The 57,671-nt window shown below is 40.0% G+C and carries 51 protein-coding genes and 1 tRNA gene (2 of these 52 running past the window's edge); 23 read left to right on the plus strand and 29 right to left on the minus strand.

Features of this window, described 5'->3' with window-relative positions; all coding sequences use genetic code 11:
* A protein-coding gene (locus ACWIWK_RS04585) for a hypothetical protein (protein ID WP_454151247.1) crosses the window boundary here: on the minus strand, window positions 1-458 show its 5' portion. Its footprint begins 790 nt before the window's first position; only the first 458 of its 1,248 coding nucleotides appear in the window; it begins with the start codon at window positions 456-458; its stop codon lies off the left edge, out of view.
* A 169-nt stretch (window positions 459-627) separates the two neighbouring features.
* Window positions 628-1,908: a citrate synthase gene (locus ACWIWK_RS04590; RefSeq protein WP_454151249.1), complete on the minus strand. Its 1,281-nt coding sequence runs from the start codon at window positions 1,906-1,908 to the stop codon at window positions 628-630.
* Between the two features lie 152 nt (window positions 1,909-2,060).
* Here ACWIWK_RS04590 and ACWIWK_RS04595 point away from each other — a divergent pair, with 152 nt between their 5' ends.
* Together ACWIWK_RS04595 and ACWIWK_RS04600 are read left to right on the plus strand one after the other, a co-directional pair.
* Entirely contained in the window at window positions 2,061-3,227 is a 1,167-nt protein-coding gene (locus ACWIWK_RS04595) for a CapA family protein (RefSeq protein ID WP_454151250.1), read from the plus strand.
* Complete coding sequence (locus tag ACWIWK_RS04600) at window positions 3,220-4,521, plus strand: CCA tRNA nucleotidyltransferase (protein ID WP_454151252.1); 1,302 nt, start codon at window positions 3,220-3,222, stop codon at window positions 4,519-4,521. Before ACWIWK_RS04595 ends, ACWIWK_RS04600 begins: the two co-directional genes overlap by 8 nt.
* Here ACWIWK_RS04600 and ACWIWK_RS04605 read toward each other — a convergent pair.
* The 3 genes from ACWIWK_RS04605 to mraY all read right to left on the minus strand — a co-directional run bounded on the left by ACWIWK_RS04605 (window position 4,516) and on the right by mraY (window position 7,120).
* Window positions 4,516-4,590, minus strand: a tRNA-Val gene (locus tag ACWIWK_RS04605). The genes ACWIWK_RS04600 and ACWIWK_RS04605 overlap by 6 nt on opposite strands.
* A gap of 118 nt (window positions 4,591-4,708) precedes the next feature.
* Window positions 4,709-6,019: a UDP-N-acetylmuramoyl-L-alanine--D-glutamate ligase gene (gene murD, locus ACWIWK_RS04610; RefSeq protein ID WP_454151254.1), complete on the minus strand. Its 1,311-nt coding sequence runs from the start codon at window positions 6,017-6,019 to the stop codon at window positions 4,709-4,711.
* Window positions 6,020-6,028: 9 nt separating this feature from the next.
* A complete protein-coding gene (gene mraY / locus ACWIWK_RS04615) occupies window positions 6,029-7,120 on the minus strand; it encodes a phospho-N-acetylmuramoyl-pentapeptide-transferase (RefSeq protein WP_454151256.1) in 1,092 nt (363 codons plus the stop codon).
* A gap of 169 nt (window positions 7,121-7,289) precedes the next feature.
* Here mraY and gpmI point away from each other — a divergent pair, with 169 nt between their 5' ends.
* The gene (gpmI, locus tag ACWIWK_RS04620) at window positions 7,290-8,777 is read left to right on the plus strand and encodes a 2,3-bisphosphoglycerate-independent phosphoglycerate mutase (protein ID WP_454151257.1); all 1,488 of its coding nucleotides are present in this window, start codon (window positions 7,290-7,292) and stop codon (window positions 8,775-8,777) included.
* 81 nt (window positions 8,778-8,858) lie between these two features.
* On the opposite strand, the gene ACWIWK_RS04625 is transcribed toward gpmI, so the two are convergent.
* The 4 genes from ACWIWK_RS04625 to ACWIWK_RS04640 form a co-directional block, all read right to left on the minus strand.
* Window positions 8,859-9,593, minus strand: coding sequence for an outer membrane beta-barrel protein (locus ACWIWK_RS04625; RefSeq protein WP_454151259.1), 735 nt, complete (start codon window positions 9,591-9,593; stop codon window positions 8,859-8,861).
* A 454-nt stretch (window positions 9,594-10,047) separates the two neighbouring features.
* The gene (locus ACWIWK_RS04630) at window positions 10,048-11,763 is read right to left on the minus strand and encodes an ABC transporter ATP-binding protein (RefSeq protein WP_454151261.1); all 1,716 of its coding nucleotides are present in this window, start codon (window positions 11,761-11,763) and stop codon (window positions 10,048-10,050) included.
* 3 nt (window positions 11,764-11,766) lie between these two features.
* Window positions 11,767-11,967 carry a copper ion binding protein gene (locus tag ACWIWK_RS04635; protein WP_454151263.1) on the minus strand — a complete coding sequence of 67 codons (201 nt, stop codon included), beginning with the start codon at window positions 11,965-11,967 and terminating at the stop codon, window positions 11,767-11,769.
* A 21-nt stretch (window positions 11,968-11,988) separates the two neighbouring features.
* Window positions 11,989-14,298 carry a heavy metal translocating P-type ATPase gene (locus ACWIWK_RS04640; protein WP_454151265.1) on the minus strand — a complete coding sequence of 770 codons (2,310 nt, stop codon included), beginning with the start codon at window positions 14,296-14,298 and terminating at the stop codon, window positions 11,989-11,991.
* 189 nt (window positions 14,299-14,487) lie between these two features.
* Between ACWIWK_RS04640 and hisB the strand changes: the two genes are divergently transcribed.
* Genes hisB through ACWIWK_RS04660 form a run of 4 tightly spaced genes read left to right on the plus strand, consistent with a single transcriptional unit; the run spans window position 14,488 to window position 17,046 of the window.
* Complete coding sequence (gene hisB, locus ACWIWK_RS04645; protein WP_454151267.1) at window positions 14,488-15,081, plus strand: imidazoleglycerol-phosphate dehydratase HisB; 594 nt, start codon at window positions 14,488-14,490, stop codon at window positions 15,079-15,081.
* Window positions 15,078-15,578 (plus strand): KdsC family phosphatase, encoded by a 501-nt coding sequence (locus ACWIWK_RS04650; RefSeq protein ID WP_454151269.1) that lies wholly within the window; start codon window positions 15,078-15,080, stop codon window positions 15,576-15,578. The genes hisB and ACWIWK_RS04650 overlap by 4 nt, the downstream gene beginning before the upstream one ends.
* Window positions 15,553-16,089 carry a hypothetical protein gene (locus tag ACWIWK_RS04655; protein ID WP_454151271.1) on the plus strand — a complete coding sequence of 179 codons (537 nt, stop codon included), beginning with the start codon at window positions 15,553-15,555 and terminating at the stop codon, window positions 16,087-16,089. The genes ACWIWK_RS04650 and ACWIWK_RS04655 overlap by 26 nt, the downstream gene beginning before the upstream one ends.
* Before the next feature lie 15 nt (window positions 16,090-16,104).
* A complete protein-coding gene (locus tag ACWIWK_RS04660; RefSeq protein WP_454151273.1) occupies window positions 16,105-17,046 on the plus strand; it encodes a septal ring lytic transglycosylase RlpA family protein in 942 nt (313 codons plus the stop codon).
* A gap of 41 nt (window positions 17,047-17,087) precedes the next feature.
* On the opposite strand, the gene ACWIWK_RS04665 is transcribed toward ACWIWK_RS04660, so the two are convergent.
* Both ACWIWK_RS04665 and ACWIWK_RS04670 read right to left on the minus strand, forming a co-directional pair.
* Complete coding sequence (locus ACWIWK_RS04665) at window positions 17,088-17,807, minus strand: 3-methyladenine DNA glycosylase (RefSeq protein ID WP_454152029.1); 720 nt, start codon at window positions 17,805-17,807, stop codon at window positions 17,088-17,090.
* Between the two features lie 8 nt (window positions 17,808-17,815).
* Complete coding sequence (locus ACWIWK_RS04670) at window positions 17,816-19,819, minus strand: tetratricopeptide repeat protein (protein ID WP_454151274.1); 2,004 nt, start codon at window positions 19,817-19,819, stop codon at window positions 17,816-17,818.
* 208 nt (window positions 19,820-20,027) lie between these two features.
* On the opposite strand from ACWIWK_RS04670, the gene ACWIWK_RS04675 reads away from it, so the two are divergent.
* A complete protein-coding gene (locus ACWIWK_RS04675; protein WP_454151276.1) occupies window positions 20,028-22,121 on the plus strand; it encodes a methyl-accepting chemotaxis protein in 2,094 nt (697 codons plus the stop codon).
* Window positions 22,122-22,286: 165 nt separating this feature from the next.
* On the opposite strand, the gene dapF is transcribed toward ACWIWK_RS04675, so the two are convergent.
* From dapF to ACWIWK_RS04690, 3 genes are read right to left on the minus strand one after another with little or no spacing between them, the layout of a single operon-like run.
* The gene (gene dapF / locus ACWIWK_RS04680; protein WP_454151278.1) at window positions 22,287-23,087 is read right to left on the minus strand and encodes a diaminopimelate epimerase; all 801 of its coding nucleotides are present in this window, start codon (window positions 23,085-23,087) and stop codon (window positions 22,287-22,289) included.
* Window positions 23,084-23,698: a dephospho-CoA kinase gene (gene coaE / locus ACWIWK_RS04685; RefSeq protein WP_454151280.1), complete on the minus strand. Its 615-nt coding sequence runs from the start codon at window positions 23,696-23,698 to the stop codon at window positions 23,084-23,086. The genes dapF and coaE overlap by 4 nt, the downstream gene beginning before the upstream one ends.
* Before the next feature lie 9 nt (window positions 23,699-23,707).
* Entirely contained in the window at window positions 23,708-24,880 is a 1,173-nt protein-coding gene (locus tag ACWIWK_RS04690) for a glutathionylspermidine synthase family protein (protein ID WP_454151282.1), read from the minus strand.
* A 98-nt stretch (window positions 24,881-24,978) separates the two neighbouring features.
* Between ACWIWK_RS04690 and ACWIWK_RS04695 the strand changes: the two genes are divergently transcribed.
* The gene (locus tag ACWIWK_RS04695) at window positions 24,979-26,229 is read left to right on the plus strand and encodes a hypothetical protein (protein ID WP_454151284.1); all 1,251 of its coding nucleotides are present in this window, start codon (window positions 24,979-24,981) and stop codon (window positions 26,227-26,229) included.
* Window positions 26,230-26,275: 46 nt separating this feature from the next.
* Here ACWIWK_RS04695 and ACWIWK_RS04700 read toward each other — a convergent pair whose 3' ends face one another.
* From ACWIWK_RS04700 to uvrC, 5 genes are all read right to left on the minus strand, one after another.
* Window positions 26,276-27,754: a nicotinamide phosphoribosyltransferase domain-containing protein gene (locus ACWIWK_RS04700; RefSeq protein ID WP_454151286.1), complete on the minus strand. Its 1,479-nt coding sequence runs from the start codon at window positions 27,752-27,754 to the stop codon at window positions 26,276-26,278.
* A 158-nt stretch (window positions 27,755-27,912) separates the two neighbouring features.
* On the minus strand, window positions 27,913-28,836 hold the full coding sequence (locus ACWIWK_RS04705; RefSeq protein ID WP_454151288.1) for a class II fructose-bisphosphate aldolase: 924 nt from the start codon (window positions 28,834-28,836) through the stop codon (window positions 27,913-27,915).
* A 57-nt stretch (window positions 28,837-28,893) separates the two neighbouring features.
* On the minus strand, window positions 28,894-29,562 hold the full coding sequence (locus tag ACWIWK_RS04710) for a response regulator (protein WP_454151289.1): 669 nt from the start codon (window positions 29,560-29,562) through the stop codon (window positions 28,894-28,896).
* Window positions 29,563-29,565: 3 nt separating this feature from the next.
* Window positions 29,566-31,074 (minus strand): sensor histidine kinase, encoded by a 1,509-nt coding sequence (locus ACWIWK_RS04715; protein ID WP_454151291.1) that lies wholly within the window; start codon window positions 31,072-31,074, stop codon window positions 29,566-29,568.
* A 63-nt stretch (window positions 31,075-31,137) separates the two neighbouring features.
* On the minus strand, window positions 31,138-32,970 hold the full coding sequence (gene uvrC, locus ACWIWK_RS04720) for an excinuclease ABC subunit UvrC (RefSeq protein ID WP_454151293.1): 1,833 nt from the start codon (window positions 32,968-32,970) through the stop codon (window positions 31,138-31,140).
* 144 nt (window positions 32,971-33,114) lie between these two features.
* Between uvrC and ACWIWK_RS04725 the strand changes: the two genes are divergently transcribed.
* From ACWIWK_RS04725 to ACWIWK_RS04735, 3 genes are read left to right on the plus strand one after another with little or no spacing between them, the layout of a single operon-like run.
* Window positions 33,115-34,497 carry a sigma-54-dependent transcriptional regulator gene (locus tag ACWIWK_RS04725; RefSeq protein ID WP_454151295.1) on the plus strand — a complete coding sequence of 461 codons (1,383 nt, stop codon included), beginning with the start codon at window positions 33,115-33,117 and terminating at the stop codon, window positions 34,495-34,497.
* Between the two features lie 18 nt (window positions 34,498-34,515).
* Complete coding sequence (locus tag ACWIWK_RS04730; protein ID WP_454151297.1) at window positions 34,516-35,769, plus strand: amidohydrolase family protein; 1,254 nt, start codon at window positions 34,516-34,518, stop codon at window positions 35,767-35,769.
* A gap of 18 nt (window positions 35,770-35,787) precedes the next feature.
* Complete coding sequence (locus tag ACWIWK_RS04735) at window positions 35,788-36,495, plus strand: hypothetical protein (protein ID WP_454151298.1); 708 nt, start codon at window positions 35,788-35,790, stop codon at window positions 36,493-36,495.
* 10 nt (window positions 36,496-36,505) lie between these two features.
* Here ACWIWK_RS04735 and ACWIWK_RS04740 read toward each other — a convergent pair whose 3' ends face one another.
* From ACWIWK_RS04740 to ACWIWK_RS04775, 8 genes are all read right to left on the minus strand, one after another.
* A complete protein-coding gene (locus tag ACWIWK_RS04740; RefSeq protein ID WP_454151300.1) occupies window positions 36,506-37,006 on the minus strand; it encodes a hypothetical protein in 501 nt (166 codons plus the stop codon).
* A gap of 13 nt (window positions 37,007-37,019) precedes the next feature.
* Window positions 37,020-37,595: a D-sedoheptulose 7-phosphate isomerase gene (gmhA, locus tag ACWIWK_RS04745; RefSeq protein WP_454151301.1), complete on the minus strand. Its 576-nt coding sequence runs from the start codon at window positions 37,593-37,595 to the stop codon at window positions 37,020-37,022.
* On the minus strand, window positions 37,595-39,028 hold the full coding sequence (rfaE1, locus tag ACWIWK_RS04750) for a D-glycero-beta-D-manno-heptose-7-phosphate kinase (protein WP_454151302.1): 1,434 nt from the start codon (window positions 39,026-39,028) through the stop codon (window positions 37,595-37,597). Before rfaE1 ends, gmhA begins: the two co-directional genes overlap by 1 nt.
* Before the next feature lie 12 nt (window positions 39,029-39,040).
* Window positions 39,041-40,048 (minus strand): ADP-glyceromanno-heptose 6-epimerase, encoded by a 1,008-nt coding sequence (rfaD, locus tag ACWIWK_RS04755; protein WP_454151304.1) that lies wholly within the window; start codon window positions 40,046-40,048, stop codon window positions 39,041-39,043.
* A 19-nt stretch (window positions 40,049-40,067) separates the two neighbouring features.
* Complete coding sequence (locus ACWIWK_RS04760) at window positions 40,068-40,634, minus strand: D-glycero-alpha-D-manno-heptose-1,7-bisphosphate 7-phosphatase (RefSeq protein ID WP_454151306.1); 567 nt, start codon at window positions 40,632-40,634, stop codon at window positions 40,068-40,070.
* Window positions 40,634-41,959, minus strand: coding sequence for a hemolysin family protein (locus ACWIWK_RS04765; RefSeq protein WP_454151308.1), 1,326 nt, complete (start codon window positions 41,957-41,959; stop codon window positions 40,634-40,636). Before ACWIWK_RS04765 ends, ACWIWK_RS04760 begins: the two co-directional genes overlap by 1 nt.
* 162 nt (window positions 41,960-42,121) lie before the next feature.
* Window positions 42,122-43,507 (minus strand): C4-dicarboxylate transporter DcuC, encoded by a 1,386-nt coding sequence (dcuC, locus tag ACWIWK_RS04770; RefSeq protein WP_454151310.1) that lies wholly within the window; start codon window positions 43,505-43,507, stop codon window positions 42,122-42,124.
* 169 nt (window positions 43,508-43,676) lie between these two features.
* Window positions 43,677-44,696 (minus strand): alpha/beta fold hydrolase, encoded by a 1,020-nt coding sequence (locus tag ACWIWK_RS04775; RefSeq protein ID WP_454151312.1) that lies wholly within the window; start codon window positions 44,694-44,696, stop codon window positions 43,677-43,679.
* A gap of 133 nt (window positions 44,697-44,829) precedes the next feature.
* Between ACWIWK_RS04775 and exbB the strand changes: the two genes are divergently transcribed.
* The 10 genes from exbB (at window position 44,830) to mnmE (ending at window position 53,576) form a co-directional block, all read left to right on the plus strand.
* On the plus strand, window positions 44,830-45,297 hold the full coding sequence (exbB, locus tag ACWIWK_RS04780) for a TonB-system energizer ExbB (protein ID WP_454151314.1): 468 nt from the start codon (window positions 44,830-44,832) through the stop codon (window positions 45,295-45,297).
* Window positions 45,294-45,683 carry an ExbD/TolR family protein gene (locus tag ACWIWK_RS04785; protein ID WP_454151316.1) on the plus strand — a complete coding sequence of 130 codons (390 nt, stop codon included), beginning with the start codon at window positions 45,294-45,296 and terminating at the stop codon, window positions 45,681-45,683. The genes exbB and ACWIWK_RS04785 overlap by 4 nt, the downstream gene beginning before the upstream one ends.
* A 39-nt stretch (window positions 45,684-45,722) precedes the next feature.
* Window positions 45,723-47,495, plus strand: coding sequence for a hypothetical protein (locus tag ACWIWK_RS04790; protein ID WP_454151318.1), 1,773 nt, complete (start codon window positions 45,723-45,725; stop codon window positions 47,493-47,495).
* Window positions 47,496-47,527: 32 nt separating this feature from the next.
* A complete protein-coding gene (locus tag ACWIWK_RS04795) occupies window positions 47,528-48,256 on the plus strand; it encodes an OmpA/MotB family protein (protein ID WP_454151320.1) in 729 nt (242 codons plus the stop codon).
* A gap of 63 nt (window positions 48,257-48,319) precedes the next feature.
* The gene (gene rpmH / locus ACWIWK_RS04800; RefSeq protein WP_034570110.1) at window positions 48,320-48,457 is read left to right on the plus strand and encodes a 50S ribosomal protein L34; all 138 of its coding nucleotides are present in this window, start codon (window positions 48,320-48,322) and stop codon (window positions 48,455-48,457) included.
* On the plus strand, window positions 48,447-48,896 hold the full coding sequence (gene rnpA / locus ACWIWK_RS04805) for a ribonuclease P protein component (RefSeq protein ID WP_454151322.1): 450 nt from the start codon (window positions 48,447-48,449) through the stop codon (window positions 48,894-48,896). The genes rpmH and rnpA overlap by 11 nt, the downstream gene beginning before the upstream one ends.
* Window positions 48,880-49,359, plus strand: a complete 480-nt coding sequence (gene yidD, locus ACWIWK_RS04810; RefSeq protein ID WP_454151324.1) for a membrane protein insertion efficiency factor YidD — start codon at window positions 48,880-48,882, stop codon at window positions 49,357-49,359. The genes rnpA and yidD overlap by 17 nt, the downstream gene beginning before the upstream one ends.
* Before the next feature lie 10 nt (window positions 49,360-49,369).
* Window positions 49,370-51,178: a membrane protein insertase YidC gene (gene yidC, locus ACWIWK_RS04815; RefSeq protein ID WP_454151326.1), complete on the plus strand. Its 1,809-nt coding sequence runs from the start codon at window positions 49,370-49,372 to the stop codon at window positions 51,176-51,178.
* Window positions 51,175-52,182 carry a Jag N-terminal domain-containing protein gene (locus tag ACWIWK_RS04820; RefSeq protein WP_454151328.1) on the plus strand — a complete coding sequence of 336 codons (1,008 nt, stop codon included), beginning with the start codon at window positions 51,175-51,177 and terminating at the stop codon, window positions 52,180-52,182. The genes yidC and ACWIWK_RS04820 overlap by 4 nt, the downstream gene beginning before the upstream one ends.
* The gene (gene mnmE / locus ACWIWK_RS04825) at window positions 52,182-53,576 is read left to right on the plus strand and encodes a tRNA uridine-5-carboxymethylaminomethyl(34) synthesis GTPase MnmE (RefSeq protein ID WP_454151330.1); all 1,395 of its coding nucleotides are present in this window, start codon (window positions 52,182-52,184) and stop codon (window positions 53,574-53,576) included. The genes ACWIWK_RS04820 and mnmE overlap by 1 nt, the downstream gene beginning before the upstream one ends.
* Here the strand turns inward: mnmE and ACWIWK_RS04830 are convergent, their stop codons facing one another.
* Window positions 53,577-55,829 carry a TonB-dependent receptor domain-containing protein gene (locus ACWIWK_RS04830; protein ID WP_454151332.1) on the minus strand — a complete coding sequence of 751 codons (2,253 nt, stop codon included), beginning with the start codon at window positions 55,827-55,829 and terminating at the stop codon, window positions 53,577-53,579. It abuts the gene before it with no gap.
* Between the two features lie 173 nt (window positions 55,830-56,002).
* Here ACWIWK_RS04830 and ACWIWK_RS04835 point away from each other — a divergent pair, with 173 nt between their 5' ends.
* Window positions 56,003-57,271 (plus strand): hypothetical protein, encoded by a 1,269-nt coding sequence (locus ACWIWK_RS04835; RefSeq protein WP_454151334.1) that lies wholly within the window; start codon window positions 56,003-56,005, stop codon window positions 57,269-57,271.
* Here the strand turns inward: ACWIWK_RS04835 and pbpC are convergent.
* Window positions 57,268-57,671, minus strand: the 3' end of a protein-coding gene (gene pbpC, locus ACWIWK_RS04840) for a penicillin-binding protein 1C (RefSeq protein ID WP_454151336.1). 2,071 nt of this gene lie beyond the right edge of the window; only the last 404 of its 2,475 coding nucleotides appear in the window; the start codon falls outside the window, past its right edge; the stop codon is at window positions 57,268-57,270. The genes ACWIWK_RS04835 and pbpC overlap by 4 nt on opposite strands.

A 57,671-nucleotide genomic window follows, 5' to 3' on the forward strand; every position in this document is an offset into this window, starting at 1 on the left:
TAATTTGGTGCGATAAGCCCACCCTTTTTTACTATGCTTTCTTGGCTAAATTCTCCATCTTCGCGCAAATTTCGCACTTTGTCAATCGCTACATCTTTTTTGCCAGATTCCCAAGAGATTGCATTGGTAATGTCGATTTTTTTGCCATTTTTGCTTTTGCGAATCTCGCGCATCAGTTGGCGGGCGATGATTTCTGTGTCAATATCTTCTTTGGTTTTATTTTCAATATGTGAGAGAGCAAAGACTTTCCGCTCTTTGTTAGATTGAAAGTTTTTATTTGTATTTAAAAACTCTTGCTCGAAATGTTGTGCTGCTTTTTGTATGGCAAGCTCGACATCGTGGTTATCAATTCCCTCACTTACATAATCCACAGAATTTTTGATATACCCAACACTCTTTGCGCATACACAAGAGCTTAGCAGGATAGCAATAAGACTTAAACATCGCAAGAAATTCATTTTAGCAACCTAAATTATGAATAAAAATTAAAGTCTATAATATATCAAAAAAATATCAAAAAAACAAAGACTTTTTGTAATTTTTATACATTAAAGCAAAATAAATTGATGTATTTTGAAGTTTTTGCCTAAAGCGTGTAAATCCGCTTAGAGCGGATTTACATAGAATCTATTTGCCAAGATAGAGCTGTCTTGGGCGAGTGATTCTCGCGCCTGATTTGATATGCTCGATAACTTGCGCACACCAACCCGGCATTCTCCCAATAACAAAAATAGGCGTGAAGAGTGATACAGGGATTTTAAGCGCGCTTAAAATAATCCCGCTGTAAAAATCCACATTTGGATATAACCCTCTTTGTTTGAAATAATCATCACTTAGCGCGACTTCTTCGAGTTTTTCAGCTATATCACTTAAGCGAGAATCCATTTTGATTCCCTTTTTGTCAAATTGATTTTTGAGTGCTTTGATAGTTTTTGCACGCGGGTCATAGCTTTTATACACGCGATGTCCAAAGCCCATAAGTCTAAATGGGTCGTTTTTGTCCTTTGCTTTTTCGACAAATTTTGCGACATTTTTCACATCACCGATTTCATTAAGTTGGACAAGCACTTTTTCATTCGCTCCACCGTGTGCTGCACCCCAAAGTGCATTGATTCCTGCTGAAATTGCCGCATAGGGGTGTGCGCCTGTCGAGGCGACATTACGCACGGTTGTTGTGGAGGCGTTTTGTCCGTGGTCGGCGTGCAGGGTAAAGATTTTATCCATTGCTTCGACTTCTAGTGGAGTGATTTCTTGCTCGCCTTTTAGCGTGTGTTTTTGCCTATTGTGCGGATATGCACGAAGCATATATAAGAAGTTCTCTACATACGACCTGCTTATGTCAGGATAGATAAATGGTGCGCCAACGGAATTGCGATAAGAAAATGCTACAAGTGTGGGAATCTTAGCAATAATGCGCCGTGCCATTGTTTGATAGTCATTTTCTTCTTCCATATCTTTGTATTCAAAGTGAAATGTCGATAAAGCCGCGACAGCCGAGCTTAGATTCGCCATTGGGTGTGCGCTGTCTGGGAACGCATTGAAAATATTGATAAGCCCCTCGTGTAAAAAACTTCTATGACGCAATTCTAAGTCAAACTCTTGTGATTCTTCTTTGTTTTTTGGTAAAGAATCAGTGATAAGAAGTTTGCACACATCAGTAAAGCTGTATTTCTCTACGACCTCTTCAATAGGCATTCCTTTGTATAATAACACTCCATTTTGCCCATCAATGTAGCTAATCGTGCTTTTACAGCCCGCAGTGCTACCATATCCGGGGTCATAGCTAAAGATATTTGTTCGCTCAAAGAGCTTAGAAAAATCTACCGCCTTAGGTCCGCGTTTGCATTCAATAATGTCAAACTCAAAGCTTTGTCCTGTTTCATTGTTTGTCAGAGTTACTGTTGCCATTTGGCACCTCCCTAGTTGTGATAGTATTTTTCTAGTTTTGCATATTTTTCTAAATACAAAGTCAAATAAAATTTAACTATTTTATAAAATGAGTAGAATCGTAAAGGTTTTGCTATAATTATGGCAATTTTTGAAAATTAAAGGAGTGTGTTTTGCGTGTAATTTTTACAATATTACTTTGTGTGAGTATATCTTGCAGTGTTTTGTTTGCGAAGAGTTCTAAGGAGCAAATTTCACAGCTTGAGATTGTGATGGTTGGCGATGCTTTATTGCATAAGAGTGTTTATGATGATGCGGCAAGGAACGCTCAAAACAAACAAACACAACAAGAAGATTCTCATATTTCACGAGCTCTGGCGTTTGATTTTTACACAATGCTTGAGTATGTCAAGCCACTTTTGGAGAAAAACCATTTGAGATTTTATAATCAAGAGACTATTTTGGGCGGGGTTGCGCTTGGGCTTAGCACTTATCCAGCATTTAATTCACCGCAAGAATTTGGCGATGAAATGCTCAATCTTGGCTTTAATTTAGTCTCGCTTGCAAATAATCATACACTTGATAAGGGCGAAAAAGGAGTTTTGGCAATGCTCAAATATTGGCGTGAAAAAGAAGCCAAAGATTCCAAACTTCTTACTGCTGGGAGTTATGAGAGTTTAGAGGCACGAGAGAAACCACGAATTATGGAATCTAACGGGATAACTTACACAATGCTCGCTTATACCTATGGCACAAATGGTATCCCATTGCCTAAAGGCAAAGAATATCTCGTCAATGTCTATACTAAGGAAATGATACGACAAGACATTGCCAAAGTGCGTGATCTTGTGGATTTTTTGATTGTTTCTATCCATTGGGGTGTGGAGTATCAATTTACCCCAAATGCCGAACAAAAAGAGTTTGCAAAGTTTTTGGCACAAAATGGTGTAGATTTAGTCATCGGTAATCACCCTCACGCTATCCAGCCAATCGATATTATTGATAATACTTTGGTGCTTTATTCACTTGGGAATTTCATTTCAGGGCAAAAGGGCTTACAAAAGCAAATTGGTGCGCTTGTGAGTGTGAGTGTGCGTAAGAATCCTAAGGCGCATTCCAAACAAGCTGGTGAATTTACCCCAAAAGTGCGACTTGGTAATCTACGCGCAGATTTAATCTACACGCATTCTACTCAAAGCAAGGGTTTCAAACTCTACCCATTTACTCTTTTAGCAAGGTTAGAGCAGAGAGAAAAAATCCTACCAAATTTTGAGAAAGTCAAACAGGAATATCGTAATATTTTGAGTAAAAATGGCATAAAAATCCAATTTTATGAATAGTGTTACTCGTATTTCTCGCCCTTATTTTTTACACATTCCCCACGCACTAAGGAGCATTATTGCCACATTACAATCAAATGGTTTTAGTGCGTATGTAGTAGGGGGGTGCGTGCGTGATGGATTACTTGGTAGGGCAATCAAAGACTATGACATCGCCACTTCCGCCACGCCACAGCAGATTCTAGAGATTTTTACACACAGCACATTTTCGCCACTTCCCATTGGGATTAAGTTTGGCACGATTGCACTTTATCATAAGCAAAGCAAGCAACAATATGAAGTTACGACATTTCGCACTGATGGCGCGTATAATGACAATAGGAAGCCAGATAGCGTGCGTTTTATAGACGATTTGGAGCGGGATTTGTTGCGCCGTGATTTTAGTATTAACGCCCTTGCTTGCGAAGTGAATGACAAAGATTGTTGTATTATTGATTATGTTGGTGGGCTAAAGGATTTAAAAAGGCGTAAAATCGCGTGTGTTGGGAATCCAGATATAAGATTTTGCGAAGATTCTCTTAGAATCTTGCGAGCCTTGCGCTTTAGCGCGACCTTAGGATTTGAAATTGCTAAACGCACTCACAACGCCATAATGCGTAATATGGAGCTTTTAAGCAATCTCTCCGCGCAACGCATTGCGAGTGAGTTAGATACAATGCTTGTGGGGGGGAATTTTGTGCCCGTATTTAAGAAATATAGTGATATTTTTGTGTATATTTTTACACAATATTGCCAGAGTGGAGCGATTAAAAATGATAGCATAAAGACCATTTGCAAGGATTTATCGCGTTTTAATGGACTAAAACAAGACATACTTTTGTCCGCTAGGTGGGCGTGCGTGTTGGCATTGATAGAGCGACACCAAAGTGGCAGGGCAGGGCAAGTGCTAGAGAATCTTAAATATTCTAATGCGTTTATAAAGAAACTCACATTGTTTGTGCGATTTTACGAGGTGGATTTAGGCATAAAAAAGCAAAGCAAACTGCGCATTGCTCTTAAGCAGATTCTGCGGGAAATGGGTGATAAGGCGGGAAGGGAGTTTATCACCATAAAAATGTGTCTAATGAAAAAAAAGCACGCTATTGGCGTTAAAACTGCCCTTAGTGTCGCATTAAAGGAATGTTTTAGCTTACAAGGGCTTTGTATCAATGGCGATGATTTACGCACACTTGGGTTAAATGGTAAGCAAATTGGCGAGGTGTTAGAAATATTGCTTCAAGAAGTCATTTGTGGGAAATGTGCGAACAAAAGGGATATTTTGCTACTAAGGGCAAAAAAGTTACAAAAATGGTGAACACGACTGGATTTGAACCAGCGACCCCTACCATGTCAAGGTAGTGCTCTACCACTGAGCTACGCGTTCAAGTTTTTAATAACTAAGCCTTAAGGTTTAGCGTGTAATTGTAGCGCGTATTTGATAAACTTTTGTTAAATTCACGCATTATTGCCATATAAATGCAAAAACTCCATAACCGCAAGGATTATGTCGTCATAGCATATTGTTTGAAAAGTTCCCCGCGCTCTTTGTAGGAGCGAAATTGGTCTAAACTTGCAGCAGCAGGAGAGAGGAGGGCTACTTCATTATTTTTTAGCACTTTTTTAATGCTTGCTACGGCGTCTTGCAAATGCGTGCAAACTTCACATTCAATGCCATATTTTTGACTTAAACGCGCTATTTTTGTTTCATTGCTCCCAATGGCATAAATGCTAATCTTTGCGCCATTGGCGATTTTTCCTTGCATAAAGGCAAAGAGTGGCTCTAAATCCGCACCCTTATCATCACCACCCAAAATAAGGCGTAAATTCTCATATCGGCGCACTGCCTCGATTGTCGCATCGATATTTGTGCCTTTAGAGTCATCGACCCACAAGCGATTGTGAGAATCTCTAAACTCCTCAATCCTATGTGCGCCGATTTTGAAGCGATTGATAAGCGCGTAATCTATTGTGTTGCTTAGAATCTTAGCGATTGCCAAAGCAATGCAAGAATCAAGCAAAAACGGCTCTCTAAAGCAAATAGCGTTTATGTCAATTCCAAATTGCTCTGCGAGATGTTGAGAATCTGTATAAAAATACGCCTTTCCTTGATAGCTTTGAGTGGTGCTATGATTTTGCAACTCTTTAGGCAAAATCGCGCTTGATTCTTTACTCATTCGCGTTAATACACTTAGCTTATCGCTTACATAGTTTTCAAAACTCCCGTGCCAAGTGATATGGTCTTGTCGTATGGGGAGTAATGCGTAAATTTGTGGCGTGGCAAAATGGCTATAATGCAGGCTAAAAGAGCTTGTCTCTAAAATCCAAAGCGGTGTTTTATCCATATACAGCTCGCTTAGCGGTGTGCCGATATTGCCACCAGCACGCGCATTAAGAGAATCTAAAAGTAGGGTAGTCATCTCTGTGGTGCTTGTCTTGCCGTTTGTCCCGCTAATCCATACGCTACGAGGTTGTATCTCTTGGCTAGATTCTAAAAGGCGGTAAAAAAAGTCATATTCGCTAATGAGGTTTTTAGCACGCGCGAAGTGGTGCGTGGGTGCTATGCCCGGGGATATGATACATATATCCACATTACTTAAGTCGCGCTCATTGAGGTTTGAGAGATTATGTGGCGCGGTGGTGCTTGGATTAAACGCGCTTGATGGCAAAAGCTCGTTACCAAACTCATCACTGCTCGCTTGAGTGAATGTATCATCATAGATTCTCACGCTAAGCCCAAGAGTGTTGAGAAATTTTACTAATGGCTTCATTGTTACGCCATAGCCAAAAATCTTAATATGAGAATCTGCGTGCATTGCGCCTCCTTAGCGTATCTTTAGCGTGATAAGCGCGAGGATATTTGCCAAAATAGAGATAACCCAAAAGCGCACGATGATTTTATTCTCAGCCCAACCCTTTTTCTCAAAGTGGTGATGAATGGGTGCCATAAGGAAGATTCTCTTTTGGCGATATTTGTAACTCCCCACTTGAAGCATTACAGAGAGTGTCTCAAATACAAACACAATGCCAATAAGGATAAGCAAAATTTCATTGCTTGAGACAATCGCCATATACGCGATAAATCCACCTATCGCCAAGCTCCCACTATCCCCCATAAAGACTTCTGCGGGGTGGCAGTTATACCACAAAAATCCAAAAAGAGCCCCGATAAGCGCGCAACTCACTACGATTAGCTCCCCGCCATTGACCACACGCGGATAAAGCAAGTAGTTTGCCAGCTCCAAATGCCCCGCTACATAGACAAACACCGATAGCGTTATTAAAGCAAAAATGCTTGGCACGGTGGCAAGCCCATCAAGCCCATCAGTGATATTGACTGCGTTTGTAGTCGCGCTAAAAACGAGCATCCAAAACGCTAGACAAATAAGTGGCACGAGCACAAATCCCACAGAAAAGCTCAAATGTTCTTTCATATCAAAGAGCGGGGATTTGACAAATGGGATATAAAACTCCGCACTATGTCCAATATTTACAAGCACCAAGCTCACTACAAATGCCAGCATAAGCAACAAAGCCATTTTCACCCTCGCACTCATTCCAGCGTTTGAACGCGCAGCGATTTTCATATAGTCATCTCTCGCCCCGATGAAGCCAAAGCCAATAAGAGAGCCTATCCCAAGTAACGCATAAGGATTGTGTAAATCCATACAAAATGCGCACGCAAACACCGTGCAAAAGATAAACACCACGCCACCCATTGTCGGTGTGTTTTGCTTGCTTTGATGAGGGATAAACTCCGAAATAGGCTGACTTGCTTTAGTCTTTTTCGCCCACTCTATGAAGTAGGGCATTAGCGCGATACTTATGCCAAATGCTAAAAAGAAGCTAAGCCCCGCACGAAAGGTAATGTATTGAAAAAGGTTAATCCCAAATGTGCTGTATAGATAATAAAGCATTTCCTCTCCAAAAGATTTGCAAATAAGTTTTTATGCAAGCATTATAACCATAAATTTCACAACTCCTTAACTAAAAACGCAAAAAGCAACAAAGTTTGTTTGCGAAATTGAGTATATTTTTTGCTACATTACTCTCACATTAAATTTACGAATCTTATAAGGAAGCACAATGAGCAAAAAAGCCATTTTAGTCATCACTGATGGCATTGGATATAGCCCAAAGACTACTTACAACGCATTTTACCACGCCAAAAAGCCCACTTATGAATATTTACTCAACAATGTCCCTTACTCAATGGTGCGCACTTATGGGCTAAGCGTGGGATTGCCTGATTCTCAAATGGGCAACTCCGAAGTAGGGCATATGTGTATTGGCTCGGGGCGCGTGCTTTACCAAGATTTAGTGAGAATCTCCCTAGCATTGCAAAATGATGAGATTAAGGGCAATCAAGCCTTTAAAAGCGTGGCAAATAATTGCCAGATAATCCACATAAGCGGGCTTTTAAGTGATGGTGGCGTGCATTCGCATATTTCACACTTGCTTGGCATAGCGGAACTATGTGCGAAAATGCAAAAGCAAGTCTTTTTGCATTTAATCACTGATGGACGCGATGTCCTGCCACAAAGTGCTTTAGGCTACTTAGATTCTATCCAATCGCTGTGTGAAAAGTATGAGAATGTCCGCGTGGCGAGCTTGAGCGGGCGATTTTATGCGATGGATAGGGATAAGCGGTGGGAGCGCATAGAGCAGGCGTATAATGAAATGGTGTGCGCCAAAACTCCTACCACGCTAAGTCCAAGCGAGTATGTCAAATCTCAATATGAGCAGGGAATCTTTGATGAATTTATCACTCCTGTGAGTTTCGCGCCATTTAGTGGTATGCAGGATAATGAGGGTTTTATTTTTATTAACTTTCGCTCTGATAGGGCGAGACAGATTCTCCAAGTGCTTGGAGATGAGAGCTTTAGCGGATTTACACGCACCAAAGCCCCAAAGTTACAGATTGCTACAATGTGTGAATATGACGCAAGTTTCACCTTTCCTGTGCTTTTTAGCAAAGAAAAAATCACAAACACGCTCGCCGAAGTGATTTCAAAGCAGGGCTTAAGGCAGTTTCACACCGCCGAGACAGAGAAATACGCCCATATTACATTTTTCTTAAACGGAGGCATAGAAGAGGAGTTTAGTGGAGAGAAGCGCGAGCTAATCCCCTCCCCAAAGGTCAAAACCTATGATTTGCAACCTCAAATGAGCGCGCCACAAGTGGGCGATGCGGTGTTAGAAGCAATGAGAGAATCGTATGACTTTATCGTGGTAAATTTCGCTAATGGCGATATGGTGGGACATACGGGGAATTTTGAAGCAGGTATAAAAGCCGTAGAAGCGGTGGATACAGAGTTAGGGAGAATTATAAATCTTGCTAAAGAGCTTGATTATAGTGTGGTGATTACCAGCGACCACGGGAATTGCGAAGAGATGAAAGATGACCGTGGCAACACGCTTACGAACCACACGGTAGGCGATGTATGGTGCTTCATAGTGGATAAGGAAGTAAAACAGCTCAAAGCAAGCGGGGGGCTTGATAATATCGCGCCAAGTGTGCTAAAGCTAATGGGTTTGCCAGCACCACAAGAAATGAGTGAGCCGTTGTTTTAAGTTAGTATTCAATAAAAGTGGCGTTATAAAGCGTTGTAGAGTAACTAGAATCTAGGAAGTCAAAAGACTTCCCAGAGGTTGTTAAAACCCAAAAGTATAGCGCACAAAGGCGTTATAGCTTTGGCGAGCATCGACTTTATGAGTGATTAAACTATTTGGTGCAATGAGCGCATAGTATGTTTCATAATCAAATATTGTCGTATTAAACATAGGTATCATCGCACCAACTTCGATACTATGATACTTTAAGATATTTGTCCTTACCCCTACATTCCAATTTAGCGCAATCCCAAAGCGTCTATCCTCTGCTTTTGGTTGCGTAACATTATAATTTGAAAGTAAGATTTGATGAAACTGATACATTGTATCAATCCTCTTGCTTTTCCAATATTGGAATCCTATGCCAAGCCCACCAAATACACCAAGGTTAAAGTTCTCTCCCGCGATAATATTAAAGAGTGCTTCAGCGTTTGCTGTAAGGTTGAATTGATAGATAGAGCTTTTTCCACCTTCTAGATTTAAAACTGGCGAAGGGGCTTGCCCAAAGCTCACTGTTGGAGTTTGGAAGGTAAATTGATTGTAATAAAAGCTCCCATACGCTCTAAATCCAAAAAATGGACTAAAGAAATGCTTATATCCTCCTACCACACCATAGCCCGGACCTGTGTTAGTCGAAGTGAATTTTGGTGCTGTGGCTGGGAGAGTATATCCTGTTTGTCTTGGAATATCTTCAGTATAGACCAAATCCCCATACATAACCTGTGCACCCACAAACACACCACTCTCTTCTGCTTTAACCTGTGTGCTAGCAAGCACAATCGCGCAAAGCCCTGCTAAAAGGAGCTTATATATGCCCCCCCCCCCTCAATGACTGAGATTTAAGGCTTGCGCCTAAACTTTCGTTCTTTATAGAACTCATAGGATACCTCCGTAAAAGTGAAATATTAAATCGTCTCATCTCCTTAGTAATTACTTTACAGAATCTTAAACCTTAAGAAAACTTGAAGCAAATGATACAAAAAAAAAAAAAAACGATTTAATTTAAATCGACATAATACAAAAATTTTTAATCTTTTTCAAGGAAAAAAGTTAGATTTTAATAAATTTTCGCACTAAGTGATTGAAGTGCAATAGAAACAAAAATAATTCCAAAATGAAAGTTTTTCTTGCATTTTTGGTAAAATTTCAATAAATTTTAAGGAAAAGTTAAGTGTAAGCTAAGATTTTGCATTTATTTGGGTTAAGAATTTTTATTGCGTGCTAGAGAAATTTATGATTGCTTGAATATTTTGCCCTCGCGCATTTCCACTACATTGTTTGCGAGTTCGATAGTGCTAGGGCGGTGCGCGATTAAGATGATGATTTTATCTTTTCGCACGGCATTGATTGCTTCTTTGATTAAGTCTTCTGTTTGAGAATCAAGCGCGCTTGTAACTTCGTCTAAAATAAGTATATCGGGGTTTTTATACAATGCACGCGCGATTGCGATTCTTTGGCGTTGTCCTCCGCTAAGATTCGTGCCAAACTCATCTAAAATCGTGTGGATTCCATTAGGGAGGCTTGCGACATACTCCTCCATTTGAGCTTTTTTAAGAGAATCTAGGACTTTAGCTTCATCGATTTGCAAGCCATAAGCGACATTATGCGCAATCGTGTCATTAAAGATAAAGATTCTTTGTGTAACGATTGCGATATTTTCCCGCAGGGATTTTTGCGTGAAGTGCTTAATGTTTTCGCCATTGATGAGAATCTGTCCCTTTTGGACTTCATAAAGGCGCAAGATAAGGTTGATAAGCGTGCTTTTGCCCGAGCCAGATTTCCCCACTAGGGCAGTGATTTGGTTGCGTTTAAAGGTGAGGTTAATGCCTTTAAGCGCGTGCGTCTCCTCGCCACTCTCGCCATAAGAGAACTCCACGCCACGCACCTCTATGGAGTCTATTGGACCTTTAAGCTCTAAGCTCCCATCAGTGATATGAGGCTTTTTATCCAAAATCTCAAAGATTCTATCACTCGCTACAATCGCGCTTTGCATATAGCCCCATAGATTGATAAGTCGTTTAAGCGGTGTGTAAATCATAAATAACGCCGTGCAAAATGAAGCAAAAGATTCTGTGGTGATGTTGCCTGCTTGGATTTCTAAAGTGGCGACATAAATAATCGCACCTAGTGCCACTGCGCCTAGCACTTCCATAAGTGGCGAAGTGAGCTCGCCTACTTTGGTGGATTTCATACTTACGCGCAAAAACTCTTTATTTTGTCGCTCAAAGGTTTGAGATTCCAGCTTTTCGCCGTTGCTTGCTTTAATAATTTCTATGTTGTTAAAAATTTCGCTTAGCTTGGCGGTTATATCGGCGTTTTTTTCTTGCAAGGTGCGGGCGTATTTTTTGAGCTTTTTTACAATGAGGTTAATGGGGATTATGGCAAGCGGGATAATCACAAGCCCGATGATTGCGAGCTTGGGGCTTTGATAAAACACAACGACTAAAAACCCTGCAATGGTAGTAATCTCACGGATAATGTCTGTTACATAGTTTGAGACTGCCATACGAATGATACCAATATCATTGCTAATGCGCGACATTAGCTCGCCCCCGCGCATTTTATTAAAGAATCCTAAATCAAAACTGAGCAGATGTCGAAGCATTCTATCGCGCACTTGACGGACAATGTCTTGCCCAATGTAGCTCATAAAGTAAGATTGGATATACATTCCAAGTGATTTGCAAAAATACACAAACACAATGAGCGCAGGGACGATAAAGGCTAGAGTGTTGTTTCTCGCCATTTCCTCAAAGCTAATGCTAAATAATGGTGTATCTCGCGGGACTTTGCCCTGAAGTGTGCCAAGTAGTGGCTCTACCATATATGCTATACCCGCTTGTGAGAGTGCGGCGAGCAGTGAGCCCGCAATAGCAATGCCAAAACTCACATAGTGCCCGCGGATATAAGGAAAAAATTTCCTAAAAAAATCTACAAGGACTCGCAAGGGTTATTTCACCTCAAAGCCACTCTCTAAAATCGCTTCGGTAATTTGCTCTTTATCTGCTGGAGATTCAAACTCCACGCTAACACTCTTTTTAGCTAAATCCACATTGATGAGGCTCACGCCATCAATCTCGCCTACGAACTTTTCTACTTTATCTACACATTTTTGGCAGTGCATACCTTCGACATTGAGTGTTACTTGCATTGTTGCTCCTTAGTTGTAAAGTTAGAGAATCTTAAATCCTCTGAGCCTTGCAGCGTTTAGCACCACGGTAATAGAGCTAAAGCTCATCGCAAACGCACAAAACATAGGGTCTAAAAAAATCCCAAATCCACCTAGCGCACCGCACGCAATAGGGATAAAAATGACATTATACCCAAAAGCCCAAAATAAATTCTCTTTTATATTGATAATTGTCGCTTTGCTGAGATGATATGCGTTGAGAATCGCCTTAGTATTTTGGTTATACAAAATAATATCTGCGCAATTTTGCGCTATGTCATTCCCGCTGGCATACGCCGCACTTACACTCGCACTTTTAAGTGCGGCGGCGTCATTTACACCATCGCCTACCATTAGCACTTTTGCTCCCTCTTTGTTAAGTTTGGTTACATATTCAAATTTTTCATTTGGTTTTGCATTTGCTACTACTTCGTTAATGCCTATAACACTCGCACTTGCTTTCGCACTTCGCTCATTATCCCCGCTTAGCATCGCCACACTTAAGCCCTCTTTTTGTAAAGTAGCGATTGTGGGGATAACTTCGGCACGAAGCAAATCAACCAAGTATAACGCGCCTAAAATTTCCCCGCCACTTTTGCTATCGTGTGCTAGATATACAGCGAGTTTGCATTCGTTATTGTCAAATTTCTCTACACTAGATTGCGTAAGGTTTGGATTATCAAGTTTTAGGCATTCTACATTTCCAAGCACATAGCCCTTGCCCTTAATCTCGCCTTTAATGCCAAACCCAGCAATAGAGCTAAAGTTATTGACTGCTAGGCTTTGTGCGCCTTGTGCTTTGGCGTAATCTTTAAGCGATGTGGCGATGATATGCGTGCTTTGAGATTCTAAAGAATATACGATTGAGAGAAATTCTTTAGAATCTATAAGGCTTTGGGAGTTTTTGACTTCTAGTCCTTGTGAAAGCGTGCCTGTCTTATCAAAGACAATATGTGTAATCTCGCTTAGTGTTTGCAAGCAACTCGCATTTTTAAAGAATACCCCCATTTTGTTTGCCTTTGCTTTGGCGTGTAAAAATGCCATTGGTGTGGCAAGTCCGAGCGCACAAGGGCAAGAAATCACAAGCACAGCGATAAATATATCTAATCCAAAGGCAAAATCTCGTGCCACCCACCAAAAGCTCCCCGCGCAAAGTGCGATAGCAATCACTAAAGGCACGAAAATCGCCGCGATTTTATCGGCTAAGATTCCAATAGGAGCTTTAGAATCTTGGGCGTTTTGGATAAGGGTAAAGATTTGGCTTAGCATTGTTTGCGTGCCGACTTTAAGCGCGCGCACAAAGAGCACAGATTCTAAGTTTAGAGAGCCAGAGTAGATACGCGCTCCTTTATTCTTTAGCACAGGCACGCTCTCGCCGTTAATGCTTGATTCATCGACACTGCTACTTCCTTGCACTACCTCGCAATCAAGAGTTATCAAATCATCTGGCAAAATCTTTACTATATCGCCTATGGCAATATCTTGGCTTAACACCTCTTTAAAAGTCGCATTTGCATAGTCGTCTTGCTGAGTGTTTTTGGAATCTGATTCTAAGCGTAGGAGCTTTTTTTGGTTGATTTGTAAGAGAAAATTCGCGCTTTTTTGGGCGTCATCTTTGGAGGCATTTTCTATCGCCCTGCCAATCATCACAAAGCATAAAATCACGCACACAGATTCAAAGTATAAATGCGTGTGCGTGCCAAAAGCAAAGATTTCATACACGCCCTTAAGGCTATACACAAACGCTGCACTCGTGCCAATGGCAATAAGAGAATCCATTGTAGGATTTTTGGCAAACAATGCCTTAAAGCCTTTGAAATAAAAATTCCGCCCACAATGCGCCACTATAAGCGCACCAAAAAGCATTATGCCACAATCAAGCTGAAGCGAAAAGATGTGTGTCTCAAGCATTCCCACAACCGAGAATGCAAGCACTATCGCGCTAAAACATATCGCTAAGGCTAGCCGTAATTTTGGAGGCAAAAGTTTAGAATCTAGGGCGTTAAATTTTTCAATGAGACTTTGTGGATTTTTGAGATTCTCTTGTTTTTGCGATTCTTTTGGATTATGCAGGCTTGGCTCATAGCCCATTTTAGCAATGTAAGAAAAAATTTCTTGCAAAGTCGCTTGGCTACTATCATAAAGAATATGGGCTTTTTGTGTGATGAGATTCACCTCGATTTTTTTGCAATATGGCTTGCGTGAGAGCGCACGCTCTATCCCAGCACTACACGCTCCACAACTCATACCGCTAATGTAAAACTGCGCTTGTGCGTCTTGCTGTGTAGTGGTGTCTTGTTGAGAATCTGTCATATTGCCTCCTTTAAATTTTTGTCTATCGTAGTAGCATTAGGTAAATTTATGTTAATTTTAGGAATTTTTCTTTATATTATACATTACCATTATACAAGTTGTGTCTCATATTTGCATTTAGGGAATTTTTAGATAAAATACCTTTGTTTTAAAGAATGGAATCTAAAAAGTCATTGTAAGGATTAGCAAATGAAGCAAAGCACAATCACACACACACGCAAGACAAAAGAAACAGACATAACCCTAACTCTTAATCTTTATGGCAGTGGCAAGACAAAGATAAAAAGTGGCGTTGGGTTTTTTGACCATATGTTAGAAGCATTGGGTAAGCATAGTTTAATGGACTTAGAAATTCACTGCAAGGGCGATACGCACATTGACAATCACCATAGCGTAGAGGATTGCGGTATTGCGCTTGGCGAAGCATTGCATACAATTCTCTATCCATTAGCTGGTGTAGAGCGGTTTGGCAATGGAAGTGTGGTAATGGACGAAGCGTGCGTAGAGTGCGATATGGATTTGTCAAATCGCGCGTATTTAGTATTTGATACAAGCGCGTGTGAGCTTAAAGGCAAAGTTGGCGAATTTGATGTGGAGTTGGTGGAGGAGTTTTTTAAGGCGTTGTGCTTTAATGCTAACATTAGCGCGCACATTGTCGTCAAACGAGGAAAGAATCTCCACCATATTGTTGAGGCGATGTTTAAGGCATTTGCGCTTAGTTTCCGCCGAGCTATTAGCCCAAATGAGCGCGTAGGCACACCAAGCACTAAAGGAGTGCTGTGAAAAAGACAAAATTACTCTTTATTGATGTCGATGGCACGCTCACGCGTGGCGATGTGATATACACACAAAGTGGCGAGGAGATTAAGAAATTTAACATTAAAGACGGGCTTGCCCTTAATGTGTGGAATAATAAGTTGGGGCGTATGAGTGCGATTGTAACGGGTAGGGAATGCGAGATTGTCAAAAAGCGTGCCACAGAGCTTGGAATCCATTATGTCTATATGGGCGTGAGCGATAAGGGCGCGGTGGTGCGTGAGATTCTCACAAAGAGTGGAGTGCAAGCAAAAGAGTGTGCGTGCATTGGCGATGATGTGAATGATTTACCGATGTTTAAACTCATCGCGCAATCTTACGCGCCCAAAGATTGTGCGAATGGAGTGAAAAATCGCGTGAAATACATTCTTAAGACAAAAGGCGGAAAGGGCGCAGTGCGCGAGATGATAGAGCATATTTTACACAAGGAGAGAGATAATGGACTCGCACAATATTTCGCGTAGCGTGTATGGATTTTTTATTATCTTGCTTCTTGCAAGTCTTAGTGCGGTTGTGTTTTTTCGAGACGATAGAGAGCAGATTAAAGATATAGGGCACGAGATTCCAAACATTGAAATCACAAACTTTGATTTTTCTTTATTGCAACTTGATACTTTTGCTTTGCACGCAAAAGGAGAAAAGCTCTTTCGCTTTGCGCAGTATGATGAGGCATTTAATTTCTATGGGTATCAGCCAGATTCCCAAAATAAAATCCAAGAAGTTTATGCACCCTATGTCAAGGCACAAGAGAAGTTTTATTATTTTTCTCAAGGGTTGCAATACACAAGCGGAAATGGCTTAAAGCTATGGAGTGAAGATGGCGTATATGATTATAAAAACGCTCTTTTAAGAGGGCGGGGAATCTTTACTCTCAAAAACGCTGGGACGGATTTACAAGGGCAAGATTTGGTGTTTAGCCACCGCACAGGGGTGGTAAGTGGCACAAATTTAGAGGGAACGATTTTATTACAATGATAATGGAGGCATAAAATGAAAATAACAAAAACAATACCATTGCAAGTGTGCGTGGCTTTTGGAGTGTTTTTTAGCGCGTGCTCAGAGCTCACAATGAGTAGCTCGAAGTTTCAAACTTCACAATCTCCTTATGAGCAAAGCGACCAATATAACGCCGCTGGAGATTCTGTAAGCACGATAGGGGGATATGCGAGCGATGATTCGTGGAGCGATACCTTTAATGAAATAAGCAAAGATAATCCTGCAAAAGACACAAAAGACAGATTAAAGGGAACAATGAAACCCTACAAACAAAATGGCAAGTGGTATCACCCACAGCAAGTGAATTTGCACGATAGCTTTGATGGTATAGCGAGCTGGTATGGGCTAAAATTCCACGCTAAAAAAACTGCAAGTGGTGAGAAATACGATATGAACGCCCATACTGCCGCACACAAAACAATGCCAATGAATACTATGGTGCGCGTGTATAATGTCGAAAATGGCAAAAGCACGCTAGTGAGGATAAATGATAGAGGTCCATTTGTAGAGGGGCGCATAATTGATGTAAGCAAGGCTGCCGCTCAAGACCTTGATATGATGAAACAAGGCACAGCAAAGGTTCGCCTTGAAGTGGTAGGTTTTCAAGGGGTGGTAAATGTGGATTCAAAAGAAGTGCTTAATGCTGATGAAATGCTAAGAGAGGAATTTGAAGTAGGTGATACGCCAAGAAGTATTACGGGTGGGAAATTTGCCATACAAATTGGTGCATTTAAGCGTGTAGAGGGCGCACAAGAGACAAAAGAGAAAAACAATATTTATATGCCCTATGTCGTAAATATCATTAAGGGCGTAGATTCCAATAATGAAGAAATTTATCGGGTAATGCTTGAGGGATTCCAAAGTGAGGAGGAAGCCAGAGACTTTATGAAAACACATAGTAAGGATTTTGAAGATAAATTTTTAGTGCGCGAGTAAGGCTGGCAAAATCCCGCGCACATACACAAAGCGATAGAGGGTTATTTTTTTAACGCGCTATATGGAAGTTTCGCTTTGCCAAACTCTACGATTTTGCCGTGAAATCGCGCATACACAAAGCCTAGCCCAAGATTCTCAAAGTCCTCTCCATAGAGCTCGCTCACTCGCCCTAGTTCGCCCTCTAAGCCACTCATAAAAAATGCTTGAAGGTTTTGGTAATCCTCAAATTCTATCCCAAGCCCACTAAGGAACTTTTGTGTATATTTATCCACGACCATAATTTCGCGCCCACACATATAATTTAGCACGCAATCCGCGCTTTCAAATCCAAATCCCTTTTGTGCTAAGAGCCAATCACGCGAGAGATTCTCTTTTATGTCTTTAAAGTTGCAAAAAGTTTGGAGTAAGTTTTGTGCGAGATTTTGTAGGCGCACTGCTTTTTGGTTTTGTAGTCCTACAATATGGCTTGCAAGCACAGAGACTTCGCAATTTGCGATATTTTCAATCATTGTGTAATTTTCACGCTCAATTTCACTATCTTGCGTGAAATCGACCATACATTCCCCGTTAATGTGTGGGATAATGCCAGCATTGCGTAAAGATTGCAGTGATTTTAGGACATTTTCCCATTTGCTATTTTGGGTCAAAATCGCACCAATGGCTACTTCAAAGCTCCCAGCATTCGCCCACCACCATTTTGGACTATGCGCCAAGAGATTGAGTTTTTTTAGCTGGTGTAAAATATCAATGCACTCAATCATAGTAACACTCAATCACCTTGTTCTTGTGTTATTTCGCTTGTATTCACAAATTCGCTATATGCGCTCAAAAGATAGCTTTTAAGGTTTGCGAGCACATTCTCCCATTTTCCCATTTCGCTTTGTGGGAATCCAAGCACATTAGGATACCACACACTTTTTACGCCATTGCCATATCGCCAATCATAGCGTTTATTGAGGAGCACAAGCGTGCTTTTCCCCATACTCGCGCTTAAATGCGCAAGCGCAGTATCAATGCTAACTACCACATCGAGATTCTCTATAATTTGCCTTGTAGCATAAAAATCGCTCATTTCTTCCTTGCAATCGTGCAAGCTAAATTGCTCGCAAATTTCACTATCTACTCCCGCGTGGTTAAGGCAAAAGATTTCTTGTGTGGGGAAAATCTCTCGCAACATTGCAAAAAGTGGTTTTGGCTCGATATTTTTGAGTGAAGATTCTAAAAATTCAGAATCTGTGCTAAAGCACACGCCAATCTTTAAGCCCTCGCGCGGCTCTTCTTCTAAGCTCCCGCGTGCGAGAGCCTTTTTTACCTCGCTTTTATACGCGAGATAATGTGCGTTTTGGCTTACACTTTGTGTTGTCTCAATTTGCAAGGCAAGTGGCAATGAAAGCAATGAAATGCTTATATCCACACGAGTTAAATCAATATCGCTAAGATTTGAGATAACCATTACCTTTGTCCCAAAGTCCCCGTCAAATATATCGCTAAAGAGTTTTACAAGTGGCTCTTTAACAAAGAAAATTACTTCTTTGGCATTATTGACTATATCACATAAAAATCTCCCAAACATAATGCAATCGCCAAATCCCTGCTCATAATACACAAGCACGACTTTTTTTGTAAAATCAACCGCATTTTGCTCGCCACCATTGTAGAGATTTGGCAAGTCTGGGAGCATATCTTTTTTACCCTTTCGCGCTTCATAGACCATAAAGCCCTCTTTAAATTGGTCTTTTTTCAGCAAGAAATGCGCGTAGTTTATGACAAAATCTATATTGCTAGAATCAAGCGCAATAGCGCGCAAATAATATTTCTTTGCATCTTCAAATTCTATATTTGCGTAGTTGAGCGCATTTGCGTAGTTGAAGTAAAACACCGCATCATTTTCAAAATCTTTTTGAATCTCTTGAAAAATCTCTATCGCATCGGTAAAAAGCCCGATTTTAATGTAAGTATTTGCTAAATTTATCCCCGCTTGCTTAAATCCGCGTTGATATGCCATTTGATAGAGTTCTATTGCCTCTGGGAATCGTGAGAGGCTTACTTGTGCGTTTGCGAGGTTAAACATCGCTCCTAAATCATTTGGGTCAAGTTGCAATGCGATTTTATAATGCTCAATAGAGCTTAGCGCGTCTTCATTATCCACATAGGCTTTGGCAAGGTTGAAATGCCAAGTGGCGTTTTTATCAAATTCTGGCATTTCTTGCAAGCCAAGTTTGAGAATCTCCACTGCTTGCTCTGGCATTTGTGCTCGGCGGTGCGCTTCAGCGAGATTAAGCCATAATCCCTCACAGAGACTATATGCGACTTTGATAGCGAGGTTGTGGGATTTTAAGTCATTCATCAACTCTGCTTTATGCTCGCTATCTTGCTTTGTTGTGTGCATTGCTTTGATATTTTGGGCTTTTATATTCTCATCTTGCGTTGCGTCTTTTTGTGCATTTTGGGTGCTTGTATCATCTTGCTCTTTATCCTCTTTATCGGACACTTTTGGGGTGTTTTGCTGGAGTTGGGCGAGGTTGCCACGCGCTAGACTAAGCCCCTTGCTTAAGTATTCAATCGCGTGTGTGTGGTCTTTGAGTTCGAGCATTACGAGCCCTGCGAGATTCCATATTTCCACATCGAAGTGGTTAATGCTTAAAATCTCTATACAGAGTGCCACGCATTCGTTGTAGCGTTTATTTGTAAAAGCCTGCAAGCAGAGTTGCTTTTTTAGTGTTATTTCTTTAAGCTCTACGCTTTGGGATTGTCCGTTATGAAAGTCTTGCATTATCCGCCTTAAAGATTATGTTCGTCTTAATGTAAAAGCAAATTTTAATCCCTACAAGGTGCAACCACAAAAGTTTCAAAAAAAATTGACATTTTAAATTTGTCTTTAGATTCTTAACAAAATGGCGATTTGCTGAAGTTATTTTAAGCAAAGGATTTGTATAATCCGCCCTTAATTTTACAGGAAACTACTTCTAAGGAGATTTACAATGAAGTTTTACAGCAATCTTAAAATTGGCACAAAAATCATATCAGTGGTGTCATTAGTCCTTGTGTTAGGCATAGCGTGTTTGGCTTTGGTGATTAACGGGGAGGTTAAGGAGGAGATACGCCAAGATGTGCGTAAAATCCTAGAGGCGAATACCTTGCGGTATAAGAACTTTATGACTGGGAGTTTTGATGAGGTAGCTACACTTGGTGTCTCTGCTGTAAAGAAACTCAGCACTGAGTATGTAGAAAATCGAGGTGGCTTTGTCAAAGAAGCCTATGATGAACTCTCAAATATGTTGTTAAATTCGCGTTGGAGTAACTATGCTTTTTTGTATATGTTAAATCCTAGAGATTCTGATGTGAGTAATAATCTTATTTTGACTGATAAGGGTCGCTTGGTGCTGACATTAAAAGATACAGGTGGGAAGATAGAGGTTCTTAAGGCAGCTGATTCACTTGTCGAGCTACCAGCTATCCAAGAGGCTGTCAAAAGTGGTGGCTCAGCCTTTGGTTCTCCTGAAATGCTAAAAATAGGCAATGATGAGTTCTTTGGCGTGATAATGTGTGGTCCTGTTATGAATAAATCAGGTGAAGTAACCGCAATCTTAGGGGTGGTTATTGACTTAGCAACACTCTCAAATCGCCTTGCTGATAAAAAGCTCGATATTTATGAGGGCAATGTCCGCTTTATCGTAGATAAAAACGGCACAGTAGCTATGCACAGTGCTAATGACAGCATAAAGGGTGGCAAAATGACAGAGTTAAACAAGCACGAAACTGCGTTAAAATTGTTTAACGAGGGTGTTGTAGCTGGCAAAGATGGATTTTATCCTTATAGCACTTATGGCACTAATTTAGAGGGTGTGGCGTATGCCTCGAGTTTCCAAGTGGGCGATGAGAGCTTAAATGAGCATTGGACTATCATCACTACTGCTCCTAATAGTGAAGTGTATGCGCCACTTTATAAGTTAAGCCTTACTATCATTGGTTTAAGTGTCATTATGGTGGTTGTGGTGGTGCTTGTAATGGTGTATTTCGTGCGCTCTCAAGTGGGCAATAGAATCGCCATTATCTCAGCTACACTGCTAAACTTTTTCCGTTATTTAAATCACGAAAAAGTGGAGTTAAAACCTATTAGAATCCGTGCAAACGATGAGTTTGGTCTAATGGGCGCAGCAATCAATGAAAATATCCAAAAATCCCAAGATAATTTGAAGCAAGATGAAGAGGCGATTTTACAATCTGCTGAAACTGCCAAAGAGATAGAATCAGGCAATCTCACCGCAAGAATTATCAAAAACCCAGCTAACCCGCAGTTAGTGGAGCTTAAAAATGTGCTCAATAAAATGCTTGATACACTTCAAGAAAAAATTGGGAGCAACATTGTAGAGATTTCGCGTGTGTTTGATTCTTATACGAAACTTGACTTCACCACAGAAGTAAAAGACGCAAAAGGAAGCGTGGAATTGGTAACAAACACTTTGGGTAAAGAGATTAAAGTAATGTTAGAATCAAGCGCGGGATTCGCCAAAGAGCTTGATGAGCAATCAATCGTCTTAAAAGAATCAATGCAAAAACTTACCGAAGGCTCTCAAAAGCAAGCAAGCTCACTAGAGCAAAGTGCTGCTGCAGTAGAGGAGATTAGTAGCTCAATGCAAAATGTCAGTGATAAAACCACAGAATGCACACATCAAGCTGAAGATATTAAAAATATTGTAGGAATGATTAAAGACATCGCAGACCAGACAAACCTCCTCGCGCTTAATGCCGCTATTGAAGCTGCACGCGCGGGTGAGCACGGGCGAGGATTTGCTGTGGTGGCTGATGAAGTGCGAAAACTCGCAGAGCGAACTTCTAAATCACTGGGCGAAATCGAAGCAAATGTCAATATATTGGTGCAATCTGTCAATGAAATGAGTGAATCTATCAAAGAGCAAACCGAAGGATTAGGACAGATTAACGAAGCAATCGCTCAACTAGAAAGCGTAACGCAAGAAAATGTCGAAGTGGCAAATGCGACAAATGAAATCACTAAGAGAGTAAATGGTATCGCTGATGAAATCTTAGAAGATGTCAATAAAAAGAAATTTTAAGGCGACATTTCAAATTGATGTGGGGTAAAAGCCCCACTTTTTGCTCGTCATACTGATGGCGAAGCCTGAAGTATCTTGACTAAAATAGAGATATTTCGCCTCGCTCAATATGACAATAAAGACAAGAGGGTGTTTTGGCTTTTGTAAAGCCTCACTATGACACGCTTATAACGCCTCACATAACGCAATCACACTAACTCTGCCTTGCAAAAATGTATGATATTTGGAATCTATACGCACTTGTAGCATTTCTTTACTTGGCGGAGTGGCTTTGATATGAGGATTTAGGATTCCTAATTTTACCCCGAGTGCTCCAACCGCACACGCTCCCGTCCCACACGCTCCCGTAATGTCCTCTACACCGCGTTCAAAAGTGATATATGAAACATTTTCTTTATCATTAGCAAAGGCGACATTGACATTGGCATTATACTTTTGGCGCAAGTGTGCTAAAAATGCGTTATCTTTACTCGTGGGTAGCGCGTTATCGTTGCTAAAGCAAATCAAATGTGGCACACCGCTATCAAGCAAATACCAATCATTCCCCCAAATGCTCTCCTCTTTGACTTCGTTAAGAAATTCACATTTACCAAGTGAAGATTCTACAATGTCATTATTTTGCGTATCAATGGTAATTTCAATAATGCCCTTATCGCTTAAAAATGTGTGATGTAACGGGGCAATGCCTTGTGTGTAAGCAAAATGTCCTACACACCGACTCGCATTGCCACACATACTTGCTCTTGAGCCATCTTGATTGAAAAAAAGCCATTGATATGCGGGCTTTGGTGTTGTGCTCTCTTGTCCTTTTGTTGTTTGCACGATTACTAAGCCATCAGCTCCAATCCCGCTATGACGCGCGCAAAGTTTTACAGCGAGCTTGTCATAATACTCTAAATCCCCCGATGCAATCGCGTTGTAAATTAAGAAGTCGTTGCCATTGGCACAATATTTAGTAAGTTTCATACACTCTCCTTGTATTGTTCTGTAATCATTTCTAAGATTTTGTGTGTTTGGCTTTGGAGTTGTGCCAAACTTTGCGTGTTGGTGATTACAAAATCTGCCTGCGCCTTTTTGACTTCAATGTCAATTTGAGAATCTATGCGGGCTTTAGCATTTGCCATATCAAGTGTATCTCGCGCCAAAATGCGCTCTAAGCATACTTCCTTTGGCGCATACACCACGAGGCAAAATCGCGCAGGGTATTTTTGCTTCCCACCAGATTCAAAAAACAGCGGAATATCTAAAAAATAGAGATTTCTTTGTGCCTCTAGCTCACGCGCTTGAGTGAGAATCTCATCAGTGATTTTAGGGTGCAGGAGAGATTCTAATTGTTTTTTGGCTTGCTTGTTGTGAAAGATTATCGCGCCTAACACCTTTCTATTGACAACGCCATTTTCACATACTTCATCTCCAAAGAGTTGTGTTACTTCTTGTGCGCAGGATTGCAAAATGCTATGCGCGATAGAATCTGCACAAATCACGCTATGTCCTAAATCTTGTAAAATTTTGCTCACAGTGCTTTTGCCAGAGCCAATGCAACCTGTGAGCACTACTCCATAATGCAAACCATTCATTTGCTTTGATTATCCCTTAATGCAATGGCTCACAAATTTAGAGTAATTATCCAAAATCACTCCGCCCTTGCGAAATCCTAATCCACAACTCTCATAAGCAAAAAACACATTTGGTTGGTAAAAGTTGCCATTATGGGTGTTTTGCTCGACAAATGCTTGATACACTTCTTTGTGTGAGCCATATTCTCCCTCTTTAGATTCTATGATTGCTCCATTAGAATCTAAGATTTTGATATTTGCCCCCTCGCGCCCAAAGGAATGCTTACACACTTGTTTGCTTGTAAGTGGGGTAAAGCTCGCTGGCAAAAGCAATGGGTGATTAGGGAATAAATCCCATAAGATTTTTAGCATTCGTTTGCTTTGAAACATTAAAGAATAAGCGGGATTAAGGAAAATAGTGTTTTTATTTCTCATCATTTCGCGCATAATTTGCGCAAGCTCTGGCTCATCAATAGCGATATTTTCCCACGGGATAAGTTTGAATAAAAATTCGTAATTTTGCCCGCCAAACGACACGCCATCAGATTCTGAAAACTCCACTTCATCAATGTAAGCAAACTCTCCCTCAAAGCCCGCTTCTTTGGCAAGCTGGAGTAAAAAACGCGTGGTGATTTCCTCCTCCACATTGCCCTTGACACTGCTAAAGAGGATTTTCCACCCCTCATATAAATGCTCAAAATCCTCTAAATTAGAATCGAGCGTGATGAGTCGCTTGAAGTTATCACGCAGGGCTTGAGAAATGTCATTAAATTGCAGATTCTCATCTTTGCCATTTGCTTTGAGCATTGCCCATTGGATTAGCGCACTTTCATAGAGCATTGTGGGAGTATCAGCATTAAATTCTAAAAGTTTAATGGGTTTGCCATCAAGTCCCCCAGCTAAATCAAATCGTCCATATAAAAACCAATGAATATCCTCCTCCCAGCTTTGTCTAATCATCTCGTGTAGCACAGGCGGAATGTCAAGCTCAAAAAGCAAATCATTTTGCAAGACGAATTCTCCTGCTTGTGAATACATTTCAAAAAGTTCATTTCCTGCTTCATAAAAGGCGTTTGCTTCTTGCTCACTTATGGTGATAAGCTCATTATCAATGTAGGGTGTGCTGTCTAAATCTGTATGCCAGCTAAGTCCAATATCCTCTAGCACTTTGTTGTCTATGGGGTTTAGTGTTTGTATTTGCATTATTTTCCTTTCGTTTGTGTGAAATTTAAAAATCCATTATACAACAATCAAAAAAAAACCGATAGTATCATTCCTAAATCAAGTAATAAGGAGCAAAAATGAAATTAAATAATACAATAGGCAAAAAATTCTTATCTAGTATCGCACTTAGTGCTGGGCTTGTGGCGAGTGCTGGTGCAGCTGAAGCTACTCCATTTGGATTCATCGGTGCGTATTATTCTCAAGGCACAAGCGGAATGCCCGTAGATAATGGCAAGCAAGCAGGATATGCTAGCGCAGCAGCACATTTGGGGCTAGATGTTGGCTTTGGAAGTGGTTTGAGTTTTGGTGTTGGTGCTTGGGGTGCGTTTCCATTCTACCAAAATTATTTTGGGATTGATAAAACTGATGGTGTAGGCGATAGAGCGTTTCCAAATACTTGGGAAGTTTCTGATTTGTATGTCAAATATGATAATTCTGTAATTTCTGTGGCTGGCGGACGCTTTGATGTGGGGAGATTCTATCACGGCGTAAATGGTAAAGAATACACAGGAATGGATTACCTTTGGGGTAACATTCAAGGCGTGGCATTTAATCTCAAGGCAAGTAGCTTTGGCTTTTGGGCGTTATGGATGAATTCAAAACTCGGCGTAAATGGCAATTACAATAGAATGAGTTATGAATTAGCGAGTTTTAATAACTTTGTGAGCTGGAAGCACGGACATAAAGGTGAAGTCTTTATGAGCGGACTTGATTTTGATTTTCAAGGATTTAAGCTAAGTCCATTTGCCTTTTATGATACAAATATCCAAAATAACACAACAACAGGCTCTACCCCTATCCTTACTGCTGGAGCGAAGGCGGTTATTGATGTAAGTGTGAGCGGGTTTGAATCTATCACTACTATTCGTGGATTATGGCAGGATTATAAGATTGCTGGCGTTAAAAACAATCCCTTAGTGTTATGGATTGATGAAGAGCTTATATTTGCTGAGATTTTTAAGTTTGGTGCTGGATATATTGCAAATAACCAAGATTCAGTGATTTTGTATGGCAATGATAAAAGTCGATTTTACGGGTATCGTTCAAATGCTCCTTACGGGCACACAAGCCCCATTTATTATGGTGGAAAGACAGGCATTTGGTATGTATTTGCTGGGATTAAGCCAGATTCTCGCTTAGAGCTTGATTTGCTTGCTTCGGGTGGGGATTATGATGAGTATTCAGCGGTGCTTAGCTTTCGATTCTTTGGTGATGAAAATGCAATCAATGGCAAACTTGGTGGGGGCTTTGTAAGCACAAGACCGGGCTGGGCTGATGAAGTAAGAAGTCGCAATAATGCGATTGCCTTTGTAAAGTTTTCTTTCTAACTTTATTATAATAAGAATCTAGCTCTTTTAGGGGGTTAGATTCTCATTACTTGCTTTTTCCTAATACGCGCAAAAACTCCGCTTTGACATATTTTCGCAATTCGCGTAACGAGGGAATGGCTAAATCGCCATTGAGCAAATCATTTTCCAAATCGCTATCCAAAAACTGCACGGTTTTGCGCGTGTGCTTGTCTATGCCGACTTTGCCAGAGAGTGAGAGCTTTTCGCCCCCTGTGATTGGGGATTTGATGAGGTGTGTATTTTCACCATTTATCCGCGCCCAAGTCATTTTGCTTACCAATCCCACATCATCGCGTATGCCAGAGTTATACGCATAGCTTCCAATCCCAAAGCATAGAAATTTTGTGGGATTATAGCCATTGTCCTTGCACCAGCTATATACTGCGCGTGCGCGCTCCACCGTGATAGCATCGCCATAGATTATACACACTTTATTTAGTCCGAAATACTCATCAACAAGTCTTATCACGCCCTTTCGTGCGCGCTCATCATCTGCGCTCGCATCGCCTGTGAGGATTAAAAACGGGTCTCCAGAATCAGGACGCAACACGATAGGAAATGCGCGTTTTTGTATCATTTCGCTTGCCTCTTTGTCGCGTTTTAGCTGCTCGATAATCTCCCATAGATTCCAAGTGTCTGAGACGATTGATACCATTGATTTGGGAAATGCGCTCATAATGCGCTTAAAGCTCTCCACTTCATCTTCTTGCCCGCCTAGACACATTACGCTATGCTCGCTTGCGGGGATTGAGCCTACGAGATGGGCTTGTGCGCCGTATTCGTCATAGAGATTTTTGAGTGCCATCATAGAATCTGTGCCATTAAAAAACAAAATATGTCCCATCGATGAATTATAGCAATCATCAATGCCGTTCATTCCGCGCTGTGCGAAATCGTGGAAATTATAACTCTCATCAAGGTAGCTCCCTAAGCAATCATATTCTATGCGCTTAAATCGCGCGGCATTTGTGGCGACAAGGCAGGATTTCCAAATCTGAGAATTTAAATAAGTTTCGATGAAATTTACAAACCAACAATGCTCATCTTGTGTGGATTGAAGCGTGATAATGGGCGAGTGCGAGGGGATAAAGCTCCCTTCAGGCACGATTTTAAACCGAATTGGCAATTCTTGGGGGAGGCTAAGCCATTTGTCGATAAGAAATTCGTAGGATTGTTGGGATTTATCTAGCTTCATAAAATCGCTGTATAAAAACTCTAACCCTGCTTTGATTGTGGATTTATCAGTGGCTTTAAATTCTGCATAGAGGGCGTGGAGTTTGGCGATTGCTTGGCGCATACCAAATGCTACGATATGCCCATTTAGCGCGCTTAAATCTAGTCGTGGATTGCGACAATAAAGTGTGCTATACACGCATTCTAAGCCTTTGGGATACATTGCGGCGTGTGTGTATTTATAACAATCCGCGATAAAAAGTAGGGTAGGCAATGCGGGTGGTGTAGTCAAGGTAGTCGGTGTAGAATTATTTGTCGTCTCTTTTGTCATTATAAATCCTTGCTGTTTTATAATGACAAAGAAATTTTCGTGCCTTTTGGCGTGGTTTTTGGTTTGTGCCTGCTAGATTTGGGCTAAATGTGGGCTAGATTTTCCATAGATTCTTAGATTTTGCAAAATTTTATGTGGCTAGATTTTTATAAATTTTGCTAAATCTTGCCCGCAGAGCCTAGCACTTCCATTCGCTCGGCGATTACCGCGCTCATCGCTTCCATAGCGGGTGTGAAAAACTTGCGCAAATCAAACTGCGTAGGGTCGTCATTTGCCACTTTTCGCACTTGCGCCATAAAGGCTATACGCAAATCCGTGTCGGTATTTACTTTGTTGATTCCGCCCTTTACTGCTTCTTTTAGAAAGTTAAATGGCACGCCTTTGCTGCCTTTTAAATCCCCGCCTGTGGAGAGGAAAGACTCGCGCACATACTCTGGTATCGCGCTTGCACCGTGCAGGACTAGCGGGATATTGGTGCGCTTTTTGACTTCTTGGAGGCGGGCAAAATCTAGCTTTGGCTCGCCTTTAAACTTAAACGCGCCGTGGCTTGTGCCAATGGCTGGGGCTAGAAAATCTACCTTGCTTTTGGCGACAAATTCTTGTGCTTCTGCGGGATTGACTAGCACGGCGTCTGCCTCGCTAACTGAAATATTATCCTCGATACCTTGCAATCGCCCTAGTTCGGCTTCTACACTCACGCCTTTGCTATGGGCATACTCGACAACCTGCGTGGTGAGGGCGAGATTTTCACTAAACTCGTGGTGAGAGGCGTCAATCATCACGGAGGTAAATCCCGCGTCAATGGCCTTTTTGCACGATTCAAAGCTCGTGCCGTGGTCTAGGTGGAGTGCCACAGGGATATGGCTATATCGGCTTGCCATCGTGCGTGCGAGATTTACCACCATATCGATGCCGAGATATTTTATCGCGCCCTCGCTTGCTTGGATAATGAGCGGGGATTTTGCTTTGTCAGCGGCTAAAAATATCGCATTTAGCATTTCAAAATTGACAAAATTAAACGCACCCACGCCATAGCCTTCTTTATGGGCTTTTTGGAGGATTTCATTTCCTGTAACTAGCATTGGATTCTCCTTGTAATGTAAGATGAGATTTGTATCAAATTCACGGAGAAATTGTAGCTAAATTTTCATTATAAAATCAGGGTGAAATTTATAAACTTTATTTTTTACTTTGATAAGAATCCCTGTATTTAAAAGTTGCTTAAAGGTTTTTACCACCGTTGGCTTGGATACATCAATGTTGGCGATAATGTCCTCATAACTCCCGTGAAATACACTATCTTCATCTGAATGCTCAATAAGATACCTAATAATCTCAATTTTTTTACCACCCACAAAAGTCCCTATTGCTTTAATAAGGATATTTTGTGATTCGATTTGTTGGGCTTGAGAGAATGGGAGCATTGTCTTTTGCATCGTGCGTAAAAGCCCGCTAATGTCAATGGGCTTTACCACATAATTATCCACTTTGAGTTCAATAGCATCAAGGAGATATTTTACTTCTGTGTGTGCTGTGGTGATGATTACAGGGATATTTGCTTGGTTGGATTTACGGATTGCAGAGATAAACTCTAACCCATTCATTTTTGGCATTAAAATATCTGTAAGCACAATATCAATTTTGTGCATACTAAAGATTTTCCACGCCTCTTGTCCGTCCTTTGCGGTTATAAGCCTACCGACATAATCGCCCAACACCATTGAAGTGAGATTAAGCGTATCCTCATCATCTTCAACATAGAGCACTGTGAGCTTTTGTAAGTCTTGTATTTCCTTACTTATTTCCATATTTTAGCTTGTCCTTTCGCATTTTTGAATAGCATTTGGTTTTAATGGAATCGTGATACTAAATAAACTACCATTATAAGTATTTTGTCCTAAAGATTCAATATTTTTCACATCTATTTGTCCAAAAAATTGCTTTTCAATGATTTGTTTTGCCATATAAAGCCCAATACCTGTGCCTTTTGCCTTATGTTTCGTTGTGAAATAAGGCTCAAAAATTTTTTCCATATTATTTGGCTTTATTCCGCCTGCATTGTCCTTGACATAAATGTAGAGATTCTCCTCATCTTTACCTATGGATATTTGTATGAGATTTATATCTCTAGGATTTTTTAGTCCCTTAAATGCGTCAATAGCATTATTCACAAGCACAAAAATCACTTGAGTAAAGGTATTTTCATAGCCTAAAATTTCATAATCGCCATTAGAAAAATCATTTTGCGTAGTGATTTTATTATCCCTTAACACGGGGTTTATAAGCTCCAAAGATTCTGTAATGGCATTTTGGATACTAAAATATGTTTTTTGCACTTCTGGGCGGAAGAAATTACTAAAACTCTCAATAGTCTCACTCATATTTTTGGCGATTTTTAGTCCATATTGTGTTTGTGTTTGTATGAATTCCTCGCTCAGTTTGCCATTTTCTTGTTTGGTTTGGAAACTTTGAATGAGTAATGTAAGTGAATTTAGTGGCTGTCGCCATTGATGAGCGATATTGTGGAGCATTTCCCCCACCGAAGCAAGTCTTGCTTGCTGATAAATAAGTAAATCTTTTTTTTGATTTTGGGCGACTTCAAGTTCGATAGATTTTTGGAGGTTGGTGTTAATGTTTTGGAGTTCGAGTGTTTTTTGCTCGACAAGATTCTCTAAATCTGCATAACTCTCATCAATAGAATCTGCAATACTTTTAGAAAGGAACAAAAAAGCCCCCGCAAGCACACTCACAAAAAACCCAAGCAAAATAAGACTTGAATGATAAATAGAATCACTAATAGCTTTATTGTGTGTAGAGAGTTGTATATTGATTTCAAAGAGCTGTAAAAACAATTCATTAAGCTTTTGTGTGTCTAAAGATTCTCCTAAAAATAAAAAATCTATTTGCTCCATAATGTCTTGTTGTTGATTAGTGAGAATGTCTGTTTGCTCTCCTAATTCTTTTGTGTAGTAATCTTGGTAAAAAGAGTGAATTGCTACTAAAATTTTATGCCTACTTTCTTGTTCTTGCAATTTATGTTTATACCGCTCCCAAAGATTTTTTATTTTGTGAAGCTGTGTGGAATCTTCGACATTGTATTGGCTTAAAACCAGAATCTGATTGTAAGTCATATTTGTTTGAGTTTTGGTGTAATTTCTATCATAATCACCCTTTAATCCTGTAAGTGAAAGTAATCCTGTGAATGAGCAAAGCATAAATGTCGTGCCAATTAGCCACATTAAAATACTTGTTTTTTGTTTGGTTGAAATATTTTTAAAATATCCTTTGGTGCGCGTTAGCATTTTTATTTTGCCCCCCATAAAGATTTCATTTTATCCCTTTTTGTAATGTGGTTAAGTTTAGAGATTGAATGGGTTTTGTAACTACTTCTTAGAGCGCAAAGCCTCTTTTATCTCTGTATTATTGAGATTTTCAATGACCTTTATACTACCATAAATCCGCAACAATTTTTCTATTTGTGCGTGCGTTAAGTCGCGTTTATCTCCTAGAATCTTAATGCGCGTAAGCTCTTTGAGTTTTGTAGCACGATGAAAGGTAATGGCAAAACGATGCGCCTCATCACGGAGTTTTTGGAAAAATTGTAGTTTTTTATCACTCGGAGAGAGTTTGTGTATGCCCTTGTGTGAATGCAACATATCATTTGCGCTTCCCTTTGCCCTATGGGCTTTCCCTGCTATTTTATGTTTAGCAATGGCGATAATATCCACATTCGCGCCACTAGATTCTATAATTTCGCGTGCAAGATTGAGCTGCGCACTTCCACCATCAATAAGCCAGCAATCAGGCGGAGGATTTTCCTCAAATTTATGCGCACGCCTTGTGAGTAATTCACGCATTTGGGCGTATTCATCGCGTGCTTGTAAGGAGAAGTGGCGATATGATTGCTTAATAAAGTCGTTATTTTCAAAGACTATCATTGAGCCCACACATTGACTCCCCGCGTGATGAGAGGTATCAAAAACTTCGATTCTATACGGCGTGTGGGTGAGGGCAAAAAATGTTTGAATTTCTACTAAAAGTTCGTTGTATTGACTTGTTTGGATTTCTTCTAAGCGTAAAATTTCTGTCGCATTATTGTTTGCTAGTGTGATAAGCTCGGCTTTTTTGCCTTTGATTGGTTGGAGAATGGGGATTTTTTTGTTAAATTTGTCATAAAAAAAATCTTGGAGCTTTTCTTTATCGCTAAACTCACCAATATCACTAGGCAACAAAATACAATCAGGCAAAATGGGAGGATTTTTGGCATAATGAGAGAGTAGGGCTTGAGAATAAAGCGCGTGTATTTCATTTTGAGAGGATAATGCACTATTGTGCGCGATGATATAATCACTTGAATTGACGCGTCCATTGCGCACAAATAGCTTAAACAAAATCACTCTTTGATATGTCTTGCTTGTGTGAGAATCTGCACTTGATGAAAAATTCACATTTGGCGCAAGAATACTAAAAATATCATAATTGCTTATGTCTGCTAAATCAATGCTGCTCTGTATTTGCATTTGTGTAATTTTTTTTATCATATCGCGTAGCTTTGAGGCTTCTTCAAAAGCCTCACATTTAGCAAAGGATAGCATTTTAGATTCTAACATTGTAAGAAGTTTTTTCTTGTTATAAATGAGTTCTAGGGAATCTTGGAGTATGCTAGCGTAGTTTTCTTTAGAGATTTTTTGCTCACAAGGCGCACTGCAACGATTGATTTGATAAAACAAACAAGCTTTTTTGCCCTTGAGGCAGGATTTTTTTTGCACGAGTTTGTTGGTTTGTAAAATACCCTCTAAGAGCTCTTTTGCGCCAGAGCTAAAAGGACCAAAATATTGCACTTTTTGTTTTTTAATGATTTTGCGTGTGATACTAATGGTAGGAAAATCTTCAGATCTATCGACATACAAGTATGGATAGGTTTTATCATCGCGCAATAAAATATTATATTTTGGTTTAGAGGCTTTAATAAGGGCATTTTCTAGGATAAGGGCGTCTTGTTCGCTTGTGGTAACAAGCGTTTTAATATCATTGATTTGTGCTACCATTGAGGCGATACGAGGACTTAGATTGGCACTTTTGGCAAAATAACTTTTTACGCGTTTATTGAGATTTTTTGCTTTCCCCACATACAAAAGCCTCCCTTGCGTATCATAGAACTGATAGATTCCACATTTTTGCTGTATGTTTTGTATAAGATTTCTTAAATCTTTCATTTAACCACCATTACGCCTAAAAATAAGCTATAATTTAACACTAAGACTCTAAATGCACAATATTACAAGAGGCAATTTGCTACAAGGAGTATTTGCGCGCTCTTATGAGGACAAGCCTTGCAAGGGTGATTTTAAGGATATATGATGAAAATTTGCATTGTCGAAGATGATACTAACTTCCGAAAGGCACTAGAGATTACTTTTGGTGATTATCCACAATATGAAATTGTGAGTTTTAAAAATGCTAAGGAAGCACTAGATGGCATTGATGAAAGTTTTGATGTCGTCATCACTGATATAAATATGCCTAAAATGGACGGATTGCAGTTTTTGAGCGCATTGCAAGAGCAGGGTAGCAGGCATTATAAAGCTATCGTTATCACAGGGAATGCCAGCGTGCAAAATGCCATAAAAGCAATACGCTTGGGCGTAAAAGATTTTTTAATTAAAGAAAAAAATATTGAAAAAGAAATGATTGAGGCACTAGAGCGCATTGCTAAGGAGCAAGAAAGAGAGCTAAATGCGCTAGATTCTAAAGCAAATACCCAAAAACTTCAAGCAAGCGCGCCAAAATCACCAAGCAAAAAGAACACAGAGGCAAACCTCGTGGAATCTAAGCGATTTATCGCTACTTCACCTGCATTAGAGCAGGCAAAAAAAATCGCACTCAAAGTCGCTCCAACTGATGCTAATGTTTTTTTGATGGGACAAAGTGGCGTGGGAAAAGATGTATTTGCAAATTTTATCCACGAAAATTCAAATCGCGCCAAATCTCCATTTATCGCTATCAATATGGCAGCAATCCCTGAGCATTTATTAGAATCTGAATTGTTTGGATATGAAAAGGGCGCATTTACGGACGCTACAACACAAAAACTCGGAATCTTAGAAGTCGCAAATGGCGGGACCGTGTTTTTAGATGAGATTGGCGAAATGCCTATTGGTTTGCAAGCCAAACTTTTGCGCGTGCTCCAAGAAAAAACACTTACAAGGCTTGGGAGCTCTAAGGAAATTGTTATTGATGTGCGCTTCATCTCTGCGACTAATGCTAATATATCCCAAAAAATCACTCGAGGTGAGTTCCGCCAAGATTTGTTTTTCCGCTTGCAGACAATCCCAATCTTTATCCCACCACTTAGCGAGAGAAAAGAAGAAATCCTCCAAATAGCGGAGTATAAACTCCAAGAAACTACGCAAAAATATGGTTTTGAGCCAAAGAGTTTTAGTGAAGATTCTAAAAAACAAATGCTTCAATACGCTTGGCACGGGAATGTAAGAGAGCTTTTGAGCGTGATTGAACGCGCAGTCATTTTAAGCGATGGTAACGAAATTAAGCCCGAAGACTTAGCATTGCAAAGTAGAGAACGCGTATTTGGGAATCTTCAAGATTCTAGCATTGCAGATTTGGAAAAGGAGCTTTTATATCAAATGGTGCAAAGAGAAGATGGCAATATGCAAAAAATAAGCGATTTGCTAGGAATGAGTGAGAGTGTCTTGCGCTCAAAAATCGCTCAGTATGGAATCTAAGACCAAAGGAATTGCAATATGATAATCAAAGACGCCACAATGTGTGATTATCGTGGGAGCAAAAAGGGTTGCTTAAAGGTTGAGAATGGCATCATTGCGGAAGTAACGCAAAACTTAAATGAAATGAAAGAATATCAAACACACGAGATATATGAGGCAAATGGCAAACTCCTTATGCCTGCTCTCATTGATATAGGCGTGTATCCTAAGGCAAAGACACTCTCAAGGAACAATCTCACCACGCTTTCAAAGAAGGCTTTAAATGGTGGATTCTCTACTCTTTTACTTTTTCCACAAAGCACGCCAGCTATCGATAATGAAGCCATTGTAGAGCTGGTAAAAAGTCTTGATATAGCCACACAAGTGCATTTTATCCCAAGCATAAAGCCTACTATCACGCAAAATAGCGATAGTGCGAGCCCTCATAAACTAAGCGATATAAGCAGGCTGTATGATAATGGTGCGCGTTGCATTTGCACCAATAGCGATATTGATGGGAATATGCTTATACGCATAGCCCAATACGCCAAAATGCTTCAAACACCTATCATTTGCCTCCCTAAAGAAAGCTCATTATCACAAGGCGTGCTTTTTGAGGGTGAGTTTGCGGGTAAATTAGGATTGCCAATGATAAGCTATAAATCTCAAAGCACAGAAGTGGCTAAAATATGCGAAATGTTTGTGGATTGCGATATTACATTGCTTTTAAATGCTGTGTGCCTCCCGCGTAGTGTGGATATTATCCAATCTTACAAAGCACAAGGCTTAAAGGTGCATACACAAGTAAGCTTACATCATTTGATTTTGAATGAAGAGGTGTGTGATAATTACAACACCGCTGGCAAAATTACTCCACCACTTTTGCCAGAGAATTTGCGCGTAGCATTATTGGAGAATCTTAAAGGCGGTAAGATTGATGTGCTTAGCACTTTGCAGTGTGCAAATTTCAACTCGCAAAAAGACCAAGTGTTTGAATTGGCGGAATCTGGGATTGATTGCATTGCCTTTGGTTTTGCCCTTGCGTATGATAGGATTTTTAAGGCACATAATATTGAGCTTAGTGTGCTTTCAGCATTGTTTTCACACAATCCTGCGAGAATCTTGGGGCTTAATCGCGGAAGTTTGGAAGTTGGAGCGGAGGCAGAGTTTATCATCGTCAATGAGGATTCTCACACGCTCATAGAAGATTCCTTTTCGCCGTATAATGGAGTAAAGTTGCGCTCCAAAGTGGAAAAAATCTATTGCAATGGGACAATGCACGAGTTAGTATAGTTTAGAGTGTGGATTATGATGAGAATTTGTGTATTATGGGTTTTGATTCCGTGTGTTGTGTTTGCCAAATCATTGTTTTCCCCTGACATTAACGGGGTTGTTGTGGAGGAATTTTTCGCACAATATCGTGTGGTATTTTTGTATTTTGCCTTGCTTTTGTTATTTTTTACCGCATTAGTAAATCTTATGCAAAAGCATTTTGTAAATGTTTTTTTACATTTGGGGTTGGTGTTACTTTTTTTATTTATTATGATTGGGAGTGTTTTTGTATCGGCTAATCCAAATGATTCTAAGATGTTTTTCCTCTCTAAAATTTCAATGTTTGTTTCGCTTGGAGTATTTTTGAGTATGTTACCCTGCTTTATAATGAGTGTGTGTATCCATTTTGAGAATCGTGCATATTTTTTTGAGTTAAGCGGTGCTAAAAAGATTGCAAATAGCGCGTTATCATTTTTTGTGGGTATTGGATTGGTTATTGTTGCTTTTGGTTTGAGTGTATTTTTAAGCAAAATTGGAGCGGACATAAAACAGAAAAATTTTGACAACATCTCTATTTCTCTCATTCTTTCACTATGCGTTTTTGTAGGGATTTTATATGTGATTTATAGAGAATCTAGCCTTGCCACGCACAATGCTAGTCAAAGGATATTATTCTTTTTGCAGCACGGCTCGCTTAGTTTTGTAGCCATACTTGCGATAAATCTAGTAATGCGATATTTGCTCTAAAACGATTCTTTTAAGAAAAAAACTTTATAAAATTTTTGGAAAAAACAATCTTTTCTAATTCTTTTTGTGTGAGATGTTGATTCTCGTTGTTGCCAGATTTAGCTAGCAAGGTGCGTAAAATCTCCACACACGATTCGCAAAATGGCAATGGATAATCCGCATACCACGCTGTGGTAACATTGCCTTGTTGCACAGTGAAGCTAAAGGAATTTTTTTGCGCTTGCACTAGGCTTAAAAGCGGATTTTTGGAATCTATGAGTGCTAAAAACTCATCGCACGCACAAAAGTGTAATTTCGGTGCGCCAAAGGCTTGAAAGTCTTTATAACTCACCACTTTAATATGCCCAAAGCATTGCAACACTTTGCCATTAGGCAATGTGAGTGTATTTAGTCCAGCAGTGCTTTGGACATTGGCAAAGGGTGCACTGATTCCATCAGTGCTAATGAGTTCTTTGAGCTCTTGTGAAAAGTTGTGAATCTTATTGAGTGATTCAATGGTTTTTTCAAACATTATCCACCGCTACTTATCCACACTGATTCTCTATAATATCGCACAATGCGTGGATAACAAGGATATGGACTTCTTGGATTCTTGGTGTATCGTTGCTTGGGACGATGAGATTTATTGCACACAATTCATTCATTGCCCCGCCATCACGACCGCTTAGCCCGATATTTTTACACCCAATTTCTTTACCAATTTTAAAGGCATTGAGCACATTAGTAGAGTTCCCACTTGTGGAGATTCCAAAGATTATATCGCCTTTATTTGCAAGGGCTTGCACTTGGCGAGAGAAGACAAATTCATACCCATAGTCGTTGCCTATGGCAGTGAGTGCGGAAGTATCCACACTTAGAGCTATGGCAGGAAGTCCTTTGCGCTCGCGTTTATACCTCCCTGTGAGTTCAGCAGCAAAATGTTGAGAATCTGCCGCACTCCCGCCATTGCCACAAATAAGCACTTTACCTCCGTCTTTAAGGCATTGCACTAAAAGTTGCGCGCTTTGCTGGATAGAATCTAGCATTGCAGGCAAGGCTTTTGTGCTCGCTTCGATGTGTTTGTGAAATTCCTCTGTAATAAAGTCGCTAAAATCTTGCATTACAAACTCCTTATTTTTTCTATGATGTTGCTACTTGATTTGTTGGGGACAAATTCAATTAAACGCACTTCTTTGACAAATTCACTTCCAGCAATTTCCTTACCTTCATAATCCGCCCCTTTGACTAAAACATCAGGGGCGAGATATTTGATAAGTTCGCTTGGCGTAGATTCTTCAAAGATTACGACATAATCTACACTCTCCAAACTCGAAAGCACAAAGGCTCTGTCCTCTTGTGTGTTAATAGGGCGAGAATCACCCTTAAGTGCTTTTACAGAGCTATCACTATTAAGCCCAACGATAAGCATATCGCCTAATGCACGCGCTTTTTTGAGGTATTGAGTATGCCCGCGATGGAGAATATCAAAGCACCCATTGCTAAAGACAATTTTAGTGTTTTTGTTGTTTGCCCTAAATGTATCTAAAATACGCTTGAGTTGTTCTTTTGATAGAATCTTGTATCCACTAGAATCTTTTATCTTAGCGTGCAAAAAATGGTCAATTTCAATATGTGTGGCGTTTGCACTACCAACTTTGCCGACCACCACCGCTGCTGCCATATTCGCAAACTCACTTGCCTTATAAATGTCTAACCCAGCACTTAATGCAAAGCCAAGAGCAGCAATCACGGTGTCTCCAGCTCCCGTTACATCATAGACTTCTTGGGCGAAAGTGGGAATCTTTTGGCATTTGCCCTCATCAAAGATTCCAATCCCATCTTCGCTTAGCGTGATAAGCGAGATGGAGAGATTGCAAAGTTCTTTAATCTTTAATCCAGCTTGCAAAAGACTTGTATCATCGTTAATAGTTATACCTGTGGCTTCTTGGGCTTCCTTTTTGTTTGGAGTGAGTAGAGTTGCGCCTTTATACTTCGTGTAGTCCTTGCCCTTAGGGTCGCAAAGCACGAATTTATGCTCCTTTCGCGCAAGAGTGATGATGTGTTGCGTAAATGTGTAATCTAAAAGCCCCTTGCCATAATCTGAAATAATCACACAATCCACTTTTTTAAGCAAAGATTGCAATTCATCGCGCACTTTTGCTAAAAGCGTAGAATCTACACTAAGCGCACTTTCTCTATCTACGCGTAAAACTTGCTGGTGTGAAATGATTATGCGCGATTTTTTGGTCGTTGGACGCGAGGAATCAACAAAAATATGGCTAATATCCACACCAAGTGATTGCAAGGTTTGTGTGAGCCATTTGCCATTTTCATCATCGCCTATCACTCCACATACGCTTACTTGTGCGCCAAGAGCAATAAGGTTATTTACTACATTGCACGCTCCACCTAAGCGATTGCTTTCGCTTTTGACATCTACGACTTGCACAGGGGCTTCGGGCGAAATCCTCTCGCATCCACCCCAAATGTAGTGGTCAATCATCAAATCCCCAACTACAAGGATTTTTGGACTTTTATTTTCTAAATCAAACATTTTTGCAATGGGTTATTTTTTAGCGATTTCTCGCTCATAGATTCTCTTAATTTCTGGGACATACACTTTTATAGCTTCTTCTAGGCTAAATCGTGGTGTGTAGGATAAAAATTCTTTTGTGCTTTGAATATCTGCTTGCGTATGGTTTTGATAGAATCCATAAGGATTGTCAAAATATTCCACTTCAAATTCGCCTAATTCTGCTTTGAGTGTATTTACTACATCATTAAAACTCCGTGCTACGCCTGTGCCCACATTATAGATTCCGCTTTTTTGTGCTTCTATTGCTTTGACATTTGCTTGAATGACATCTTTAATGAAGACAAAATCACGCTTTTGCTCGCCGTGCTTAAAAAGTCGCACTTTTTTGTGCTCTAATGCTTGGAGTCCGAGTTGTAGCACCATTGAGGCGGTTTTGCCTTTATGATATTCTCTCTCACCAAAAACATTAAAATATCGCAATCCAATGAGTGGAATCTGTGGCTCGCACGCAATTTGTCTGCGCGAAAAATAATCCATATACAACTTAGAATACCCATAGACATTTTCTGGGACTTCGCCTTTTCCTACGATATTTGGCGCACTTGAGTTTCCATAAGTCCCAGCAGAGCTTGCATACACAAGCATAGCACCTTGTTCTTTAGCGATATTATAAATATTTCTAAAGGCTTCAAAATTGGTCTTTAGCACGAGATTCTCATTTGTGGTGGTGGTATCTGAAATGGCAGCTTGGTGGAAAATGTAGTCAAAATTGCGCTTGGCAATGCGCGCTAAATCTTCATCATTGGTAATATCACCAATGATAATTTCATTTTTAAAATCCACAAGATTCTTAAAACTTCCCAAGCTTTTTAGATTTCCATTTGGGAATCGTTCATCATTGCGAAATGTATCAAACACAACTACATTTGCCTTTGGATATTCATTTTGAAAATACAATGCCAAGTTGCTTCCCACAAAGCCAGCTCCGCCTGTAATAAGGATATTTTTACCCTCCAAGTCATCATAAATGTATTTCATTTTTGCTCCTTTCGTCTTTTTAAGTTAAGTTTTGCTGTGTGATTATAGCGCGTATTTGGCTAAGATTTGCCACAATGTGTAAATTTGTGAAGTGCGTATCCTCAAAATCGCCTGATTGTATAAAACGCTGTGGCAGTGTGCAATCTATAAGAAATTTATTTTGCACACCTCCATTTTGTGCACATTGCATATCTGTGATTTTATCACCGATAAATAATGAAGTGTGTAAATCAATATCAAATTCACTCAATGCTTGCGTAATCATTCCGTGCTGTGGTTTGCGACAATCGCAATTTTTTTCTGGTAAATGAGGGCAAAAATAAATGCGCTCAAAGCCAAATCCAAGTCGTTTTGTGAGTTGTTCTTGCATAAAGGTGTGTAGAATTTCCATATCTTGCTGTGTGTAAAGTCCGCGCTCAATGCCTGATTGGTTGGTTATTACAAGGAGGAGAAATCCTTGCTTTTTTAACTCTGCCAAAAGATCAAAGATTCCATCACAAAAGACAAAATCCTCTATTTTATAAGTATAGCCCTTGCCATTTTGGTTGATTACACCATCTCTATCAAAAAACGCGCATTGTTGCACTATTGTTCCCCTATTATCGTATCTTTGATTTTGGTGATTTTTAGTTTGCTAATGCGTGTGTTGTCCATTTGTAGCACTTCAAATTTGCACGCGCTATCTTCACATAAATCACCCACTTCTGGCAAGCGTCCTAAAAGTCCAAATACATAGCCGCCAATGGTAATATGGTCGCCTCGCTCTTGAATATCAACATTAAGGAGTTTTTCAATATCATCAATAGTAATTTTCCCGCTTACTTCATAGACATTTTCGGCGATTTGTTGGTATTCTTGTGTTTTTAAATCGTGCTCATCAGAAATATCGCCCATTACTTCCTCGATAATATCCTCCATTGTCAAAAGCCCAGAAGTCCCGCCAAACTCATCAATAACCAAAGCAGTATGCACTTGCTGGCGGTTCATCATTGTGAGAATCTCTGAAATATACGCACTTTCAGGCACAATAAGCATTTTACGCACGAGATTTATCATATTGCTTTCTTTTTGACTGATAGCATTTTGGAGTAAGTCGCGGATATGCACCATTCCCACGATATTGTCTTTAGAATCTCTATAATAAGGATAGCGCGTGTGGTTTGTCTCAAGCACGATTTTCATATTTTCTTCATAAGAGTTTTCCGCACATAGGCAAATCATATCTTTTCTTGGCGTCATAATCTCCTTTGCTACAATATCCCCAAAATCTACTGCGTTTTGGATAATTTCTCCCTCAACAGAATCGATATAGCCCTCTTTGAGACTCTCACCAACGATGATTTTAAGCTCCTCATCGGAGTGGGCTAGCTCACTTTCTTTCGCCTGCTTTATCCCCATACGGCGCAAGAAAAATGCCGCAAGTAAATCAAACAAACGAATAAAAGGATAAAAAGTAAGCCAAAAATAATGCAGTGGCTTAGCGATAAAAAGCACCATAGATTCTGTTTTGGCAATGGCGATAGACTTTGGCACAAGCTCGCCTAATACAACATGCAAAAGTGTGATAAAAACAAAAGAGAGGGTGATAGAAAGTATATCTATAAGCGCACCATTGCCTTTAAAGGCAAATTCAAAGAAATATAAAATAAAACTCCCAATGCCATCTTTAGAAACCCAACCAAGCGCAAGAGAGGCGAGCGTGATTCCAAGTTGGGTCGCGCTTAAATAAGTATCGAGGTTAGAGGTTATTTTGAGCGCAAGAGTAGCATTTTTTTTGCCATTTTTAGCAAGTTCTTCTAGCTTACTTCTGCGGACTTTGACAATGGCAAATTCGCTTACAACAAAAAAAGCATTCAAAAAAACTAGCAATAATGCTAAAAGAAAGAAAAAGCCCGAGTGATATGGGTCCAAAAATACTCCTTAAATTACGGCAATAGTTTTGCTATTACAACCTTAAAGCATAAACCACGACTCTACAAAAACTAACCTTAAAAGCAACTTAAAAATTATTTTTATCATTCCGTTGTGTGTAAAATTGCACCTGCGACTTAAACTTTACACAAAACAATGTCATTATAGCGTGAAACTATACGCCACAAGGATATTTACCACCATTCCCACGAGTAAAAGTGGCGTAGAGCGTTTCACAAGTGCTATTGGATTTATTTTGGTGTATCCTGCAAGCACTAAGATTCCGCCTGAGATTGGCGAGGCTGCGCGTCCTAAGCACGAGGCGATTTCTATGGGTAGCACTAAGACCATCGGGTGAATCCCGAGCTTTGTGGCAATATCTGGAGCGAGCTTGCCAAAGGCATTAAATGCCGCGATTCCGCTCCCCATAATTACGGTGGCAAAATACACGATAAAACTTAATAGCGTTATGGTTAAGATAATAGCCGATGCGCCCATATTTGAGATGGCATTAGCGATGATTCCTATGCCTCCAAGTGCCTTAATGCCTTCTGCGAAAATTCCCGCTGCGATGATAATCGCCACAACGGTAATAAAAATATCTGCCATTGCGCGTAGGATTACAAGCATATCTTCGCCTAACTTTTTACCATCACGGTGGCGTGCAAATTCTATGATAAACACAAGTGCGATACTAATGAAATTTGCCGTGATGACATCAAGCTTCACGCCCATAAAATACGCGCTAAATAAAAACACGATAGGCAACCACGGGAGCAAGATATAAAATGTCGGACATTGAGGATTGATTATTTTAGGGATTTCTACCTCTTCGTTGTTTATGCCCTTTGCTTTATCGCGCTTGTCCATATATGCGTAATAAAATGGGATTAACAGCGCGATAACCACCACATAAGCGATAACGACATAAATTTGATAGTCTAAAAATAGCCCCACAACATTATCCTTTTCGCCTACCATATCCGCCATATTTATGGAGTTGCCATCTTTTGGTCCATAATCAAGCGCGATTAAAGAGAGCACCGATGCAGCGGTAATGGGGCGGATTCCAAGTGCGATGAGCACGGGATAAATACACGCAAGCAAAAGTATAAGCAATCCTGCATAAGAGGATATGACGATTTTAAGTGCCATACCCACGATGAAAGTCCCGCTTAATACAAGGTATTTGTTGCGAATCTTACCCAAAGGCTTATTAGCAAGGTAGGCGAGTTTGGCGGAGGCGTTGATATGTTTCATATACGCAGCAAATCCAGCCACTGACATTATGATAAGCCCTACACCTGCGAGATTTTTCTTAAAACTTGCCGTGATAAAGGCAAAGGAATCAAGCAAATTTGTAAGAAAAGTGATTTCTTCAGGTTCGCGATTTGTGTTTGGAATCGCTGTGCCCGTGAGGTAAAATGCAGCAATGAGAATCACAACGCCAGAGACAAAAAATATAAAAATAGGATTGTAGTTTTTTAGCACGAAATACGCCACAATGCCCACAGCGAGAATCGTGCAAAGTATCATTGCAAAGTCCATTGAGATTCCTTAGTTTTTGTAAAGATTATAGCTTAATATCCATATTCTTAAAATCTGTAATACCCACAAATATTACAAAAATGTGAAATTATGTAACATTGAGTAAAAATGGCTTACAGCAATCTCAGCTCCTTTGTGTGGGGTTAAGTTGTCCTTAGTCATTTAAACATTATTGTGTTTGTGTCTTGCTAAGCCACGCGAGGAGCTCATTAAGCACTTCTTGTTTGTTAATCTCTTGGAAAATCTCGTGTCTTGCTCCTTTATAGAGGTTCATTGTTACACTAAAGCCAGCATTTGTGAAATTATGCGCGATTTTTTTCACACCTTTGCCAAAGTCCCCACAGCTATCGCAATCCCCACTGATGATATAGATAGGGAAATTTGTTTTTGTTGCGTTTGTAGAATCTAGTGGCGTTGGCGTTGGGTCTTGCACCCATTGCGTGCCTTCAAACAAATCAATAAAACTACAGAGTGAAAACACAAATTGACATAACGGATCGCGTTTATACGCATTCACACCTTCTTGACTGCGATTAAGCCACGCGAAATCACCATAGCTTAGATTCTCACCATTTGGTTTCACAAAAGGCTTATTAAATCCACCAAAACTAAGCGCGTTAATGAGTTTATTGCCTTGCGTCAAACCAAGAGTTTTGAGAATCTTTGTGAGTGTAATGCCAAATGGCAAAAGTGGATTATACGCAGGAGAGCCAGAGAGGACAAGTCCATCAAGCTCATAACCAAAAATCTTGGCATAACCACGCGAAAGCAATGAACCCATACTATGCCCAAGTAAGATAAATTTTTTATCGTTAAATTGATTTTTTATAATCTTACTAAGCTCGTGCATATCAATAATAGCGTGATAAAATCCGCTGTTTGAGGGGAGATTTTTAGGTGCGTTTGGAAATTTAATCTGTTTGAGTGAGCGCATTTGCCCTAATGGGTGAGAATCATCAATGCTTTTACCGTGCCCTCTGTGGTCGCTAATGGCTACGATATAGCCATTTTGTGCGAGATTCTCGCAAAGCCACTCATAGCGTGCCTTATGCTCTACCATTCCGTGCGCGATTTGGATAAGTGCTTTGGCGTTTTGTATGTCTTTTGGCATATAAATATCATATTTAATGCGTAAAAAATCCACAACTGAAGTAAATTCCAAGTCTTTTTGTATAAAAATCGCTGACATTTGCGCCTCCTTTTTGTTTCTTGTATTTTGCCCTAAAGGGTATAAAATGTGTCAAATAAGGCAAAAATTCGTATAAAAACGCTACAATTTGACACTTGATTTTAGGATTTTATTTTATTATTTAGGCGTTGTGATGAGGGAAGTTGTTGATTATGGAGTTTTAGGTTTTTTGTTGTTTTTGAGCATTGTGGTGGTTGCCATTGGCATTGAGCGGGCGTGGTTTTATGCTACTGTGCGTGTAGATGATTATAATGACAAGCGACTTTTGGAGTTGGACTTACATAAGCGATTGACTCTTGTTGCGACTATTGGCTCGAATGCTCCGTATATTGGACTTTTAGGCACGGTGTTTGGCATTATGGTAACTTTCGTAGAAATTGGCAATAACACACTTTTAGATACGCAGGGCATTATGTCTGGGCTTTCTTTAGCACTTAAAGCCACTGCTGCTGGGCTTGTTGTGGCGATTCCTAGCATTGTATTTTACAACCTGCTTGTGAGGAAAGCTGAAGTAGTGCTTACCAAATGGGATATTTATCATAATCCATCAAATATCGCTCCCAAACCCTCATCACGCCTTGATAAAGAGAGTGATAAATGAAAAAGATAGATTCTCTTAACCTTATTCCTTTCATTGATATTATGTTAGTATTGCTTGTGATTGTGCTTACAAGTGCTTCTTTCATACACCAAAGTAAAATCGAAGTGGAGATTCCCACTTTGCAAGAGCAAAAAGAGGGAAGCATACAAACCGAAAGCAATGAAAAGATTGTCGTCATTGACAAAGAGGGAATTTATTATTTTGATGATGTGGCACTTGAATTAAACGCATTAAAAGAGGAGTTAGGCAAACTTGATTTGCAAACTCAAATTATCATTCAAGGCGATAAGCAAAGCGGATTGGAGCATTTTTTAGACCTTAGCACGACTTTGCAGGCGTTGGGATTCCATAATGTCTTTGTGATTACGCAGAAAAATCAAAAATAAGGAGAATGGGCTTAACCCCCATATTTTAAGGAGGAAATAATGGTTATTTTAGCGATAAATGTGTTATTTACAGGATTTATGATTGCACTTTTTGTGTGGGATTATCGCACTTATGGCACGCAAAGCCACAAAGACTTAAAGTCAATTATAATGAGTAGCGGGGTTTTGGGGACTTTTGTTGGGATTTTTATCGGTTTGCTTGATTTTGATGCTTTTGCACTGCAAACCTCTATCCCCACGCTTTTAGATGGATTAAAAACAGCCTTTTATACTTCGATTTTAGGAATGGGACTTGCCATTTTGCTTTCAATTTTGCAAAAAAGCAAAAATATCAAAAGCACTGAGGAAAGCGATATAGATTTTTTATTTCAAAAATTAGAGTTTTTAAACCATTTAAACCATTTGCACCACTTAACAAAGTTAGAGAGGATTCCAACGCGAGATGATATTGTAGAACTATCACACAAAAATTATGCGATGATAGAATCGTGCTTTAGTGAAGTAAATACTTCTTTAAAGCTCGCTGTGAGTGAGCTAGCAAAGGGCGCATCGCGTGAGCTTATCATTGCATTAGAATCTGTGATTAAAGATTTTAATACAAACTTACAAACACAATTTGGCGAGAATTTTAAAGAGTTAAATACCGCGGTTGGCAAACTTCTATCGTGGCAGGAGGAATATAGGCATTTCGTGCAAGAAACACAAGTGCTTTTGCGTAATGTTGAGAGCACACTTAATAGCACACAAAGCGCAATGCAAACTTCACAGCAAACATTTGAGCAAATCCTCTCGCAAAATGAGCGCGTGAGTGCCTTTTATGAAGAGAATCTTAAAATCATACAATCTTGTGAGATACAAAACAACAAACTTCAAACCCACTTAGCCCATATCGCAAACTTAGAGCCAAGCTCAAAGCAGGCATTACAAAGCTTAGAAACTCTTTTTGATACGATGAAAGAAAACGCCAAAAATGCGCAATCCCATATCGCAGACCTTAATGAAAACATCAAACAATATGCCCTGCAAAGTGCTAAAGATATGCAGCAAAACTTTGATAACGCGACACAATCACTCATCGCACAAAGTGCGCAAAAACTAGAATCTATGAGTAATGATACGATGAAAACACTCCAAAGGGACTTTATACTCTTGCGACAATCTAGTGATGAAAATTTACAAGAAATCCGCAATGTAAGCATAAGAAGCCTAGATTCTATGCTTGAGGGACTAAAACAAACACTTGAAGAATCTAAAGGGCTACAAAAGCATAATGTGGAAGTGCTCCATACTTTAAGCGAGCAGGCGAGTAAGAATCACAGCGAGATTTTACAAACCTTTAGCTCGCAACTCAAAACAATGAATGAAGAAACGCTAGACGCGCTCAATGCAAGCGCAAACAATGCACGAGAGGGCGTTATGAGTCAATATGAGCTCTCTAATAAATACATTAAAACCATTGCTTTGCAATACTCTAAACTCCTCCAAAAGCTAAGCGAAGACTCTATAACAACGCCAAAGCAAGTTAGCGAACAGATTCTAAGTGAATTTAATGAGTTTCAGCACGCAATGATTGAAAACATTAAACAAATGCGAGATTACCTTGTGCAAAATAATAGCGAACTACATAATTTTTATAAAGTGCTTGGGGAAGAGATTTTAGAGGATAGCAAACAAAACTCTGCTCTAAGCCAAGAACTTAAAGCATCGTTACGGAATCTTGATGAAGCAATGAGCGCGAGTGTGAATAATTTTTGGAAAAATTATGAATGGTTTTTGCAACGCATAACAGAACTCATCGGCGCACGAAAATAGCACATAAAAGTATGGAATCTAAGGACTAAACAATGAATAATAAATCCTCGCACAATCATTGGATAAGTATCTCAGATATGATGGCTGGGATTATGATGATTTTTTTGCTGGTGATGATTGCCTTTATGATACTTTCTCAACAAGCCCAAGATGAGCTAAGCGCACAAAATAAGCGATTAAGTGAAATCAATGAAAAAATCACAGCCATAGCGCAAAATTACTCAAATTTGCAAGCAGAGCTTTTTTTAGATTTACAAAAAGAGTTTTCTAAGGATTTGGCGCGTTGGGACGCGCAAATTGATGTGGATAATACCATTAGATTCCGCGAGCCTGAAGTGCTCTTTGACGCTGGGGATAAGCAAGTCAAACAGCGGTTTAAAGATATTTTAGATGACTTTTTCCCGCGTTATATAAAGATTCTCACTCTTCCAAAGTATCAAGTCAATATCGAGGAAATTCGTATAGAGGGGCATACTTCAACAGATTGGATAAGTGCAATTAGCATTGAAGAGCGATATTTAGGGAATGCTGAACTCTCTCAAGCAAGGGCATTTGAAGTGCTCAAATATTGTTTTAATCAACGCTCTATCAACGCACACAAAAAATGGCTTATTGCAGTGTTGCGTGCCAATGGGCTTAGTTTTGCAAAGCCTTTAGATAATGATAAAAAATCGCGTAGGGTAGAATTTCGTGTGATTACGAAGTCAAATGAGAATCTGCTTGAAATTTTAGATTTAAGCAAGGAATTTGCAGAAAAATAGCGTTTTTTAAGGAAATTTATGGCACAATCGCAAGTTTATTTCACTTTATATAAAGGCAAGTAAATGAAACGAACCTATCAACCACACAACACACCAAGAAAACGAACTCACGGATTTCGTGCAAGAATGAAAACAAAAAATGGGCGCAGAGTGATTAACGCTCGCCGTGCAAAAGGGAGAAAGCGACTAAGTGTGGCTTAATGAGACAAAAGCCAATCAATCTCTTAAACTTAGCTCGTTAAAGCGCACCTGCGAATTTGATGTCGTGTTTAAAAATGGCAGACGCTTTAGCACGGATTTTTTTACTGCATTTATTATCGATTTTGCCAACCCACACACACTAAAAGCGCGAAACTCACAAGACAACTATCGTGGCGCAAATCTTAAAGATTCTCCTATTTTTCAATCTATTCTTGCGCGTGGAGCGCAAGTGTATTTGGGGTTAAGTGTTTCGCGCAAGGTTGGAAATGCCCCAACACGCAATCTTTACAAACGCCGATTGCGTGCATTGTGTGCAAGTAAAGAATTCAATGGGCAGATGATAGTTTTTGTGCCTAAACCCTCATTTGGTGAGCTTGACTTTCAATCATTGCGTGCATTAAGTTTAAAAGCTATTCGATACAATGCCAACAATCTTTAATCTCCCAAAACTCACCAGCAAAATAAAGATAATATTTGCGCGTTGCATTCTTGCATTGCAGGTTGTATGCTCTTGCGTTTTTTCTCTGTTTAATGTGATTTTAAGTAGGACATTGAAGTTTGTTGTCATCATTTATCAAAAAAGCCTCTCTCTAGTCATTGGGCGGAGCTGTAGATTCTATCCTAGTTGTTCAAATTACGCTCTTTGGTTATTTGATTTTAATAAGCCATTTCAGGCGATGCTAAAAATCACACACAGAATCCTTATGTGTAGTCCTTTAAGCAGTGGCGGTATAGATTATCCAACTTTAGAAATGAGTATTTACCCAATTTTTTTCACAACAAATCCACAGCAAAAACGCATAAAATATTGGCTACTCCCTTACAAAAATTCTCTATTTTTAGCTACAATTTCATATCCCAAACGAGTTAAGGGCACATTTGTTATAATTAAATCATTTTAAAGGTTACATTATGTATTATCCAAATCCCAATCAAAACAATGACGATGGCGGTGGTCTTGGGCGTATAATGTTGGTTATTGCCTTAAGCATTGGCTTTTTTGCTGTATATATGACGATTTTTCCACCAGAGCAAAAGCATAGCCAACATAATACACCAAATCAAGACACCACTTCTATAAATACCCTAGAGCAAGCTACAAATAATGCAAATAACATAGGCAATGCGCCTATTGCGCAATCTAATCCTGCTACACCTAAAGATAATACGCAAAATTTCGCACTGCAAGCACAAAGCAATATCCCGCTTAAAGATTCTCTTATTTCTGTGATAGAATCTAAAGATTTTGAGATTGAAATTGACGCGCTTGGACGCATTAGAGAAGTGTATTTAAAGGACGAAAAATTCACACGCGATGAGCAAGAAAGCCTCTTTAGTATCATCGGTTCGCTGTTTGGTGGTTCTTCTACCAAACCTCATATTGATAAACTTGCTCTTTTTGGGGAATCTGAGCTAAGAGCCCTTGAGGTGCGATTTAGCGATAATGCGATAAATCAAAAGGCGTTTAGCACGCCATATATCGCTTCTGCTCCGCGTCTAGAGATAGAATCTAGTCGAGATTCCGCCCAAAAGTCATCACAAATTCTTACCCTTACGCAAAATCTCGGCGAAGTAAGCATTACTAAAGAGCTGAAGTTTTATGAAGATTTGACTTATGAAGTGCATATTAGTGTGAGTAATCCAAATATTGAGTATTTTATCAGCAATGGTATGCGTCCAAAGGGTGATAAGGACAATTATGTCTTTCGCGGAGTGCTTTTGAAAAAAGATGATGGTTCTATCAAAAAAATCGAAGATGGCGATGCGCAAAACGAAGACTTCCCTAAATCACGCTTCATCGCCAGCGTGGATAGATATTATACAAGTTTATTTTATACTAAAGATTTAGCCAAAGGACTAAATATCCGCATAGGAAGAGATTTGCAAGATAATCCAATGCCGTATATGAAGCTCTATGGGCAAGATAGCTTTTATGGATATATTGGACCAAAGGATTATAAAAATTTAGAACACATTTACAAAGAGCTTTCAGATGTCGTGGAATATGGGGTTTTTACTTTCTTTGCAGAGTGGATATTTTTACTCCTTGATTGGTTGTATGGCATTTGTGGGAATTGGGGGTGGGCAATCGTGCTTTTAACCCTCTTAGTGCGATTGGTGCTTTTCCCATTGAGTTATAAGGGAATCCTCTCAATGCAAAAGCTCAAAGATATTGCGCCAATGATGAAAGAGATTCAGACGCGTTACAAAGGCGACCCGCAAAAAATGCAAATGCAAATGATGGAGCTGTATAAAAAGCACGGCGCAAACCCGCTTGGTGGTTGTTTACCCTTATTGTTGCAAATTCCTGTATTTTTTGCTATTTATCGTGTGTTGTATAATGCCATTGAGTTGAAAAATTCGGAGTGGATTTTTTGGATTCGTGATTTAAGTGCGATTGACCCATATTTTGTGTTGCCTGTGCTTATGGGCGTTACGATGTATCTCTCGCAGATTCTCACTCCATCAAATTTCACTGACCCAATGCAAGAAAAAGTTTTTAAAATGTTGCCGTGGTTTTTTATGATATTTTTCATTGTTTTTCCATTTCCAGCTGGGCTGGTGCTTTATTGGACGATTAACAATATCTTTTCTATCATTCAGCAACTTGTCATTAACAAAGTCCTTGAGCGCAAAAAGGCCATAGCCCAAAAGATAAAAGAAACAAAAGAAATGAATGTAGAGGAGCAAACCAAGCACAAGGGGAGGAGAAGTAAATGAAAAAAATTACTGCTAAGACACTCCAAGACGCACTTTTGCTTGCCTCTGAGGAGTTTAAATGTTCCGTAGTGGATTTAGAATATGAAGTCGCTCAGAATCCAAGTGCTGGGATTTTGGGTATTGGGCGCAAAGATGCGGTTATTATCGTGGATTACAAAAAGGGCTATGATGAAACAAATAGTGAGCAAGATACTCCAAAGCAAGATAGTGGAGATTTCACATACGCTAAAAAAGCAAATGCACCACAACCCCAAAATACCAAGCAATCATCTCAAGCACCACAAAAAAGCACGCGTGCATACCCAAACACAAGCAACGCGCAAAAAAATATTTCCACAAAGGAGCGATATGAAAGCACTTATGAGGATTTTAATGATAGTCTTTGGGGTGATACGAGCTGGGGCGAGCCAGAAGGAGATTACACGAGTGCAAATCATTCAAAGCACAAAACACAAAGCGCATTCCAAGCTACGCAAGATTCTAAAGATTACAATGTCTCAAGCTCTACTTCCGTTGCGAACACACCAAAGATTAAAGAGATTGATGAAAAGGCTATGGTAAGTGATGTTGAGCGCGAGCTAAAGGAGTTGTTTTCTTATTTGCCTTTTGAGATTGACCATATTAAGGTAGTTTTTATGAATGATGAACTTTGCATTACCATTGATGGGAGGGATTGCGCGCTTTTAATAGGCGAGAAAGGCTATCGTTACAAGGCCTTGAGCTATTTGTTATTTAATTGGATTAACCCAAAATATGGCGTTACCGTGCGTTTAGAAGTAGCAGAATTTTTGAAAAACCAAGAGCAAATGATTGATGTGTATTTAGAGGGGATTATTGAGCAGGTTAATGCGACTTCAAAAGCGCAAACAAAGCCATTAGATGGTATTTTGGCTTATATTGCACTTGGCAAGTTGCGCGAGATTTTCCCACAGAAGTATGTGTCCTTTCGCCTCACTGATGAGGGCGAGAAATATATTATTATCAACGATTTTAAAAAGAGTTAATGCAAGATACAATCGTTGGAATCTCCACTCCTGTTGGCATTGGTGCGATTTGTATCGTGCGACTTAGCGGTAAAGACGCGCTAGATATTACACTAAAGATTGCCCGCCGAGATTCTCTCACTCCGCGTTATGCGACATTAAGTATGGTTTATGATGGAGAGGGTAGGGTGATTGATGAGGCAATATTGCTTTATTTTAAAGCCCCGCATAGCTTTAATGGAGAGGATATTTGTGAGATTCACTGCCACGGTGGAGTCGTATGCGCAAGAATGGTTGTCTCAAGCGCACTTAGTTTTGGCGCACAAATCGCACGCAATGGCGAGTTTAGCAAACGCGCCTTTTTAAATGGCAAACTTGATTTATCCCAAGTTCAAGCCATAGCCTCTTTGATACATTCTAAAAGCGCGGTAGCAAATGAGAGCTTAATCCACCAAATGCGCGGAAGTTTAAGCACATTTATTGAGAGTGTGCGGGAGAATCTTGTTGAGATTTTGGCTTATAGTGAGGTGCATATTGATTATAGTGATGATGTGGGGGAGGATTATATCACTATAAGTGAGAAGGTAGATTCTATCATTGCTGCATTACAGCGTATTTATACGCAATCAAAGCAAAGAGAGGGGCTTTTTACAGGGTTTAGGCTATGTATCGTAGGGAAGCCAAATGTGGGGAAAAGCTCGCTTTTAAATGCGTTGCTTGGGTTTGACCGTGCCATTGTTTCACCGATTGCTGGCACTACGCGCGATAGTGTGCAAGAAAGCCTCACTATCGCGGGCAATGTCATCACACTTATCGACACTGCGGGCATTCGTCAAAGCCCTGAGACAATAGAGCAAATAGGAATCCAAAAAAGTCTCCAAGCCATAGAGCAAAGCAACCTTATCCTTGTGCTTTTTGATAGCTCAAAGCCACTAGATTCTGAGGATTACGCGCTTTTAGAAGTGCTTAGACAAAGAGAGCAAGATATGCTTTTTGTGCGTAATAAAAGTGATTTGCCCTGTGGCTTTAGTCAAAAAGACAATGAGTTTTTAGAGGAGTGTTTTATGCGTATTTCAAACAAAATCGCGCCACATATTCTTTCAATCTCAACCAAACACGATAATCTACAAGAGCAAAAGCTCCAAGCACAAAAGGTTGTTGATTGTTTGGCGCGGTTTTTAGAGACAAAGCATAGTATCGATTTTCCACTACTTAGTGCGACTTATCAAGTCGATAAAGTGCATAACGCGCTTGATGAACTCCAAAGTGCAAAAGCAACTCTACAAGATGGAGCGTTAGAGCTTTTTTCGTTTCATATCAATGGGGCGATGAGTGCCCTTAGCGACATCACGCGCCCATTTGAGTATGGAGAGCTTTTAGATTCGTTGTTTAGCAATTTTTGTCTTGGCAAGTAGTTAAAAATCCAAAACTATATTCACAAAATATCTCCTGCCTTCTTGGATTACAGGACCATAGTAGCTTACATTTGCATTTGTGCTATTGTTGCCATTCATATAAGTGTAGCTCCTAAAATCCGCGAGATTGGTATCTAGCAGGTTATAAATCCCTGCATTTACCCTCACATTATCCGTGATTTTTACCCCCGCTCCTAGATTTAGCACGGTGGAGGGCTTGTAGTAGATTCCACCGAGTAGTTCTTTTAGCGCGATAGCTTGCGCGCTATTGCCTAGCGTAGTGGTATTTACGATACCTTCTCTAAAGTGCGCTTGCAAAAACACATTAAAGCGCGAGTATTGATAGGCGATTTTGCCAAAGAGATTGTTTCGCGCAGTGGTGCTTAGCGGATTGCCTTGATTGCTCCCTGAGGTAATTTCAGAATCTATAAAAGTATAGCTCATATCAAGGCTAAATCCATATAGAGGCTTAAGCCCAAAGCTCGTCTCTATGCCTTGCGAATACGCGCTATTGGCGTTATATGCCATACTACAAGTAGTCGCTCCGCTCGTGCTACACGCTGCGTTGTTTGTGCTTGTTACGCTTTGAGATTCGATTTTGTCGCGGAAGTTTGAGCGAAAGAGTGTGAGTGAGAAATCCACATACTTCATATCTAGCACCGTGCCTATTTCATAGCTTATGGAGCTCTCTGCCTTTAAGTTAGGATTGCCGATAAAGGGCAATGCGCCCTGCCTGCCATAGCCATAGACTGCGTCAATGGTTTGGTTTGCATAAGGGGCTTTATACCCTGTGGCGACACCGCCTTTTATCGCCCAGCCTTTGAGAATCTCATAGACAAGGTAGGCGCGTGGGCTTACATTATGCCCGAATTTATCGTTGTAGTTATAGCGCGCGCCAAGTGTGAGGGTAATCCCGCCCCATATATTCCACTCATCTTCAGCAAAGATTGCCAAAGTGTTGCGGTTATGACTTGCAGGCGTGGCGGCTAAATCGTGGTAGTTCTCAAAGCGATATTCCGCGCCGACATTGAGGAAATTTGAGCCTAGCTTTGTTGCTTCAAATAGCGGGGCTAATAGCCGAGAATCCACAATCACATCATTGCTAGCGATTCCGCGATTTTTGGTGGCATTTGGGTTGGTGTTAGGACCTACGACAAGTCGCCCTGTGTTTTCAGAGCGGGAGAATTGAATCGTGTTTTTCCACAAGCCATAGGAGTAGTCCCCTCTGTGTGCGAGAGCAGTGGAGAGTTTATTGACACCCACCCATTTTTCATAGCCACCTGTGTAGTTTGTCCCGCTTAGGTTCGCGCCTAGTGTGCCGATTTGCCCATCGCGGTTATCATAGGTGGATTTGGAGTAGTCAATATCCGCAAAATAGGTGTTTTGTTCGCTTGGTTTGTAAGTGAGACGCCCGCCGAAGTTATACATCACAAAGTGCGAGCCAAAGAAACTATTTACGACATTGCCTTTGTCATCGGTGGGTTTTTGGCTTCCGTGTCGCGTGAGCTGTCGAGCGCGGAGATTTAAGCCCCATTTCTCTCCAAGTGGACCGCTTAGATAAAGCGAGTTTTGGAAACTATTGCCAAACCGACTAGATTCTGGCACTATGGCTTGCGTTTGGAAGCTCCCGCCCCATTTATCGCTTATGGGCTTTGTGATGACATTTATCACGCCACCTAGCGCATCAGAGCCATAGAGCGTGCTCATAGGACCGCGGATTACCTCTATGCGCTCTATGGCACTTGTGGGAGGCATAAAGGTATTATACACGCCTACGCCTAGATTGGCTGTGGCGACATCACCGCTTGGATTTTGTCGCAAGCCATCGAGCAAATAAAGCGTGTAGCCTGCTGGCATACCACGAATGCTAATGGCATTTGCGCCGAGTTTGTTGCTCGTGCCCTCCAAGCTAACACCGGGCACTTCTTTTAACGCCTCGCCCAAATCGCGGTAGGGCTTTTGTTCTAGCTCCTCTTTGGTGATGACTGTTACGCTTGCTGGGGAATCAACGATATTTTTTTCATTTCCACTTGCTATGGAGACACTTTTGTCTAAGCGGACTTTTTGTGTGGATTTTGACGAATTGGAATCTGCAGAATCTGTATTGTCTTGTGGGGAAGTATTTACGCTCTCATTATCTGCTAAAAAGATAATATGCTCCCCCCCCTTATTGCTCTCTATTTGATTTGCGATGGCAGTGGTATGAGCCATACAAAGTGCTAATGAAATATGAATAAAATGATTTTTTATCATTATTGCTCCTTTTGTGATAATTTTACTAACAATTCTTAAAATTGATAGTGGAGCGCGGATTATAATATTATTTTTTGTTTTTGACAAGAGAAAAGTGAATTTTTTGTGAATTTTTATGTTTTGGATTGAGATTTGATTAGAAAGTTTTACTAATAAAGGTCAAAGGAGAGAGAGTGAAAGGATTATATCTTGGCGTGATTGTTGTGTTTGTGTTTTTGGCGTGCGGAGATTCTCAAAAGCAAGAGCAAGTGCCACACATACAACCCACAACAACCCTTTCGCCAGAGTTGAGTGCAAAACTTAATTTGCAGGAAAAAGAAAGTCGTGTGTTTGTAATGCAAGATATGCACGAGAGAGGCAAAATCGCTATTTTAGAAATAGCGCAAATAAGCGCGTATGATAGTGATTTGGAGCAAAGTGAATATAAAATCACTCTTTTTAGCCCACAGCATACTTCTGCTTTGCCCATAGGATTTACAATCCCTGTGGGAGAGAACGATGGGGATTTGCTTTTTACCAAACTTAGTGATAAGAAGGTGAGGTTGGGACTAGATTCTAATGGAATCATAGAGATTGAATACCTTGATAAAGGGCGACATAAATTTTTCTCTCAACATAATTTTTTTACAGAAGTGGATTTTATGCGTGCAGAGATACGCTATTTTATAGCAAGGCGTAAATGCTCAAGCACTAGAGAGTGCCTTAAATTTGTGCCAAGTTGTGATGAATTTGAGGAGTGCTATTCTAATAGAGCACTTGTTACGCTACCATTTATCCCGCTTACACATAGTGAGAGTGCTAATTTTGTAATTAGAAATATCAATAAGCAAATGTATCAATTTTTAGAGCACTCTACCGCGCGACAAGATTTGTTTTACGCGCAAGATGTAAGTGCGCAGAGGCAAGAAATACGAGACTATCTGCACGAGCGATTAAGTGTGAGGAGAATGGCACAGCGGGTAATAGCATTTAAAATGCCACATAGCGATTTCTTAGGGACAAGTAAGATAGGCTATATGGATTCTAATATTCTTGCGTTTGTTATGAATATGTATTTTTATGAGGGGAGCGAGCAGTATATTTATACTTACCCGATGATTTTTAGTCTAAAAAATGGCGAGCAATTACCAAGCGAGAGGATTGAGAATCTTTTTTATGCTGGCGTGCGGGATTGGGAGGAGGAAGTTTTTCGCTCTATGGAGTTTAAAGCCTTGCTTGAAAAATATCGTAACAAAGAATCTACCCAATGCTTGCCAAAAGATGAAGATGAGATTTTGCCTCCAGATAATTTTTTTATTAAGCACTCTGGCGTGGCATTTACTTACAATACAAAAGGGTTTGTCCCAAATGGGTGTGGGATTATCGAAGTGCTTGTGCCATTTAGCGAGTTACAACCATTTGTTGATTTAAGTTCTCCTTATGCGTATTTGTTTGGAATCTAGCGGACAATCTCGAAACTCACCCAATCTTCACTGCCATCTTCGCCGATGATATAGAGGCTGTGTTCCCCGCTCTCAAGCTCTATTTGTAGGCTTACACTTGGATTGGTGAAATCATTTATTTCTACTTCTGCAGAGTTGAGATAGGCGAAAAATTTTTGTTTTTTAAGATTGGCAAGGCGAATGATGAGGTTTTGCCGTCCATCAAAGTCAATGGGTTGGATAATTTTTAATCCATTACTTGGATAGAGGATTTTAAGAACTTTGTTTTTCTTGTAAGTGTGTAAAAGGTGGGAGTTAATATCAATGTTTTGAATGCTGTAATAATTAAGCACCGCTGTTGGCAACTCTAAACGCACTACTTGCTTAGCATTTTCAAAGCCCTCATCAAGCGAGTTTAACT

It is taken from the genome of Helicobacter sp. 23-1048, from assembly GCF_053654545.1.

Coding starts and splice junctions, on each gene's coding strand:
- ACWIWK_RS04710 (WP_454151289.1), bottom strand. CDS start 29,562: ATGGAAATAAGTAAGGAAATACAAGACTTACAAAAGCTCACAGTGCTC.
- ACWIWK_RS04695 (WP_454151284.1), top strand. CDS start 24,979: ATGAAATTAAATAATACAATAGGCAAAAAATTCTTATCTAGTATCGCA.
- ACWIWK_RS04675 (WP_454151276.1), top strand. CDS start 20,028: ATGAAGTTTTACAGCAATCTTAAAATTGGCACAAAAATCATATCAGTG.
- uvrC (WP_454151293.1), bottom strand. CDS start 32,970: ATGAAAGATTTAAGAAATCTTATACAAAACATACAGCAAAAATGTGGA.
- ACWIWK_RS04690 (WP_454151282.1), bottom strand. CDS start 24,880: ATGCAAATACAAACACTAAACCCCATAGACAACAAAGTGCTAGAGGAT.
- ACWIWK_RS04730 (WP_454151297.1), top strand. CDS start 34,516: ATGATAATCAAAGACGCCACAATGTGTGATTATCGTGGGAGCAAAAAG.
- ACWIWK_RS04665 (WP_454152029.1), bottom strand. CDS start 17,807: ATGATTGAGTGCATTGATATTTTACACCAGCTAAAAAAACTCAATCTC.
- ACWIWK_RS04660 (WP_454151273.1), top strand. CDS start 16,105: ATGAAAATAACAAAAACAATACCATTGCAAGTGTGCGTGGCTTTTGGA.
- ACWIWK_RS04790 (WP_454151318.1), top strand. CDS start 45,723: ATGGTTATTTTAGCGATAAATGTGTTATTTACAGGATTTATGATTGCA.
- rfaD (WP_454151304.1), bottom strand. CDS start 40,048: ATGAAATACATTTATGATGACTTGGAGGGTAAAAATATCCTTATTACA.
- ACWIWK_RS04740 (WP_454151300.1), bottom strand. CDS start 37,006: ATGTTTGAAAAAACCATTGAATCACTCAATAAGATTCACAACTTTTCA.
- coaE (WP_454151280.1), bottom strand. CDS start 23,698: ATGAATGGTTTGCATTATGGAGTAGTGCTCACAGGTTGCATTGGCTCT.
- ACWIWK_RS04795 (WP_454151320.1), top strand. CDS start 47,528: ATGAATAATAAATCCTCGCACAATCATTGGATAAGTATCTCAGATATG.
- ACWIWK_RS04735 (WP_454151298.1), top strand. CDS start 35,788: ATGAGAATTTGTGTATTATGGGTTTTGATTCCGTGTGTTGTGTTTGCC.
- ACWIWK_RS04830 (WP_454151332.1), bottom strand. CDS start 55,829: ATGATAAAAAATCATTTTATTCATATTTCATTAGCACTTTGTATGGCT.
- ACWIWK_RS04600 (WP_454151252.1), top strand. CDS start 3,220: ATGAATAGTGTTACTCGTATTTCTCGCCCTTATTTTTTACACATTCCC.
- ACWIWK_RS04785 (WP_454151316.1), top strand. CDS start 45,294: ATGAAAAAGATAGATTCTCTTAACCTTATTCCTTTCATTGATATTATG.
- mnmE (WP_454151330.1), top strand. CDS start 52,182: ATGCAAGATACAATCGTTGGAATCTCCACTCCTGTTGGCATTGGTGCG.
- ACWIWK_RS04670 (WP_454151274.1), bottom strand. CDS start 19,819: ATGCAAGACTTTCATAACGGACAATCCCAAAGCGTAGAGCTTAAAGAA.
- rpmH (WP_034570110.1), top strand. CDS start 48,320: ATGAAACGAACCTATCAACCACACAACACACCAAGAAAACGAACTCAC.
- ACWIWK_RS04820 (WP_454151328.1), top strand. CDS start 51,175: ATGAAAAAAATTACTGCTAAGACACTCCAAGACGCACTTTTGCTTGCC.
- hisB (WP_454151267.1), top strand. CDS start 14,488: ATGAAGCAAAGCACAATCACACACACACGCAAGACAAAAGAAACAGAC.
- ACWIWK_RS04725 (WP_454151295.1), top strand. CDS start 33,115: ATGAAAATTTGCATTGTCGAAGATGATACTAACTTCCGAAAGGCACTA.
- ACWIWK_RS04700 (WP_454151286.1), bottom strand. CDS start 27,754: ATGACAAAAGAGACGACAAATAATTCTACACCGACTACCTTGACTACA.
- ACWIWK_RS04640 (WP_454151265.1), bottom strand. CDS start 14,298: ATGACAGATTCTCAACAAGACACCACTACACAGCAAGACGCACAAGCG.
- gmhA (WP_454151301.1), bottom strand. CDS start 37,595: ATGCAAGATTTTAGCGACTTTATTACAGAGGAATTTCACAAACACATC.
- ACWIWK_RS04715 (WP_454151291.1), bottom strand. CDS start 31,074: ATGGGGGGCAAAATAAAAATGCTAACGCGCACCAAAGGATATTTTAAA.
- yidC (WP_454151326.1), top strand. CDS start 49,370: ATGTATTATCCAAATCCCAATCAAAACAATGACGATGGCGGTGGTCTT.
- exbB (WP_454151314.1), top strand. CDS start 44,830: ATGAGGGAAGTTGTTGATTATGGAGTTTTAGGTTTTTTGTTGTTTTTG.
- ACWIWK_RS04705 (WP_454151288.1), bottom strand. CDS start 28,836: ATGCTAGTTACAGGAAATGAAATCCTCCAAAAAGCCCATAAAGAAGGC.
- ACWIWK_RS04775 (WP_454151312.1), bottom strand. CDS start 44,696: ATGTCAGCGATTTTTATACAAAAAGACTTGGAATTTACTTCAGTTGTG.
- ACWIWK_RS04590 (WP_454151249.1), bottom strand. CDS start 1,908: ATGGCAACAGTAACTCTGACAAACAATGAAACAGGACAAAGCTTTGAG.
- ACWIWK_RS04655 (WP_454151271.1), top strand. CDS start 15,553: ATGGACTCGCACAATATTTCGCGTAGCGTGTATGGATTTTTTATTATC.
- yidD (WP_454151324.1), top strand. CDS start 48,880: ATGCCAACAATCTTTAATCTCCCAAAACTCACCAGCAAAATAAAGATA.
- dcuC (WP_454151310.1), bottom strand. CDS start 43,507: ATGGACTTTGCAATGATACTTTGCACGATTCTCGCTGTGGGCATTGTG.
- murD (WP_454151254.1), bottom strand. CDS start 6,019: ATGCACGCAGATTCTCATATTAAGATTTTTGGCTATGGCGTAACAATG.
- mraY (WP_454151256.1), bottom strand. CDS start 7,120: ATGCTTTATTATCTATACAGCACATTTGGGATTAACCTTTTTCAATAC.
- ACWIWK_RS04635 (WP_454151263.1), bottom strand. CDS start 11,967: ATGCAAGTAACACTCAATGTCGAAGGTATGCACTGCCAAAAATGTGTA.
- gpmI (WP_454151257.1), top strand. CDS start 7,290: ATGAGCAAAAAAGCCATTTTAGTCATCACTGATGGCATTGGATATAGC.
- rfaE1 (WP_454151302.1), bottom strand. CDS start 39,028: ATGTTTGATTTAGAAAATAAAAGTCCAAAAATCCTTGTAGTTGGGGAT.
- dapF (WP_454151278.1), bottom strand. CDS start 23,087: ATGAAACTTACTAAATATTGTGCCAATGGCAACGACTTCTTAATTTAC.